This window comes from Microbacterium sp. IEGM 1404 (genome assembly GCF_030056775.1).
In the GTDB taxonomy this organism is placed as follows: Bacteria; Actinomycetota; Actinomycetes; order Actinomycetales; family Microbacteriaceae; genus Microbacterium.
Genome location: NZ_JASHKP010000001.1, coordinates 1,085,925 through 1,129,465, shown reverse-complemented (window position 1 = coordinate 1,129,465; position 43,541 = coordinate 1,085,925). Strand labels below are relative to the sequence as shown.

Sequence of the window (43,541 nt, the reverse complement as noted above, 5' to 3'; positions counted from 1 at the left end):
TTCTAAGACGAAATGGCCACCCAACGCTGGGTGGCCATTTCGCATATACGGACACATTTGCTTTCAGGCGTCGATCGACCCTCCACGGAGGGGAGATCGGCGCCTTTTTGCGTTCGCTCTGGGTGCGTGGCGAACGGATAGGGTCGCTACGTGAGCGGCTTCTCAGGACATATCCCCGGAAGTCGGGCGTATCGCCGTCTTCTCGTGGGGCTGTTCTTCGGGGGCGTGGCGACGTTCGCGCAGCTGTACGCGACACAGGCCGTCCTCCCGCAGGTCGCCATCGACACAGGAAGTGATCCCGCGACGGCGGCTCTCACCGTGTCCGCATCCACTCTCGGGCTGGCCGTCGCCGTGCTTCCGTGGTCTCTGGTCGCGGACCGCGTCGGGCGGATCCCCGCGATGGCGATCGGCGTGATCGCGGCGACCCTCCTGGGTGCAGCCGCCGCGTTCTCGCAGGACATCACCGTGCTCCTCGCGCTGCGGCTCCTGGAAGGGGTCGCACTGGGAGCCGTGCCGGCCGTCGCTCTCGCGTACCTGAGCGAGGAGGTGAGCCCGCGGCATGTCGCGGCAGCCGCAGGTTCCTACATCGCCGGCACCACCGTGGGCGGACTGAGTGGTCGGCTCGTCTCCGGCCCGATCGGGGAGCTCGCCGGCTGGCGGTGGGGCGTGGCCGCGGTGATCCTCCTCTGCGCGGTGGCTGCCGCGATCTTCCTGACTCTCGTCCCGCCCGCACGGGGATTCGTTCCTGGTCGGGCGCGTGCGCTCCCTGGCCCCACGGTCTTGGCGCGTCTTCGCGTGAATCTCCGTTCACGCGTCCAATTGGCCCTGTACGCCCAGGGGTTCCTCCTCATGGGCGCGTTCGTCGCGGTGTACAACTACCTCGGGTTCCATCTCGCGCAGCCCCCGTTCTCGCTGGCCCCCGCTGTCGTGACGCTGCTGTTCCTCGCCTACCTCGCCGGGACGGTGTCGTCGCCCCGCGCGGGCGCGGTGGCCGTCCGGCGCGGACGGTTCCCGGTCCTGGAAGCCTCGATCGGCATCACCGCGGCCGGTGCGGTTCTGATGGCGGTGCCGTCGACCTTCGTCGTCATCGTCGGGCTCATCGTGTTCACGGCGGGGTTCTTCGCTGCGCATGCCGTGGCATCCGGGTGGACTCCGGTCGCGGCGGTGCCCGAGGCGCGCGCTCAGGCGTCTTCTCTGTATTACCTCGGCTATTACGGCGGGTCCAGTCTGTTCGGCTGGCTGCTCGGCCTCGTCTTCAGCACGGTCGGGTGGACGTGGTTCATCGGCGCCGTCGTCGGCATGTGTGCGATCTCGGCAGCCGTCGCGTGGGTGGCTCTGCGTCCCGGTGGTGATCGGTGAGGCGAGGTTCTGCCGACTCCGGGTCAATCCCTCACCACGATGTCGTTCATGACGACTACCGTCGGTACGACGACATGAGGAGGTCGCGAGTGGACGACGCCGACGAGCTGACGACAGCACGGACGCCGGAGGACGGTATCGACAGCAGCGCCACGGGCGACGATGCCGGGGAGCCGGTCGCTGAGATCAGCTACGACGAACAGCGCTACCCGGCCCGCCCTCGACGTCTGCGTCCGCGCGAGCAGTTCCGGGGCGGCACGCTGCGGCGCTTCCTCACGGATCCCCGCAACGCGAACGGCGCGAATCCGTCGTACGTCGAATGGCTCGTGCGGCAGTCGATGCTGAAGGATGCCGACGTGCTGAGCCGACAGTTGTCGGGGCAGCCCTCGATGTGGCGGAACCCCTATGCGCGCCCCGACGCGCGTCGCGCGATCGAGTCCACCGACGTGTGGTTCACGGCCTATCCGATCTCGCTCATGGCGCGCCCGGGGGAGTCCTTCCTCGACGCTCTGGGCGATGAGGCGCTGTGGGAGGCCTTCGAGTGGGTCGGGATCAACGGCATCCATACCGGTCCGGTCAAGCGCGCGGGTGGGATCAGCGGGTGGCAGGAGACGCCCAGCGTCGATGGCCACTTCGACCGCATCAGCACGCAGATCGACCCGGAGTTCGGTGACGAGAACGCCTTCCGTCGTATCGCCGACATGGCCGATGCGCACGGCGGAAGCGTGATCGACGACATCGTGCCGGGACACACCGGCAAGGGTGCCGACTTCCGGCTGGCGGAGATGGCCTACAAGGACTACCCCGGGATCTACCACATGGTCGAGATCCCGCGCGAGGACTGGGGGCTCCTGCCCGAGGTGCCCGCGGGCCGCGACTCGGTCAATCTCGACGCCGAGACGGAGCGCGAGCTCAGCGCCCGCGGATACATCATCGGCGAGCTCCAGCGCGTCATCTTCTTCACTCCCGGGGTCAAGGAGACGAACTGGAGTGCCACCGCACCCGTCGTCGGCACGGACGGACTCGAGCGCCGCTGGGTGTACCTCCACTACTTCAAGGAGGGGCAGCCCTCGATCAACTGGCTGGATCCCACCTTCGCCGGCATGCGCCTGGTGATCGGTGACGCGCTCCACTCGCTGGGCGATCTCGGCACGAGCGCGTTGCGCCTGGACGCGAACGGGTTCCTCGGCGTCGAGAAGAGCGCGGAGGGGCTCCCGGCGTGGTCGGAGGGCCATCCGCTCTCCCACGCCGCGAACCACATCATCGCGGGCATGGTGCGCAAGGTCGGCGGCTTCACGTTCCAGGAGCTGAACCTGACGATGGAGGACATCCGGGACACCGGGGCCGTCGGGGCCGATCTGTCGTACGACTTCGTGACGCGCCCCGGGTACCACCACGCCCTCGCCACGGCGAACACCGAGTTCCTGCGGCTCGCGCTCACGACGGCACTCGAGACCGGCGTCGAGCCCGTGCAACTGGTCCACGGCATGCAGAACCACGACGAGCTGACGTACGAGCTGGTGCACTGGGCCACGACGCACCGCGACACCGTCTATCCGTTCCGCCACGGCGAGTCGACCGGCGGGGAGATCGCGGAGACCGTGCGGGCCGAACTCACGCAGGCCCTCACCGTCGACGCCGACTACAACCTCGTCTTCACGCAGAACGGCATCGCCTGCACGACGGCGTCCCTGATCGCCGCGACGCAGGGCAAGGCCACCCTGGACGACATCACCGAGGCCGACGTCCCCGCGATCCGCGACGCTCACCTCCTGCTCGCGAAGTACAACTCGTGGCAGCCCGGTGTCTTCGCGCTTTCGGGGTGGGACCTCACCGGGTCGCTCACCGTTCCCGCCGACGAGGTGCGTCACCTGATCTCCTCCGGTGACACCCGGTGGATCGAGCGCGGAGCCCACGATCTTCTCGACGTGGCTCCCGACGCGTCCACTTCCGCCTCGGGGATGCCGCGCGCGCGGTCGCTCTACGGATCGCTCGCCCGGCAGCAGGCCGATCCCGACTCCTTCCTCGCCGGTCTCCGCGACATCCTGCGGATCCGCAGCGAGAACGAGATCGCCGTGGCCTCCCAGGTCGACATCCCGCAGGTCGGGCACCCCAGCATGCTCGTGATGGTGCACAGGCTGGACGGCGGCGACCGCCGCCTCGAGGATGCGCCGCTGCAGATCACCGTGCTCAACTTCTCCGGCGAGAGCATCGAGGGCACGGTGCGTTCGGAGTGGCTCGTTCCTCAGAGCACCGCCGTGGATGCCGCGACGGGCGACGTCGTCGGCCGGGTCGATGAGCTGCAGAGCTTCGCACTCGAGCTGGGCCCGTACGCCGGGCTCTTCCTCCGGCTGCAGGGTCCCGAGGCCGCGGAGGACTAGCGGACGGTCGTGTCGGAGGTCGTGCGTACGCTTCGGCGTGTGAACGAATCGGTCCGATGTCTCGTGTCCGGATGCGGCGACGCCGTCGCGCCGGACGCGCCGCTCGGTCTGTGCGGTGAGCACCTGATGACCGCGGCGGAGTGGGTCGGCCGCCGTGACGGCGTCGCCGATGTCCTGCCCACGCCGTGTCTCCTCTGCGGCTCACGGTTGGGTGTCCGCTGGCCGAGCGGCTGGCTGTGCGCCGTGTGCGAATGGCGGCACGGCGAGCCCGTGGACGGCGAGCTGCCCCCGCCCCGCATCGACGTGGTCTACTACCTGCGTTTCCGTGATCGCGTGAAGATCGGTACGAGCGCCCGGCCGCGGCAGCGACTGCGGGCGATCCGTCACGACGAGCTCCTCGCATTCGAACGGGGCGACCGGTCGGTGGAGCGGCGGCGCCATGCGCAGTTCGCCGCCGAGCGGTTCGGCGGATCGGAGTGGTTCGCCCGTACCGATGTCCTCGACGCCCACATCGCCGCCCTCTCCGACGGCGTGGACGATCCCTGGGACCTGTTCGCGCGGTGGACGAGCGAGGCCTTCGCGCGGCAGGGCTGACCGGCCGCGCGTCACAGGGGACTCAAAGCCCGCGGTCCTAGCGTGATGTCCCCAGCCACAGGGAGGCACTCATGGGTTTCCTCGATCGACTCTTCGGCGGCGGCGAGGATCAGCGTCGCCCGTCGTCGATCCCGACGTCGTCGGCATCCGGGTCCGCGAGCGGTACCCGCGACGCCGAGGGGCGCTACGCCCCGCCGCCCCCGCCCGGCGCCGCCGGCCCGGCATCCGACCCGGCGGGCGACGACGCACAGGCGCTGGAGCGGTATCGCTACCTCCTGCGGACGGCGCCCCCCGAAACCGTCGAGCAGGTTCACGCCGAGGCGTTTGCCCGGCTGACGCCCGGCCAGAGGCAGCAGGTCCTGCACGAGCTCTCCTCCGGGCTCCCGGCGTCGGAACGGCCGGTCGGCGACGACCCGGCCTCGCTGGCCCGCGCGGCGACACGGGCGGAGTACACACGTCCGGGGTTCATGGAGCGCACGTTCGGCGGACGCTCCTTCGCTGGCGGTGGGGGAGCACCGGGGTTCGGATCGATGCTCGGCGCCTCGATGCTCGGAACGATCGGCGGCTACGTGATCGGGTCCGCGCTGGTCGGAGCGTTGTTCGACCCGGGATACGCCGCCGGCTTCGAGGACGGGGTGGCGGCCGACAGCGGCGATGCGGCATCCTTCGACGATCCGGGTGCATCCGACGTCGGGGGATTCGGGGATTTCGGCGCGGATTTCGGCGGAGACTTCGGATTCTGACGCCGCAGCCGCGGGCCGTCCCGCCGCGCGCTCGGGGGCGGAGGGTCGACTCCTCCCGCGTGCCGCGTGGGGATCGCGCGTGCGGGGGTCCTGCGCGCTAGGGTCGAGGCCATGTCCGGCCCGTCGCCGAGCGAGCGGCTCGGTCTCCACCGCAGCCTGCTGACCAGTCAGCTGCTGCAGGCGGCCGCCACGGTACTCGCGGCCGTGGCGACACTCGTCCTCGGGCAGATCGAGGACGTGACGCTGTTCGTGGCGGGTGCCGGGATGATCTTCGTGTGCGCGGGGATCGTCGTCCTCTCGCCCCGGGACGATCTGCCGTCGTGGCTGATCCTCGTCGCTCCGGTCGTCGACGTCGCCGCGATCGGGCTCATGCGCCAGAGCGCCCCGGTTGCGGGCATCGGACTGCTGTGGGCCTTCCCGGCCATCTGGATCGGCTCGGCCTTCGGGGTGCGCGGGGTCGTGGGCGTGACGGCGACCGTGTCGGCCATCATCGCCTATCAGACATTCGACGGGTCGCAACGCGTCGCGGCGTCGACCTTCGTGCTCCCGTTCACGCTCGCCGCGCTGGCGACGATGTCGCACTTCGCAGCCAAGCGAACCCGTGCGCAGCGAGCCCTGCTCGAGAAGCAATCGGCGGAACTGCGGCGTTCGCTCGAGCGGTCGCGTCGGCAGGAGGACCTGGTCACCGAAGTGCTCGACGCGGTCGACTTCGGCGTCATCCGCATCACCGCGGAGGGCGAGTACTCGGTGAGCAACGAGGCGCACGCGCGGCTGCAGGCCGGAGCGGGATCGCTCGGCCCCGCGCCGGCGGTGTACGCCGCAGACGGCATCACCCCGCTCGTCGCGAGCGAGACGCCGTTCGCGCGCGCTCGCGCCGGGGAGGCATTCGAGGGGGAGCTCGTCTGGTTCGGGATGCCGGGCGACGACCGCCGCGCTCTGAACGTGACGGCGCGGCACCTCCCCGCGCGCGACGGCGTCGGCGCGGGCACCGTCGTCGTCTCGCGCGATGTGACGGCCGAGGAACTGGCGCTCCGAGCCCGCGAGGACCTGGTGGCGAGCGTCTCGCACGAGCTGCGCACGCCCCTCACCTCGATCATCGGCTACCTCGAACTCGCCCTCGACGACGATGCCCTGGCGGGCGCGACGCGTGAGCAACTGGAGATCGCCGAGCGGAACGCCACGCGTCTTCGCGAACTGGTGGCCGACATCCTCGCGATGTCGGCGGCCTCCCGGCACGGGGTCGGGTTCGCGCTCGAACCGGCCGCGACCGACGTCGCCGACATCGTCGCGAGTGCCGTCACCTCGGTGGCGCCGCGCGCAGCGGCGCACGGCATCCGGGTCGACGCCTCGGGTGTGCGTTCCTGCCCGGCCGTCGTCGACGCGCACCGTCTGCGGCAGGTCGTCGACAATCTGCTGTCCAACGCCGTGAAGTACAACACCAGCGGCGGGGTCGTGCTCGTCTCCGTCGCGCGCGAGGCCGACGCCGTCCTCATCACGGTCGCCGACGACGGGCCCGGAATCTCGCCGAGCGAGCAGGGGCGCATCTTCGAGCGCTTCTTCCGTGCGGACACCGTGCGCAACTCCAGCGTCCACGGCAGCGGCCTGGGCCTGGCGATCAGCCGGGACATCGCGCGTGCCCACGGCGGCGACATCACGATGACGACCGAGCCCGGGGCAGGGTCGGTCTTCACCGTGCATCTGCCGCAGAAGGAAGGAGCGGCGTCATGGTCTTCGACGTCCTGAGCCTGCAGACGGCCTCGTCCCTCGTCATCCTGGTGTCGGCCGTGCTGTACCTGCTCGACACCCTCATGCTGCGCGACGCTCTCCCGGGGCGGCTCTGGGCGACGGCATTCCTCGCCGGGGTCTTCTCCGCGGTGTGCTACCTGGTGTGGGTCTCGGTGCCCGGGGCTTTCGTCGCCCTCGCCCTCGGCAACGGGGCGTTCGTCGCGGCGACGGCGTTCATCTGGCTGGGCAGTGTGGCCTTCAACGGGCGACCGCTCCGGATCCCGCTCATCATCACCGCGGTCGGTCTCGCCGTCGTCGTGGTGCTCGCCCTCGTCGACGGGCCTTCGGCGGGCGACTGGGCGGGAGCGGTGGCCCTGTTCCTCGCCAATGCGCTGTTCGCCGTGCTCGGGGCGATCGAGACGCGACGCGGCGCCATCGGACGACGATGGAGCGCGGCGGCTCTGACGACGATCCTGGCCATCGAGGCCGCCTGGTTCTTCGTCCGCACGATCGTGTTCGTGTCCCAGGGCCCGGAGAGCCCGGTATTCCTGACCTACTTCGGCACCAGCGTCTCCGCCTTCCTCACGATGTCCCTCGTGGTGGCCGCCGTCGTGGTCACCTCCGTCCTGCGCACGAGCGAATCCGCCCTGCGCGGCAACCCCGAGACGCGACAGCTCATCGTCGACCGCAACGGAGTCCTGCTTCGCGAGTCGTTCGGTGCGGTCCTCACCATCCTCGTGGCGCGCGCCCGAGCAGCCGGAGAGGACCTGTGCGTCATCGGCATCCGGGTGGACGATCTGCGGCGGGTGGCCACCGCCTTCGGTCCCGAGGAGGCGGAGGAGATGGCGCGGGCGTTCCGCGCGTCCGTGCGGCGGCACGCCCCGACGATGGCACTCGTGGGGGAGACGGACGCGACCGGCCTCGCGGTCGCCTTCTCGACGGCGGGGGCCACCGACCATCGACGGATCGTCCGTGTGCTTCACGAGCGGCTCGTCGCCGACCTCTCGGACCTCGGGACCTCCGTCGTGCCGGTGGTGGGGATCGGCGTGGCGCTCGCCTCTGTCGACGGCGCGGACGGTCCGACCCTCGTCGACCGAGCGGATGCGAACGCGAGCCACGCCGCGTCGACGGGCGAGCAGCCCTTCGGCCTCGCTACGGACTGAGGGCGGGGCGATCAGTCCTCGTCGTCCGCGGCCACGAGGGCGTGCACACGGGCGCGGAGCTCACGAGGGCGGAACGGCTTCGTGAGGTAGTCGTCGGCGCCGGCCTCGCGCGCGAGCCGTTCTTCCGTGGCATCCACTCGGGCGCTCACCATGAGGATGCGCGTCGTGCTGAACTCCCGGATGCGCCGAGCCGTCTCGAAACCGTCGAGTCCGGGCATGCTGACATCGAGCGTGGTGACCGCGGGGTCGGTGCGCCGGACCGTCTCGATGCCGGTGAGACAGTCGACGGCGGTGTGCACGACGAAGCCCACCGGTTCGAGGGTCGCCGTGAGCAGCGAGCGGATGTCGACGTCGTCCTCGATGACGACCACGACGTTCGGATTCGGCATGATGACACTCTCGCCAACCGGTCGGAGGGCGCGGATGCGGCCTTGATCGAATGGTAGACCACCCCGGATGGCACCGGCCCCGGGCGTGGCGGCTGTGGCATCCTCGAGGGGTGACCCTCCTCGCGCTGACCGGCGGAATCGCGTCCGGAAAGTCCACGATCTCCCGGATGCTCGCCGAGAAGGGCGCGGTGATCGTGGATGCGGATGCGATCGTCCGCGAGGTGCAGGCGCCCGGTTCGCCGGTGCTCGCCGCGATCGCCGCGGAGTTCGGACCCGAGGTGCTGCAGCCCGATGGATCGCTCGACCGGCCCGCGCTGGGAGCACGGGTCTTCGGTCATCCCGAGCGGCTCGCCGCGCTGAACGCGCTGGTGCACCCCGCGGTGCGGGAGGAGTCGCAGCGGCGATTCCGCGCGGCGCTCTCCGCCGATCCCGGCGCCCTGGTCGTCTACGACGTCCCGCTCCTCGCGGAATCCCGCGGGACCGGCGAATGGGACCTCGTCGTCGTGGCCCACGCTCCGGCTGAGCTGCGCGTGCGGCGGCTCGTCGATCAGCGCGGGCTCTCCGAGGCGGAGGCCCGCGCCCGGGTCGCGGCCCAGGCCGGCGACGACGAACGATTGGCGCTCGCGAACGTCGTGATCGACACGGCCGGCGACATGGATGCCACGCGATGCCAGGTCGACGAGCTGTGGGACCGCGTCTCGCGGGACTGAGCCGTCACGGTCCCGCCCCCGGGCGGCGATCCCCTCGGAGAGTCGACGAACGCGTCGCCGGGCGTCGGTCCGTCGAGCGTCCCGCTCGCGCATGGCGAACAGCACGCCGGCCCCGATGTCGGAGGCCCCGCCTACGCTGGAATCATGCAGGCCACGCGTTCCGTCCGCCCCTTCGAGGTCATCAGCGAGTACTCCCCGTCCGGTGATCAGCCGCAGGCGATCGCCGACCTGGCCGCGCGGATCAACGCCGGCGAGACCGACGTCGTGCTGCTTGGCGCCACCGGTACCGGAAAGTCGGCGACGACCGCCTGGCTCGTCGAGGCCGTCCAGCGCCCGACGCTCGTCCTGGCCCACAACAAGACGCTCGCGGCCCAGCTCGCCAACGAGTTCCGCGAACTCATGCCCAACAACGCTGTCGAGTACTTCGTCTCGTACTACGACTACTACCAGCCGGAGGCGTACGTCCCGCAGACCGATACGTTCATCGAGAAGGACTCCTCGATCAACGCGGAGGTCGAGCGTCTTCGCCACTCGACGACGAACTCCCTGCTGTCGCGTCGCGACGTCGTCGTGGTGTCCACGGTGTCCTGCATCTACGGCCTCGGCGCGCCCGAGGAGTACCTGCGGGCCATGGTCGCGCTGCAGGTGGGGGAGCGGTACGACCGCGACGCTCTGATCCGCAAGTTCATCGCGATGCAGTACAACCGCAACGACGTCGATTTCTCGCGCGGCAACTTCCGCGTCCGCGGCGACACGATCGAGATCATCCCGGTGTACGAGGAGTACGCGATCCGCATCGAGATGTTCGGTGACGAGATCGAGGCGCTGTACATGCTGCATCCGCTGACGGGCGACGTGGTGCAGAAGATGGACTCCGTGCCGATCTTCCCCGCGTCGCACTACGTCGCCGGGACCGACACCGTGCAGCGCGCGATCGGCACCATCGAGCACGAGCTGGCCGAACGGCTCAAAGAGCTCGAGTCGCAGAACAAGCTCCTCGAGGCGCAGCGGCTGCGGATGCGCACCACGTTCGACCTCGAGATGCTGCAGCAGCTGGGCTTCTGCTCGGGCATCGAGAACTACTCGCGGCACCTCGACGGCCGCAATCCGGGGGATCCGCCGCACACGCTGCTGGACTTCTTCCCCGACGACTTCCTGCTCGTCATCGACGAGTCTCACGTGACCGTCCCGCAGATCGGGGCGATGTACGAGGGCGACGCCTCCCGCAAGCGGACGCTCGTCGAGCACGGCTTCCGTCTGCCGAGCGCGATGGACAACCGCCCGCTGCGCTGGGACGAGTTCAAGAACCGCATCGGGCAGACGGTGTACCTGTCGGCGACGCCCGGGCGCTACGAGATGGGCATTGCCGACGGCGTGGTCGAGCAGATCATCCGCCCGACCGGCCTCGTCGACCCCGAGATCGTCGTGAAGCCCTCGAAGGGACAGATCGACGACCTGCTCGAGCAGATCCGTGTGCGCGTCGAACGCGACGAGCGCGTCCTGGTGACGACACTGACCAAGAAGATGGCGGAGGAGCTCACCGACTTCCTGGGGGAGCACGGTGTGCGCGTGCGGTACCTGCACTCCGACGTCGACACCCTTCGGCGCGTGGAACTGCTCACGGAACTCCGCGCCGGGGTGTACGACGTGCTCGTCGGTATCAACCTGCTGCGCGAGGGTCTCGACCTGCCCGAGGTGTCTCTCGTCGCGATCCTGGATGCCGACAAGGAAGGGTTCCTGCGCAGCGGGACCTCCCTCATCCAGACGATCGGTCGTGCCGCCCGCAACGTGTCGGGCGAGGTGCACATGTACGCCGACAAGATGACCGACTCGATGCGGAACGCCATCGAGGAGACCGAGCGACGCCGGGAGAAGCAGATCGCGTACAACACGGCGAACGGCATCGACCCGCAGCCGCTGCGGAAGAAGATCGCCGACATCACCGAGGTGCTCGCACGCGAGGCCTCCGACACCCGGAGCCTGCTGTCCCGCAACGACAAGGCGGGGAAGGGCAAGTCGCCGACACCGCAGCTGCGTCGCACCGGGATCGCCGCCGAAGGCGCCGATCAGCTGGAGTCGACGATCGCCGACCTCACCCAGCAGATGCTCGCGGCTGCGGGCGAGCTGAAGTTCGAGCTCGCGGGACGCCTGCGCGATGAGGTGCAGGACCTGAAGAAGGAGCTCCGCGCGATGGAGCGCGCCGGACACGCCTGAGCGGCCGACGGCGGGGAGCGACGGGACGCGATCATGGAGCAGAGGATCTCGCTGATCACCCTCGGCGTCGCCGATCTTCGGCGATCGGTCGCCTTCTACGAGCGCCTCGGCTGGCGGCGGTCGCCGAGTTCGGTCGAAGGGGAGGTCGCCTTCTTCGATCTGGTGGGCATGGTCCTCGGGTTGTGGTCGCGGGAGACGCTCGCGGCCGACTCGACCGTGACCGACGAGAGCGGATGGGGCGGCGTGACCCTGGCCCACAACGTGCGCGAGCCCGACGAGGTGGATGCCGTCCTGGCGGAGGCCGTTGCTGCCGGTGCGGCGCTCGGCCGGCCGGGGGCCCCGACGGAGTGGGGCGGTTACTCGGGCGTCTTCGTCGATCCGGACGGTCATCCGTGGGAGATCGCGGTCAACCCGGGGTGGCCCCTCGATTCCGATGGACGACCGCGGTTGCCGTGACGCGACATCGACTTCGGTGACGAACGCGGCCCCACGGCCGCGCAGCCGTCACGGGCAGTGCAGGAGCGGCTTCAGGCCCCGGGGCCAACAGAGCCCCACGGCCGCCCAGCTGTCACGGGCAGTGCAGGAGCGGCTTCACGCCCGACCGGTCGACGCTGTGCTCGGACATCGGGTGACCGCACAGGGGGCACGGGCGTCCGGTGCGCACCGGTTCGGGCGTCGTCTCGTACGGGCCGACCGATGCGGGTCCGGCGACGCGGATCAGGCGTGTGTTGATGTACTGGTACCACCCGCCGGCGGCCCGCACGCGTTCGCGCAGCGGGGGCCGGTCGGCATCCTTTTGTGCCATGATCATTAGTGTACTAAGTATTTGAGGAGGGTGCGTGGACGATCCGCTGCGCTTGGAGAATCAGGTGTGCTTCGCGCTCGTCACCGCCGCGCGCAACGTGGTGTCGATCTACCGTCCCGTGCTCGAACCGCTGGGGCTCACTCATCCGCAGTACCTGGTGATGCTGGCGTTGTGGGAGCAGGCGCCCCGGTCGCTGAGCGCCCTCGCCGGCGAGCTCGCGATGGAGCCCGCCACCCTCTCGCCCCTGGTCAAGCGACTCGAAGCGCAGGGGCGGGTGAGGCGAACGCGGCGCGTCGACGACGAGCGCGTCCTGGACATCGACCTCACCGCCGACGGTCGCGCGCTGCGCGAACGGGCGATCGAGGTGCCCGCGCGGATCATGGAGCGCGTCGGCATCGACGAGCGCGCGCTCATCGCACTGCGCGACGGCCTCGCACCGTTCGCGGGGAGATTCGACCCGAACGGCTGAGTCCCCGGATCCCGATCCGGCCCGAGCGGGCGAGGGCGCGTCCGCGAGGAAGCCTCGGCCCGCGTGACGCGGACCCGCACCCTCGCACACATGTGCGCCGGAGGCGAACCCGGGACCGATGTCGGAGGGGGAACCTAGACTTGACGAGTGCCCATCGTTCCTGTCTCGTCTCCCGGAAACACCAGCGGAAAGCTCAGTGTTCGCGGCGCCCGCGTCCACAACCTGAAGAACGTCGACCTCGACATTCCGCGTGATTCGCTCGTGGTCTTCACCGGCCTCTCGGGGTCGGGGAAGTCGAGCCTGGCGTTCGACACGATCTTCGCCGAGGGCCAGCGCCGCTACGTCGAATCGCTGAGCGCGTACGCGCGTCAGTTCCTGGGCCAGGTCGACCGTCCGGACGTCGATTTCATCGAGGGCTTGAGCCCGGCGGTCTCGATCGACCAGAAGTCGACCAACCGCAACCCCCGCTCGACCGTGGGCACGATCACCGAGATCCACGACTACATGCGTCTGCTCTGGGCGCGTATCGGCGTGCCGCACTGCCCCGACTGCGGCGCCCCTATCCAGCGTCAGACGGTGCAGCAGATCGCCGATCAGCTCATGGAGCTGCCCGAGCGGACCCGCTACCAGATCGTCGCGCCGGTGGTGACGCAGAAGAAGGGCGAGTTCGTCGACCTCTTCAAGGAGCTCAGCGCGAAGGGGTACGCGCGCGCCGTCGTCGACGGTGAGCTGGTGCAGCTCGCCGAGCCGCCGACGCTGAAGAAGAGCTACAAGCACGACATCGCCGTGGTGGTCGACCGTCTCGTGGCCTCGGGCGACATCCTCAGCCGCGTCACCGACTCCGTGGAGACGGCCCTCGGACTCGCTGGCGGCATCATGCAGGTGAACTTCGTCGACGAAGAGGGGGATGCCGCCTGGCAGTCGTTCTCCGAGAAGCTCGCGTGCCCCAACGGACACCCGCTGCAGCTGACCGAGATCGAGCCGCGGACCTTCTCGTTCAACGCACCGTTCGGCGCCTGCCCGGTGTGCTCGGGCCTCGGTACCCGCATGTCGGTCGATGTCGACCTCATGCTCGGCGACGAAGAACTCTCGATCCGCGACGGGGCGATCCTGCCGTGGACGACGCAGGGCAAGGGCCTCTTCCAGTACTACGAGCGGCTGCTCGAGGGTCTTGCGCGCGACCTGGACTTCTCGCTCGACACGCCGTGGCGCGACCTCTCGAAGGACGTCCAGGACGCGGTGCTCCGCGGTGAGAACTACAAGGTCACCGTCAAGTGGAAGAACCGCTACGGGCGCGAGATGCGGTACTCCTCCGGTTTCGAGGGCGTCGTGCCCTACATCGAGCGTCAGTACCTCCAGGCCGAATCCGACGCGCAGCGCCAGCGCTGGTCGGAGTACCTGCGCGAGGTGCCGTGCGCCGTGTGCGACGGCGACCGGCTCAAGCCCGAGGTCCTGGCCGTGCTCGTCGACGGAACCTCGATCGCCGCGGCATCCCGCCTGAGTCTCGCGGACGCGCGCGAGTTCTTCACGAAGCTCACGCTCACCGACCGCGAGGCGACCATCGCCGCGGCCGTCCTGCGCGAGATCCGCGCGCGCTTGGACTTCCTGCTGCAGGTCGGGCTCAACTACCTCAGCCTCGGCCGCGCCGCCGGCACGCTCTCGGGCGGCGAGGCGCAGCGCATCCGTCTCGCGACGCAGATCGGGTCCGGCCTGACCGGCGTGCTGTACGTGCTGGACGAGCCGTCGATCGGTCTGCATCAGCGCGACAACCGTCGTCTGATCCAGACCCTCGAGACCCTGCGCGACCTCGGCAACACCCTCATCGTGGTCGAGCACGACGAAGAGACCATCCACGCGGCCGACTGGGTCGTCGACATCGGACCCCGCGCGGGCGTCGACGGCGGCAACGTGGTGCACTCCGGTCCGCTCGCCCAGCTCCTCGACGACGACCGGTCGCTGACCGGCGCGTACCTCTCGGGTCGGCGGTCGATCGAAGCGCCGAAGAAGCGGCGCAAGATCGACAAGAAGCGTCAGGTCACCGTCGTCGGCGCGCGCGAGAACAACCTGCAGAACGTGACCGTCGACTTCCCGCTGGGGGTGCTGACGGCCGTGACGGGCGTCAGCGGTTCGGGGAAGTCCACGCTGGTCAACGGCATCCTGTACGAAGTCCTCGCGTCCAAGCTCAACGGCGCACGCCGCGTGCCGGGCAAGCACACGCGCGTCACGGGTCTCGACAACCTCGACAAGGTCGTGCACGTCGACCAGGCCCCGATCGGCCGCACGCCGCGCTCGAACCCGGCGACCTACACCGGCGTGTTCGACCGCATCCGGACGCTGTTCAGCGAGACGCCCGAAGCGAAGGTGCGCGGCTACCAGGCCGGGCGATTCAGCTTCAACGTCAAGGGCGGCCGCTGCGAGGCGTGCTCGGGCGACGGCACGCTCAAGATCGAGATGAACTTCCTCCCCGACGTCTACGTCGACTGCGAGGTGTGCCACGGCAAGCGGTACAACCGCGACACGCTGTCGGTGCACTACAAGGGCAAGAACATCGCCGAGGTGCTCGAGATGCCGATCTCCGAGGCGGCGGAGTTCTTCGAGCCGATCCAGGCGATCCACCGGTACCTCAAGACGCTCGTGGACGTGGGGCTGGGGTACGTGCGTCTGGGCCAGTCGGCGACGACGCTGTCGGGCGGCGAGGCGCAGCGCGTCAAGCTCGCGACCGAGCTCCAGCGGCGCAGCAACGGCCGTTCGATCTACGTGCTCGACGAGCCGACGACGGGCCTGCACTTCGAGGACGTCTCGCTGCTGCTGAAGGTGCTCAACGGCCTGGTCGACAAGGGCAACACCGTGATCGTCATCGAGCACAACCTCGACGTCATCAAGAGCTCGGACTGGGTCATCGACCTCGGCCCCGAGGGCGGTGCCGGTGGTGGAACGATCGTCGCGACCGGAACGCCCGAGCAGGTCGCGGCGGTGTCGGGGAGCCACACGGGAGCCTTCCTCGCGGAACTCCTCGAGACCGGTCGCACCGGCACGCAGCGCAACACCGCCGAGCGCGAGCCGGAACTGGCCCGCGCGGGAGCCTGAGCCGTGGCATCCCGAGAGCGGGTGTCGCACCTGCCCTATCGTCCTAAGGCGGGGGAGATCCCCACCAATCCGGGGGTCTACCGCTTCCGGGATGCCGAAGGGCGGGTGCTCTACGTCGGCAAGGCCAAGAACCTCCGCGCGCGGCTGTCGAACTACTTCGCTCCGCTGTACTCACTGCACGAGCGCACCCGCCGGATGGTGACGACCGCGGCCTCGGTCGAGTGGACCGTCGTCCCCAGCGACGTCGACTCGCTGCAGCTCGAGTACATGTGGATCAAGGAGTTCGATCCGCCGTTCAACGTCCGCTACCGCGACGACAAGTCGTACCCGTTCATGGCGATCACCCTCGCCGACGAAGCCCCCCGCGTGATCGTCACGCGCAACCCCAAGATCCGTGGGGCCAAGTACTTCGGGCCGTACCCGAAGGTCTGGGCGGTGCACGACACGATCGACCTCATGATCAAGGTCTTCCCGATCCGCACGTGCAGCGATGCGTCGTACAAGAAGGCGATGCAGTCGGGTCGGCCGTGCTTCCCGGGGCAGATCGGGCGCTGCGGCGGACCGTGCTCGATGAAGGTCACGATCGAGGAGCACCGCGCGATCGTCGACGATTTCGTCGCGTTCATGTCGGGCGGCGATCAGAGGTTCACCAAGGCGCTCACGGCTCGCATGATGGAGGCCTCGGCCGCCATGGACTACGAGGCGGCGGCCCGCTACCGCGACAGGCTGCAGGCCATCGACGCCGTCCTCGGCAAGAGCGCCCTGGTCCTGCCGGCCGACACGGATGCCGACCTGTTCGGCATCGCCGAGGACGAGCTCGCGGCGACCGTGCAGCACTTCGTCGTGCGCGGGGGTCGTGTCCGAGGGGTTCGGGCGACCACGATCGAGAAGGAGATCGACATCTCCGGCGCGGATCTGGTCGACCAGGTGCTGCAGCGCACGTACGGGGACGCGGCGCCCGCCGACATCCCCCGGCAGGTGCTGGTGCCCGAACTGCCCGACGACGCCGATCAACTCGAGGCGTGGCTGCGCGACCGACGGGGTCGGCCGGTGTCGCTGCAGGTCGCGCAGCGGGGGTCGAAGGCCGACCTGCTGAAGACTGCGACGCTCAACGCGCAGCAGGCGCTCATGCTCCACAAGACGCGCCGCACCAGCGACTACGTCGCGCGCTCGCAGGCCCTCACCGACCTGCAGGAGGCCCTCGGACTCGCGGAGGCGCCCCTGCGCATCGAGTGCTACGACGTCTCGCACCTCTCGGGCACCAACGTCGTGGCATCCATGGTGGTCTTCGAGGACGGGCTGCCGCGCAAGGACCAGTACCGCTCGTTCGGCGTCGCCGAGACCACCGATGACACCGACTCGATGTACCAGGTGCTCACGCGCCGGCTGGCCTACCTCGACAGGCCCGAGGACGACGAACGCGAGACCCTGGGCGGCGCGATCGTCGCGGATGCCGAGAGTCCGGAGGCGACGGCCGACGGCGAGGTCGTGACCACGCGCAAGCGCCCGCGTTTCGCCTACCGCCCGCAGCTGCTCGTCGTCGACGGCGGTCAGCCGCAGGTCGCGGCCGCCGCGCGCGCACTGGCGGATGCCGGTCATGAGGAGATCGCCCTGTGCGGCATCGCCAAGCGGCTCGAGGAGGTGTGGCTGCCGGGAGAGGATTACCCGGTCATCCTCCCGCGCACGTCGGAGGCGCTGTACCTGCTGCAGCGGCTCCGCGACGAAGCCCACCGGTTCGCGATCACGCACCAGCGCAAGCGTCGCAAGCGCGACATCTCGAGCGTGCTGACGGAGGTCCCGGGGCTGGGAGATGCCCGCATCAAGGCTCTGCTCCGGCACTTCGGTTCGGTGACGGCGCTGAAGAACGCCTCGCCCGACGAGATCATGGAGCTGCCCGGCATCGGTCCGACCCTCGCCGAGGCCATTCACACCCGCTTGGCTCGGTAGGCTGGAACCCCGACGAAAGGGCGAATCATGCAGGCGGCACGGGGTGCGCCCGGCGAGGTGCTCATCGTCACCGGGATGTCGGGGGCCGGTCGTTCCACGGTCGCCAATGCCCTGGAGGATCTCGACTGGTACGTCGTCGACAATCTCCCGCCGCGGATGCTGCGTCCGCTCCTCGATCTCACCGAGCGCGCGGGCGGAGCGGTACCGAGGGTGGCGGTCGTCGTGGACGTCCGAGGGCGTTCGCTGTTCGGCGACCTGCCCGAGGCCATGCGGTCTCTGCAGGCCGACGGGCAGGTGCGCGTGGTCTTCCTGGATGCCTCCGACGCGGTGCTCGTACGCCGGTTCGAGGCCGTGCGGCGTCCGCACCCGCTGCAGGGGGACGGCACGATCCTCGACGGCATCCGTCGCGAGCGCGAGCGGTTGACCCCGTTGCGCGAAGCGGCCGACGTCGTGATCGACACCTCGACGTACAACGTGCATCAGCTCTCGATCCGCACGGTCGAGCTGTTCGGTGAAGAGGGGGCCGCCCGCCACACCGTGACGCTGATGAGCTTCGGCTTCAAGTACGGACTGCCCACCGACGTCGACCTCGTCGCCGACATGCGGTTCCTCCCGAATCCGTTCTGGAACGAGGAGCTGCGGCCGCTGACCGGCGAGGATCCGTCCGTGCGGGAATACGTGCTCGGTCAGGAGGGCGCGCGGGACTTCCTCGACGCCTACGCGGCGGCGCTGCGGCCCGTCCTCGCGGGGTACGAGCGCGAGAACAAGCGCCATTCGGTCGTCGCGGTCGGCTGCACCGGCGGCAAGCACCGCTCGGTCGTGATGGCCCGCGAACTGGCCGCGCGCCTCGGCGAGCTGCCCGGCGTCGCGGTCCGTGTGACTCACCGCGACCTCGGCCGCGAGTAGGCTGTACCCTCGTCCCCGCCGCTTCGATAGCCTCACCCCGTGCTGTCCTGAGCGTTGCCCCATCGTCCTGAACCGAGGAGAACCGTGCCGCTGACCGCCGACGTGAAGGCCGAGCTGATCACCGTACGCGACCCGCGTCCGACGGCGCGCGTCGCCGAGCTCACGGCGATCCTGCGCTTCTCGGGTGGCCTGCACTCGATCGCGAACCGCGTGGCGGTCGAGGCCGAGCTGGACTCCGACGTCCTCGCCCGCCGCGTCGCCCGCGACCTCATGGAGCTCTACGGCGTCCGCCCCGAACTGCACCACGTGCAGGGCTCCGGAGGGCGCACCGGCGGCCACTTCGCCGTTCGCGTCATCGAGGCCGGCGAGACCCTCGCGCGCCAGACCGGGCTCCTCGACCAGCGTCGCCGTCCGGTGCGGGGCCTCCCCAACAAGCTCACCACCGGGTCGCGCCCCGACCTCAGCGCCATCTGGCGCGGCGCGTTCCTCGCGAGCGGCTCGCTCAGCGACCCGGGCCGTTCCGCGGCCCTGGAGATCTCGTGCCCCTCGTCGGAGGCGGCCATGGCGCTCGTCGGCGCCGGCCACCGCATCGGCATCCCGGCGAAGGCCCGCGAGGTGCGCGGTGTGCCCCGCGTCGTCGTGCGCGACGGCGAGGCGATCCGCGGCGCCCTGTACGAGATGGGTGCCCGCCGCACCGCGGGAGAGTGGGACCAGATGCGCCAGCGCCGCGAGGTGCGCGCGGGCGTGAACCGCCTGGTCAACTTCGACGACGCCAACCTCCGCCGGTCCGCCCAGGCCGCGGTGGCCGCGTGCGCCCGTGTCGAGCGCGCGCTCGAGATCCTCGGCGACGAGGTGCCGGATCACCTGCAGCAGGCCGGTGAGCTGCGGCTGGCACACCGCGACGCGAGCCTCGACGAGCTCGGCCATCACGCCGATCCGCCGCTGACGAAGGACGCCGTCGCCGGACGTATCCGCCGCCTCCTGGCGATGGCCGACAAGAAGGCCGAGGCCGAGGGCATCCCCGGCACCGAGTCCGCGGTGCCGGTCGGCGCCGACGACTAGCCCGCACGAGCCCCATCACGAACGGATGCCATGGTCCATGGCATCCGTTTTCGTTATCCCTCGTCATTCGGGGAAGCAACCCCGTGGTCCGTGCGTTGCCGCTCAGTAGGATGAACACGTCACCCTCGCTGCGCCGAGGCTTCGGTGCAGCGCCGATTCGGAAGTAGAGAACATGGCGAAGTACACGCTGCCCGAACTGCCCTACGACTACTCCGCGCTGGAGCCGCACATCAGCGCGACCATCATGGAGCTGCACCACAGCAAGCACCACCAGACGTACGTCAACGGCGCGAACACCACGCTCGACCTCCTCGCCGAGGCGCGCGAGAAGGGCGATTTCGCGAACATCAACCGCCTGCAGAAGGACCTCGCGTTCAACCTCGGCGGCCACACGAACCACTCGATCTTCTGGACGAACCTCTCGCCGAACGGCGGCGACAAGCCCACCGGCGACCTCGAGGCCGCGATCGACGACCAGTTCGGTTCGTTCGACGCCTTCCGTGGCCAGTTCACCGCCGCGGCGCTCGGCGTGCAGGGCTCGGGCTGGGCCGGCCTGTTCTGGGACTCGATCGGTCAGAACCTGATCATCCAGCAGTTCTTCGACCAGCAGGGCCAGATCGTCGCGGGCACCGTCCCGCTGCTGCTCCTGGACGTCTGGGAGCACGCGTACTACCTCGACTACAAGAACGTCCGCGCGGACTACGTGAAGGCGTTCTGGAACATCGCCAACTGGGCCGATGCGCAGGAGCGTTTCGCGGCCGCCCGTGAGAAGACCACGGGTCTGCTGGTACTGTCGTAAACGGCGTGGGCGTCCCGACGGGACACCCCGTCGGGACGCCGTTGTCCGCCAGCGAACACCGCAATCACGCGCTTCTCGCGCACAACTGATTCAGGAGATATTCCGTGACCGTCAAGATCGGAATCAACGGCTTCGGCCGTATCGGACGCAACTACCTCCGCGCGGCTCTCGCGCAGGGTGCTGACCTGGAAATCGTGGCGGTGAACGACCTCACCGACAACAAGACGCTCGCGCACCTGCTGAAGTACGACTCCGTCGGCGGCGTGCTGTCCGAGGACGTCTCGTACACCGAAGACTCCATCACCGTCGGCGACAAGACCATCAAGGTCTTCGAAGAGCGCGACCCCGCGAACCTCCCCTGGGGCGAGCTCGGCGTCGACATCGTCATCGAGTCGACCGGCCGCTTCACCAAGGCCGAGGACGCCAAGAAGCACGTCGCGGGTGGTGCCAAGAAGGTGCTCATCTCGGCTCCCGCCACGGGTGACGACGCCACGATCGTCATGGGCGTCAACGAAGAGACGTACAACCCCGAGACCGACGTCATCATCTCGAACGCGTCGTGCACCACGAACTGCCTCGCCCCGCTGGCGAAGGTCTTCAACGACGCCTTCGGCATCGAGCGCGGCTTCATGATGACCGCACACGCGTACACCGCCGACCAGAACCTGCAGGACGGCCCGCACGGCGACCTGCGTCGTGCGCGCGGCGCCGCGATCAACATCGTGCCCGCCTCCACCGGTGCCGCCAAGGCCATCGGCCTGGTCCTGCCCGAGCTGAACGGCAAGCTCAGCGGCTCCTCGTACCGCGTGCCGGTTCCCACCGGCTCGATCGTCGACCTCACGATCGTCACCCCCACCGAGGGCCTGACCGTCGACCAGATCAACGCGGTCTACAAGCAGGCCGCCGCCGAGGGTCGCCTCGCCGGCATCCTCGAGTACACCGAGGACCCGATCGTCTCCAGCGACATCCAGGGCAACCCGCACTCGTCGATCTTCGACGCCGAGCTGACCAACGTGTCCGGCAACCTCGTCAAGGTCTCGTCCTGGTACGACAACGAGTGGGGCTACTCCAACCGTCTCGTCGACCTGACCGAGTACGTCGCCGAGCGTCTCTGACCCTCCATGGCTCTGCGCACCCTCGAAACGCTGGGGTCGCTGGCCGGCACGCGCGTCATCGTCCGTTGTGACCTGAACGTCCCCCTGAAGGACGGCGTCATCACGGACGATGGCCGCGTGCGCGCGTCGCTGCCGACTCTCAACGCCCTGATCAACGCCGGCGCCCGCGTCGTCGTGTGCTCGCACCTGGGCCGTCCCGACGGGTCGCCCGACCCGAAGTACTCGCTCGAGCCGGTCGCGCAGCGCCTGTCCGAGCTCCTCGGTCAGCCGGTCGCGTTCGCGCGCGACACGGTCGGCGAGTCCGCCCGCGAGGCCGTCGCCTCGCTCGAGGACGGCGACGTCGCGGTCATCGAGAACCTCCGCTTCAACGCGGGGGAGACCTCGAAGGACGAGGCCGAGCGGCAGGAGTTCGCGCGGCAGCTCGCCGAGCTCGGCGACGCCCTCGTCTCCGACGGCTTCGGTGTGGTGCACCGCAAGCAGGCCAGCGTCTACGACCTGGCGCAGATCGTGCCGTCGGCGGCCGGCCTGCTCATCCAGAAGGAGCTCGAGGTCCTCGACCGCCTGACCGAGAACCCCGAACGGCCCTACACGGTCGTCCTCGGCGGCTCGAAGGTCAGCGACAAGCTCGGGGTCATCGAGCACCTGCTCCCGCGCGTGGACAAGCTCCTCGTCGGTGGCGGGATGATGTTCACGTTCCTGGCGGCCGAGGGCAACAAGGTCGGCTCGAGCCTGCTCGAGCAGGACCAGATCGACACAGTGAAGGGCTACCTCGCCACGGCGAAGGAGCGCGGCGTCGAGATCGTCCTCCCCGTGGATGCCGTCGTCGCGGCGTCCTTCTCCGCCGACGCGGAGCACGTCGTCGCGGATGCCGTGGCGCTCGAGGACACCCCGTTCGGTGCCTCGGGTCTGGGCTTGGACATCGGTCCTCGCACGGCGGACCTGTTCGCCGAGGCCATCCGCGATTCGCGCACCGTCTTCTGGAACGGCCCCATGGGCGTGTTCGAGATGGCCGCGTTCGCCGCGGGCACCAAGACCGTCGCGAAGGCGCTCACCGAGGTCGACGGCCTCAGCGTCGTCGGCGGTGGCGATTCGGCGGCCGCCGTACGTCAGCTCGGCTTCACGGACGACCAGTTCGGCCACATCTCCACCGGTGGTGGGGCCAGCCTGGAGTTCCTCGAAGGCAAGAAGCTCCCCGGACTGGAGGTCCTCGGATGGTCCTGAACCGCACCCCCCTCATCGCGGGCAACTGGAAGATGAATCTCGACCACCTGCAGGCGGTCGCGTTCGTCCAGAAGCTGCACTGGACGCTGAAGGATGCGAAGCACGAGAGCGGCAGCGTGGAGGTGGCGGTCTTCCCGCCCTTCACCGACCTGCGCACCGTGCAGACGCTTCTCGACGCCGACAAGATCGAGTTCGCCCTCGGCGGTCAGGACCTCTCGGCCCATGACTCCGGCGCGTACACGGGCGAGATCTCGGGTCAGTTCCTCGCCAAGCTCGACGCGCGCTACGTGATCATCGGTCACTCGGAGCGCCGGCAGTTCCACCACGAGACCGACGAGGTCGTCGCGGCCAAGACCCAGGCGGCGCTCCGCCACGGCCTGGTCCCGGTCATCTGCGTCGGTGAGACCTCCGAAGACCTCGAGAAGTTCGGCGCCAGCGCCGTTCCCGTGGGTCAGCTCGAGGTCGCGCTCGAGGGCGTGGCATCCGATGCCGACATCGTCGTGGCGTACGAACCGGTCTGGGCCATCGGCTCCGGCCAGGCCGCCACGCCCGACCAGGCGCAGGAGGTCTGCGCGAAGCTGCGTGCCGTCGTGGCCGACAAGCTCGGTGCCGATGCGGCAGCGCGCACGCGCATCCTCTACGGCGGTTCGGTGAAGTCGGGCAACATCGCCGGCTTCATGCGCGAGCCCGACGTCGACGGTGCGCTGGTGGGCGGCGCGAGCCTCGTCGTGGACGAGTTCGCGGCGATCATCCGCTACCAGAAGCACGTCGGAGTCTGACCGACACGGGATGCCCGCGGCCTCGCGCCGCGGGCATCCCGTGTGTCCGGCCGCCTCCCCGTATACTTGACGCTTGTGCGGTCCGATCCGACCGCCGCGAAAGGCTTTCGACAGTGCAGATTCTCGAGTTCGTCCTGCAGGTGTTCCTGGGCGTGACCAGCCTCCTGCTGACCCTGCTCATCCTGCTCCACAAGGGACGTGGAGGCGGCCTCTCCGACATGTTCGGCGGCGGCATGAGCTCGGCTCTCGGCTCGTCGGGCCTCGCCGAACGCAACCTCAACCGATTCACGATCGTCCTGGCCCTGGTGTGGTTCATCACCATCGTCGGTCTCGGTCTCCTCACCAAGTTCGCGGAGCTCTGACATGGCCACTGGCGGCAACGCCATCCGCGGCACGCGCGTCGGCGCGGGCCCGATGGGAGAACAGGACCACGGCTTCCACGCCGATCGCGTCGCGGTCTCGTACTGGGACGCCCTCGGCAACGAGACCGTCCGCTACTTCGCGGCGGGCATCCCCGACGACGAGATCCCCGAGACGATCGACTCTCCGCACTCCGGTCTTCCCGCCGGCCGCGACAAGAACAACCCGCCGGCCCTGGCCAAGACCGAGCCCTACAAGACGCACCTGGCCTACGTGAAGGAGCGCCGTACCGACGAGGAAGCGGCGTCGCTCCTCGACGACGCGCTGCAGCAGCTGCGCGAGCGCCGGGGCCAGTAAGACCTTCCGTTCTCACCGGACCGGGCTGGTCGTCACGATCCTGGTCCACGGTCCGTCCGGGACGTCGTCCTCGTCGACGAACGCCCAGTCGACGCGGTCGTCTTCGCCGTCGAGCTCGCGGAAGCCCAGGCAACCGTTGAGCGCGGGGGAGACATCGAGACCGGCGCCGTTGAACCGCGTGTTGTCCGGACGACGATCGTCGGAGCCGAAGACGTAGGCGGCGTCGCGGTACTCGCCGGGACCGGCGTCTTGGATCTGGCCGTAGCACAGCCGGTCGCCCTTGCGCAGCACCACCCAACGGTTCTTCATCAGGCTGACCGTCGGGTCGGCGACGTCGGCGGCGTACGGCGCCTCCGAAGCCCACGGGATCACCTTCCCGCGCTCGGCGAAGCCCACGTCGTCGTTGACGTCGTCGTACGGCAGATCGAGGTAGAAGGGGTTCTCGAGGGGCGTCATCCGCGTCGGGAAGTACCCGTTCTCCGCCGTGCGCGGTTCCGTGCGGCACTGCGTGCCCTCGGACACCCCGTCGCAGCCCCCGTACGACGCCAGCCATCGCGAGTCGTAGGTCGACAGACGCTGGCTGCCGTCGGACGCGCTCGGGTCGAACACCTCGCCGACCCAGAAGGTCGTCGCCACGATGTCGGTGTGCCACGGGTACCCGGTGTCGGGAAGCGGAGCGGGCGCGGTCGCGGGCGCGCATGCCACGACGCCGGCGGCGACGAGCACCCCGAGGGCACCCGCCGCCGCCGCGCGGCGCGTCATCCGGTGACGTCGCTCTCGGTGGGCTGGAAGAGCTCGACCGGACCCTGGGGCGGCGTCGTCGTGTCGGGGGCGACGCGGCTGACGCCGGCGACCGGGGAGAGGGGTGGCGCCCCGGCGCTGTCGTAGAGCGCGAGGTCGTCCGTGCGCAGCGTCCCGTTGCCGAAGATCGTCAGCGCGAAGCTGATCCCGTTGTACCCGTCCGGGATCGCCGGCGTCGTCCAGTCTGCCTCGGTCCAGTCGGTCGCCGAGGCGTACCAGGGGCTCGAGGTCCAGTACGACCACGCCCCGGCGGTCGAGCGCAGATACACGGCGAACTGCGTCACGCCGCTGGCGCGGTACCACTCGCGGAGCGTGTACGTGCGGCCCGGCGTCACCGTCGGAGCGCACTGGCCCAGATCGAACTGCGGGAGCAGCTTCGCGTCGCCGTCGACGTACCCGGTCATGGTGATCCCGCTCGAGATGGCGCCGCCGTGCGCGGGCGATCCCGTCTCGAAGGCGGGGGTGTTGGTGCCCCAGCCGCCGCGCATCCAGCAGTCCGGCGCCCCCTGCTCCATGCCGGGGTTCACGATGCCGTTGGTCGAACCGGTCGGGGCGGGCACCGACGGCCCGTCGACGAGCGGCTTGGTCGTCCCGCCGATGACGCTGCCGATCGTCTTGACGACGGTGCCGGCAGCCTGCCGCGTCTTCAGCCACGAGACGAACTGCGAGAACACGGTCGGGGTGACGGCGAGATCGCTGCACGCGTCGGCGCAGATGTCGTGAAAGGTGTACTGCACCCAGCCGCCGCCGTTCTTCTCGGCGTTGGTGACCCCCTGCTTGAGATCGTCGAGCGTCCAGGTCGCATCGACCTGGTCGAGCGCCTTGAGGGCGAACGGAGCCGCGGGCTTGGTCGATTCGGCGTACGCGCAGTCCGGGCACCCGAAGCGACTGCGGATGTCTCCCAGCAGCCGGGCGCTGTTGTAGCCGCAGTCGGCCGCGGCCTTCTCGACGTCGGGAGTGCTGGAGGCGAACGGGTACGCGAAACTGCGGACCGTGAAGCCCCACGACGTCAGGTTCTTCCGGTCGGTGCAGATCTGCCGCTTCGCCTCGTCGACGCTCACCTGCGCGAGATCGGGGTGGTTCACCGTGTGGCCGCCGATCTCGTGCCCCGCACTCGCGAGGTTCGTCAGGTCGGCGCGGGTCATGTGTCCGGCCGCGCCGATGAAGCCCGACGGGACGTAGAACGTCGCCTTCATCCCGTTCGCCTTCAGCGCCGGCAGAGCGTTCAGTTGGTTGGCGTTGGCGTCGTCGAACGTGAGACTCACGACCGTGCGCGTGGCCGCCTGAGCGGGGGACGGCGCGACGGCGACGAGACCGGCGAGAGGGATCGCCGCGAGGGCGACGGCGGCGATCGTGAGACGCAGGCGACGCCGTCGTCGGTTCGGAGTGGGGGGAGCGGGGACCATGCGGGCGGCCTTTCTCGGGAGGGGAAGCCGAGCCGGGGGCGTCGTCATGCGACGGTCACCGACTTGGCGAGATTGCGGGGCTTGTCGACGTTGCGCTGGAGACGCAGAGCCAGCTCGCGGGAGAACAGCTGCAACGGCACGACCGTCTCCAACGGCCCCCAGGACGGGCCGGTGCGCGGCAGCTGGAGCGGGAGGCCCCCCACCCGCAGGGCCCGTTCGCCCACGCGGATCACCCGCCCACCGCGGGCCTCGACCTCGGCGATGTCGACGTCCAGGCGCGGGTCGCCGTCGTCGACGACGAACACCGGGGTCCCGGCATCCACCAGGGCCAACGGGCCGTGCTTCAGCTCGCCCGCGGCGTGATGCTCCGCCCAGCGGTACGAGAGCTCCTTCAGCTTCAGCGCGCCCTCGGCGGCGTACACGAGACCCGCGCCGCGACCGAGGAACAGGAACCCGGAGGCCGTCACCAGATCGGCGGCGAGATCCGCGGCTCGATCGCGCCAGGCGTGCAGGGCTCCCGAGAGGGCGTCGGGCGTCGCGGCCAGCGCGTTCAGGTCGGCGTCGAGGACGGCGGCATCCGCGCGCCCCGACATGGACAGCCCCGACAGGGCTACGCACGCGCCCGTGAGCACCTGCGCCACGAACGTCTTCGTCGCTGCGACACCGATCTCGGGCCCCGCGAGACAATCGATCACGGCGTCCGCTCGACGCGCCAGAGACGACGCGGTGTTGTTGGTGAGGGCCAGCACCGTGCCGTGACCGGACGGCAGTCCGTCCAGCGCACGCAGCACGTCGGCGGTCTCGCCGGATTGACTCATCGCCACCACGAGGGTGCGCGGCTCCCACACCTCGTGCGCGGCCTCGCTCGCCGTCAGTGCGCGCGTGGGGATGCGTCCCACCCGCGCGAACACCCCGGCGAGCGCTCGTCCGGCGTGCAGCGACGTGCCGCAGCCGAGGACCGCCACCCGGTCGATCTCCTCCACCGGGGGGAGCCCCAGACGGTTCCACAGGGCGCCGTCGCGGATGCTCGGGGCCAGGGCGTCGAGCACGCGTCGAGCGACCACCGGCTGCTCGTCGATCTCATTGCCCATGTGGTCGTCGTGCCGGCCGCCGCGGGACAGCAGCGCCACCTCGGGAACCGGCCAGAGTCCGCGCGGCCGGTCGCTCCCGCCCGAACGGTGCCAGTGCGCGCCGGCCGCGTCGATGTCGACGACGTCGTCGTCTTCGAGCACGCGGAACGCGGACACGAACGGCGCGACCGCGCCGACATCGCTCGCGAGATACACCCCGTCGCCGCCGTCCGCGAGGATCAGCGGCGATCCGTGGGCGGTTCCGGCCAGCGCACCGGTCCGGGAGTCCAACGCGACCACGGCCCACGACCCCACCAGATGGGTCGCCGTGTCCGCGAGCGCCTCACCGAGATCCATGCCGACGCTCACCGCCTCCTCGAGCAGATGGACGATGACCTCGGTGTCGACGTCGGTCGCGAGACGGTGGCCGGCCGACCGCAGGCGTTCCCGCAGCGCACCCGCGTTCTCGACGATGCCGTTGTGGACCACGAACAGACGGCCCCCGCAATCCTCGAGGGGGTGCGCGTTGCGTTCGCTCACGCCGCCGTGGGTGGCCCACCGGGTGTGGCCGATCGCCGCGGTGGTGGCATCCGTGTCCGACTCGACGGCGTCGGCAAGCGCCTCCACGCCGTCCAGGGTGCGCACGTGCATCGCCGTTCCGTCGGGGCGGCGGGCGGCGATGCCCGCGGAATCGTAGCCGCGGTACTCCAGTCGGGCGAGGGCCACGCGCGCGTGGGTCGCCGCGGACGGGCCCCGGAACGCGGTGATGCCGCACATCAGAGCACCCCGCGGAAGGATCCCGTGCCGGCGAGGGGCATGGCGTCGGAGGCGAGGCGCTCGCGGGCGAGCAGATCGGCGGCGACCCGGAGGATCGTCGTGGTCAGCGACGTCTGCGGCTCGTAGCCGACCAGGTCGTTGGCCTTGGTGTTGTCGGGAACCCGGCGACGCATGTCCTCGAACCCCGGGGCGTAGGCCTGGTCGTAGGGGATCAGCTGGATCTCGCTCCGGCTGTCGAGCGTGCGGACGATCTCGTGGGCGAGGTCCAGGATCGAGATCTCCCGAGCCCCGCCGAGGTTGTACGCCTGCCCGCGTGCGCGCGGATCGCGTTCGATGCGCACCATGGCGGGCACGACGTCCTCCACCGCCGAGAAGCATCGGGTCTGCTGCCCGTCGCCGAACACGGTCAACGGGTGCCCCCTGAGCGCCTGGCCGACGAGGTTCGGGAAGACCATCCCGTATCGACCGGTCTGCCGCGGGCCCACGGTGTTGAAGAGTCGGACGATCGCGACGTCGAGGCCCTCCTGATCGCAGTAGGCCTTCGCGAAGGCCTCGTCGATGCCCTTCGCGCCGGCGTACGTCCACCGCGAGAGGAGGGGGTCGCCGAGGATGCGGTCGGAGTCCTCCCGCAGGCGGTCGGCGGTGTTCTTGCCGTAGACCTCGCTCGTGGACACCAGGAGGACCGACGCCTGCCGCTCGATCGCCGCGGTGAGGACGTTCTCGGTGCCGTGGATGTTGATACGGAGGCCGCGCAGCGGCTGCTCGACGATGAGCTTCACGCCGACGGCGGCCGCGAGGTGGAACACCCGGTCGCAGGATTCCATGGCCTGGCCGACCGTCTTGGTGTTGAGGATCGAGCCGTGGATCATCTGCAGGCGCGGGTTGTCGGCGACCCCGGCCAGGTTGCGCGCCGACCCGGTCGAGAGGTCGTCGAGGACGGTGACCTCGTCCCCGGCGGCCAGCAGGTGCTCGACGAGGTGGCTGCCCACGAAGCCGGCGCCACCGGTGACGAGGGTGCGGTGCGCCGTGCGGTCGCCCGACGGGTAGATCGGGACCCCGCTCACAGCAGCACCCGCCCGGCGATGTCGGAGCTGCGATACGTGCCGTCCAGGACGACGGCGTCGCCGTCGAGCCAGTTCAGATCGGAGTCGTGGTGGCGCGTGTGGACGAGGACGACGTCGGGGTGGAAGGCCGCCGGGTCGGTGAGCGAATCCCGTTCGCGTCCGGAGCCGAGATGGATGTGCGGCGCGTGGGTGTCCACGTACTGCACCTCCGCGCCGGCGTTGATGAGTCCGTCGATGATCTCCAGCGCGGGGGACTCGCGGAGGTCGGCGACGTCGGGCTTGTACGTGACGCCGACGATCAGCACCCGGGCGCCGAGCGTGCCCTTCCCGGCCCGGCCGAGGACGTCGCGCACGCGGTCGACCACGCGCCGGGGTCGCGCGGCGATGCGGGTCATCGCTTCGGTGATCACCCCGGCATCCACGTGGAGGGCCTTCAGCTGCCACAGCAGGTAGTGCGGGTCGCACGGGATGCAGTGTCCGCCCACCCCCGGTCCGGGATAGAAGGCCATGAAGCCGTACGGCTTGGTGCTGGCCGCCTCGATCACCTCGGTGACGGGGACGTCGAGCGCCCCGCAGATGTCGGCGAACTCGTTGGCGAGCGCGATGTTCACCGCGCGGAAGGTGTTCTCGAGCAGCTTGGTCATCTCGGCCGTCGCCAGACTCGACACGGGGTGCACGCGCGCGGCGTATCGCGAGAGCAGACGCACGCCCTCTTCCTGGCACTGCGGCGTGGCGCCGCCGACGACGCGGGGCACCACCTCCTGCGCGAAACCGACGTTCCCGGGGTCGATACGCTCGGCGCTGAAGGTGACGAAGACGTCCCGGCCGACCTCCAGCCCCCGCTCGCGAAGCGGCTGCTCGACGAGGTCGTGGGTGCAGCCGACGTAGGTCGTGGAGGTCAGCATGATCAGTTGGCCGGGGCGAGCCGCGGCGACGACGGTGGCGCACGCGGCCCGCAGCGGGGCGAGATCGGGGACCTGCTGGTGGTCGACGGGGGTCGGCACGCACACGACGATCGCGGCGGCCCGGGCGAGCTCCGAGACGTCGCTGGTGAGACGGAACTCCCGCGGCGCGCGCAGGGCGGCTTCGAGGCGGTCGCGGTCGGAGTCGATCAGGTCGGCGCCGCGGGCGGCGATGGTGCGCAGCCGCCGGGGCGAGGCATCCAGCGCCAGGACCCGCGAGCCGCTCGCCCGGTAGGCGAGAGCCGTGGGTAGACCCACGTAGCCGAGTCCCACGATCGCGACGTCGAAGTCGAACGGTGGGGGAGCAGCCGGCTCCGTCGCGGCCGTCGACAGCGGCGCGGTCGCACGGACATCGAGTGTGGACATCGTCATCCTCCAAAGGGGAGGTCCCGTGACAGGCGGCGACCTGCCGCGTGCGAGGGACGTTCGGGTGATCCGGGGCGGGGCATCCGAACGAGCGTCGGTGCTGATCCGGGGCCCACCCTCCGCCGGGCCCGGGGGAGCGGTCAAGCGATCGCGGCCGATCCTGCGGGATGCCGCGCCCCGCACGCCGGTGTGCGGGAAACCGCAAGCGCGCATGCGGGCCGTGCGGGCGCCGGCGGAGCCGAGAACGCGTACGGTCGTGGCACTGACCGCCTCCGGACGAAGGGATGCCATGACCCTCGCGCTCGCGCTCCTCGTCGCCGTCTGCACGATCGGGGTCTCCACGCTCGTGTGGGGCACCGTCGCCCTCGGCCGCCTCGCCTGCGAGCGGCGCCCGCGTCCGTCGCTGCTCGCACCGTCGATGTACTTCCGGTCGACGGAGGTCGCGGTGCTCATCGCCGCGCACGACGAGGAGCTCGTCATCGCCGACGCGGTGCGCGCCGCCCGGGCCCTCGTGCCGGCCCGGAACGTGTTCGTGGTGTCGGACGGGTCGGGGGACGCGACGGTGGAGCGGGCGCGCGACGCGGGCGCGTCGGTGTGGGACCTCTTCCCGAATCGCGGCAAGGCGGGCGCCATCCGGGCGGGACTCGAGCGCTTCCGGATCCCCGAGCGGTTCCCCCTCCTGCTCCTCCTGGATGCCGACTCCCGCCCGCGCCCGGACTACCTGCGCACGGGCCTGCCGCTGTTCACCGACCCGGACGTGGTGGCCGTGGCGGGACGCGCGACGACCGCCGCGGACGCCCCGGCGACTCGCACGGGGCGCCTGCTCACGACCTACCGGGAACGCACGTACGTGTGCACCCAGTACCTCCACAAGTTCGGCCAGGCGGCGCGCGCCGCAGACGCCGTCGCCATCGTGCCCGGCTTCGCGAGCCTGTATCGCACGGACGTGCTGGACCGGATCGACATCGACGCGCCCGGGCTGTCGATCGAGGACTTCAACATGACCTTCGAGGTCCACGCCAAGCGCCTCGGCCGGATCGCCTTCCACCCGGAGTGCGCGATCGCCGAGACGCAGGATCCGGCCGTCCTCCGCGACTATTCGGCCCAGATGCGGCGCTGGAGCCTCGGCTTCTGGCAGACCGTGCGGCGGCACGGCATCCGGCCCGGGCTGTTCTGGACGTCCGTGGGCGTCTTCGCCGCCGAGACCGCCGTCGCGAGCCTGGTGATCGCGGCGGTCGTGCCCGCGCTCGTCGTGGGGGCCCTCGCCGCCCTGGGCGGTCGGCTGTTGAGCGGGACCGCGGCAGGCGTCGCCGAGGCCGTGGCCGCGGCGATCCCGACGGTTCCTCTGCTGGTGGGGTTCCTCCTCGTGGACACCGTGATGACGGTCTTCCTGTGCGCGGTCACGCGGCGGCCTCCGCGCGTGTCGATGCTCCTGTTCCCGCTGCTGCGCGTCTGGGACGCGGTGCTGTGCCTGCGAGCCCTGGTCGCCGCTCTCGGGCGGCCGTCGGACGGCCGATGGAAGAGCCCGGACCGCCGGACGGCCGGGGGCGGGGCGACCGGGCCGGCACCCGGGCCCCTGGCATCCGCTCGTTCGAGGTCAGGCGGAGGCCTCCCCGTGCAGGTGGGCGACGAGCTGCGCGCGTGAACCGACACCGAGCTTCCGGTAGACGCGCGTGAGACGCAACTCCACGGATCGCAGGGAGATGAACAGGGTCGCGGCGATCTCGCGATTGCGCAGACCCCGCTGGACCAGGGCGACGACCTCCTGCTCGTCGGGCGAGAGGACGGAGTCGGCTCGAGCGTCGTAGCCGACCCTGCGCAGGACGCGGTACTCATCCGCCGGAACGCACCGCTCGCGAGCCGCGCGCAGGCGCGCGTACTCGTGGGGCGAGTCGTCGGTGCGATAGAGGGCCTGCGCCTCGTCGAAGGCGAGTCGGCCCTCTCGACCCGACCGGCACACGGCGCGGGACCGGGCCACCGCCAGCGTCGTCCACCGGCGGGGGCGCGCCGCGAGCGCGATCTCCAACCGCGCCGTCTCGGAACGGGCCTCGACGACCCGATCGCTCAGCCACAGCGCTTCGATCAGGTCGGCGTCGGTCCGCATCAGCGCCGGGTCGTTCCCCGGTCCGGCGGCCCGCGCGGCCTGCAGACTGCCGACCGCGTCGTCGAAACGTCGCTCCGTCAGAGCGAGGCCTCCCTCGATCGCCGCGAAGAAGGGCAGGAGCGTCGGCGTTCCCTCTCTCCGACATAGTTCCCTGCCGCGGCGCACGAGGTCGTGGGTCGTCGGATCGGACGGGTCGATGGCGGCGGCCTGAGCCAGCAGCAGAGTGCGGGCGGCATCCGGTCCGCGTCCGGGGAGCCATTCGTGTCGCCACGCCGCCACGGCGTGCCGGGCCGCGAGGGGATCGCCTCCGCGTACCTCGGCGGCGACGACGATGCGCAGGAGACGCTCCCGCCACATCGGGGCAGGGCGCGGCATGCTGCTGAGCAGCGTCTCCGTGACGCGCCGGACCTCCGCGTACCGTTCGTCCAGGAGCAGCACGGTCACCGCGAGGCTGGCGAGTTCGATCGGAGCGTCCGGGCTGAGCCCGACCTCGAGGTCGACGGTGTCCGGGAGATCGTCGGCAACATCCATCCCCATTCCCCGCAGGATCGCGGCCAGCAGCAGTGTCTCCTCGGACACGGCCCCGCGCTCGACGACCGCGGAGACCCGCGCGACCGCCTGATCCAGCTCCCCGCGGGAGAGATGCAGACGTGCGCTCTCGCACAGGAGGCGTTCGGTGGAGACGGCGTCGTCCTCCCATTCGACGGAGTCGGGAAGGGCGTCGCGCACGACGTGATCGACGCGGGCGCCGGCACGCAGAGCCGCGATCGTCGCCCGCACGCGGACATCCGCCGCGGCCGTGTCGAGGGCGCGATCGAGATAGTGCTGTCCGAGCAGGTCGTGTCCGCCGAGGACGAGGGCGTCGCCCAGCTCGACGAGTCCGCGATCCCGCTGGATCGGGTCCAGCTCACCGCCCAGGGCGCGCTCGGCGAACTCGATCGCGGCGAACGTGTCACCCCCGCGGGACAGTTCGACGGCGGCGGCGAGGAGCGGGAGCCGGTCGCCCGTGGGGTCGAGGAAGCTGGCGTGCCACAGATACGTCGCCGGGTCCTGCTGCCGGTGGTCGCTCGCCGACCGGGCGTGCAGCCGCCGACGCTCGTCGGGGGACAGCGCCGCGTGATGGCGGAGGCGGAGGGCGGGGTCGGAGACGCGCGCGCGGTCGCCGTGCACGCTCACGAGACCGCGGTCGATCAGCTCGTCCAGCTCGATACCGATCTCGGCGGCCGCCGATCGGAGGTGCTCGTAGTCGTAGAGGGGCCCCATCGAGAGCAGGTCGAGGACGGCCGACACCCGGGGATCCTCGGAGCACCGCGGCATACTGCGCTGCCGCCGGACCGAGGGACGGACGACGCGCAGAGGCAGCGGCAGCGCGGCGTCGCCGGCCGCCTCGCCGGGAGTCAGCCGGACACGCGCGATCAGCCCGGGGTCACCGCCCGTCGATGCGGCCACGATGTGCGTCACGGCCGGGCTGGTGCCCGCGCCGATCGTCGCGCGGGCGAGCTCGACCGACTCGTCGAAGGAGAGCCGTTCGATGTGGATGTGGGTCACCCCGGCGAAATCGTGGCGCCCCTCCGGGGTTCGCACGGTCGCGATCACGCTGACCCCGGTACCTCGGAGCCGAGCGCACACGAACGCCAGGATGCTGAGGCTCGCGCCGTCCATCTCGTCCAGGTCGTCGATGACCAGCACGCGGGGCTCGTCCTGAACGAGGTGGAGAGTGCGGCTGATCTCCTCCGCCAGCAGGTGTTCCGGCCAGTCGCGTCCCCGGGACAGCACCGCGTCGAGGGCGCTGCTCCGCGACCCCGCCAGTCCGGCGGCGAAGGCGGAGACGCCCGACAGGGGCCACATCCGTTCGCTCGGACTCACCGCGACGACCGCGGTGTCGTGTCGTCGGGCGATCTCCCTGAGGAGGGCCGTCTTGCCCACTCCGGTGTCGCCGACGAACACGCACGCGGCCCCCTCCCGCATGCCGATCATCGCCTCGGCGACCTGGATTTCCCGTTCGCGCCCAAAAAACTGCATCCGAACGCTCCCAACTGCGTCGGTGGACGGCGCGGCGGGCGATTCGCCGCACCCGTCCTGGATGCCCCCAGGCCGCCACTGTAAGCAACCGTGCCGGACGAAGACAAGAGGAGATTTTCCCGGTTGACGGCGAAGGGGGCCTCGTGCATCGCACGTGGCCCCCTCGGATTCCCGATGGAAATCCGGTGTCAGTACTCGCGGTCGATGAGCTGCGGCGGGACCTGGTCGGCCGCGGCCTCGTCGACGAAGAACGCCGTACGACGGCGCCCCTTCGCCCCGGCCGCGGGGACGCTCTGATAGCTCGCACCGGCGAGGGCGAGGCCGAGAGCTGCGGCTTTGTCCGCCCCGGCGATGACCATCCACACGCGCTTGGACGAGTTGATGACCGGACGCGTGAGCGAGATGCGCTCGGGAGGTGGCTTCGGGGAGTCGCGCACCGGCACGGTCGCCCGGTCGGTCACCGAGATCTCGGGCCGGTCGGGGAAGAGCGACGCGATGTGCGCATCCGGACCGACACCGAGGAAGCAGATGTCGAACGACGGCCACGGGCCGGTCTCACTGCGATCCGACGGAGCGAACTGCGCCAGCTCATCGGCGTACGCGATGGCCGCGGAGTCGAGGTCGAGGCCGTCGTCGATCGACGCGACCGTGTGGATGTTCTCGGCGGGGACGGCCAGAGCATCCAACAAAGCCGCACGCGCCTGCCGGTCGTTCCGGTCGTCCGAGTCACGGGCCACGAACCGTTCGTCCCCGAACCAGAAGTGCACGAGCGACCAGTCGATGTCCGCAACGCGCGGATCGAGTGCGGCGGCGCGCAGCACGGCGCCGCCCATCGTTCCGCCCGTCAGGCAGATGTGCATGCGCTTGCCCTCGGCCACGCGCTTGACGACGCGATTGACGAAACGCGTCGCGACGTAGTCGGCGAGGGTCGCGGCATCCTTCTTGATGATGACCTGCTTGGCCGCACCGTTCTCGGTCATCGCGTGCTCAGCTCGTCGAGCGTGCCGAGCAACTCGGTGCACTGGGTGAGGACGCGGCCGTAGAGCACATCGGGGTCGAGGCGACGCAGCTCCTCGGCCAGGCACTCGCGCAGCGTACGGCGCGGGAAGTCGAGCTCGTGCGTCGGCTGCCCCGGCTGCGTGAGCACCGCCACGCCCGGCACCGGGCGCTCCAGCAGCGTGTCGCCGCTCTCGCGGGTCAGGCGCACCGACTTGATGCCGCCGGCCCACTCCTCCTCCGGCAGGTACGTGTACGCGACCGGGGCCTCGAGCTTGAGACCCAGCCACGCCGCGAGGAGAGCGGTGGAGGGGGAGTCGCTCGAACCCGCGACCTCGATGGAGGTCACCGGCTCGTACGGCGGCTGGTCGAGCACGGCCGCGAGCTGCTCGCGCCACCGTGTGACGCGGGTCCACGCGAAGTCCGTGTCGCCGGGCGCGTAGTGCTCGCCGAGGTGGGCGACCCACGACGTCGGGTCGGCCTGCGACGACGCGTCGGTGATGCGGCGCTGTGCGATGCGGCCGATCGCGGAGAGTGCGGGATCCCCCGGCGCCTCGGCGGGCCACCAGGCCACGACGGGGGCGTCGGGCAGCAGAAGACCCGTCACGAGACTCTCTGCGTTGGACCCGGCCGCTCCGTGTGCCCGCAGCACCACGACCTCGCTCGCGCCGGCGTCGCCGCCCACACGGATCTGTGCGTCGAGGCGCGGCTCTTCGCCCTCGTCGCCGAACAGCACCGCGATCACACGCATCGGGTGCTCGCGCGAGGCGTCGTTCGCGGCCTCGATGACCTCTTCCTCGGCGCCGTGACGGGTCACGATGATGAGGGTCAGCACGCGACCGAGGGCGACAGCGCCGCCCTCTTCTCGAACGCTGACGAGCTTCTTCGAGATCGCGCTGACGGTGGTGTCGGGCAGATCGATGATCACGGGCGCCTCCACGTGCGGCCATCGCGGGCGAGGAGTTCGTCGGCGGATGCCGGCCCCCACGACCCGGGCGAATACTGTTCGAGCGGGCCACCCTGAGCCGCCCAGAACTCCTCGATCGGGTCGAGGATCTTCCAGCTGAGCTCGACCTCTTCGTGGCGCGGGAAGAGCGGCGGGTCTCCCAGCAGCACGTCGAGGATGAGCCGTTCGTAGGCCTCGGGGCTGGCCTCGGTGAAGGCGTGGCCGTACCCGAAGTCCATCGTCACGTCGCGCACCTGGGTGCCGTCGCCCGGGACCTTCGAACCGAAGCGGATGGTGACGCCCTCATCGGGCTGCACGCGGATGACGAGCGCGTTCTGCCCCAGTTCCTGGGTCTGGCTGCGCGAGAACAGCTGCTGCGGCGCACGCTTGAACACCACGGCGACCTCGGTGACACGGCGTCCGAGTCGCTTGCCGCTGCGCACGTAGAACGGCACCCCGGACCAGCGGCGTGTGTTGATCTCGAGCTTGATCGCGGCGTAGGTCTCGGTGACCGACTCCGGGTTCATGCCGTCTTCCTCGAGGAAGCCGAGCACCTTCTCGCCACCCTGCCATCCGCCGGCGTACTGCCCGCGGGCTGTCGCCTCGGCGAGGTTCTCCGGCAGGCGGACGGCCGCGAGCACCTTCTCCTTCTCGGCGCGCAGGTCTGCGGCGTTGAAGCTGATCGGCTCCTCCATCGCCGTGAGGGCGAGGAGCTGCAGCAGGTGGTTCTGGATGACGTCGCGAGCCGCGCCGATCCCGTCGTAGTAGCCCGCGCGACCGCCGACGCCGATGTCCTCGGCCATCGTGATCTGCACGTGGTCGACGTAGTTGCGGTTCCAGATCGGCTCGTACAGCTCGTTGGCGAAACGCAGCGCCAGGATGTTCTGCACGGTCTCCTTGCCGAGGTAGTGGTCGATCCGGAAGATCGAGTCGGCGGGGAACGCGCTCTCGACGACCTCGTTCAGCTCGCGCGCGGAGGCGAGGTCGTGACCGAAGGGCTTCTCGATCACGACACGGCGCCAGCCGGCCGGCTTCTGATCGCCCTCGCCCACGAGCCCGGACGCCTTGAGCTGCGTCGTCACCAGGGGGAAGGCCTTCGGCGGGATGGAGAGGTAGTACGCGTGGTTGCCCATCGTCCCGCGCTCGACGTCGAGCTTGTCGACGGTCTCACGCAGACGACGGAACGCCTCGGGATCGTCGAACTCGCCCTGGACGAAGCGGATGCCCTCGAGCAGCTCCTGCCACGTCTCCTCGCGGAACTCGGTGCGGGCGTACTGCTTGACCGATTCGTGCACGACCTTCGCGAAGTCCTGGTCCTCCCAGTCGCGACGGGCGAAGCCGACCAACGCGAATCCGGGGGGCAGGAGGCCGCGGTTGGCGAGGTCGTAGACGGCCGGCATGAGCTTCTTGCGCGACAGGTCTCCTGTCACGCCGAAGATCACCAGCGCGCTGGGACCCGCGATGCGGTTGAGCCGGCGATCCTCGGGATCGCGGAGGGGATTGTGACCGGGTGTGATCTCTACGACCATGCTTCTACTGCGCCGCCTCGAAGAGTGAGAGCACCTCGACCTGCGGGTCGGTGAGCGTGAGCGTGACGACGGGGCGGCCGTGGCCCTCCGCCAGCACGCTCGCGTCGCCCGCGGCCTGTGCGTTGATGAGCTGACCGAACGTGAACGGGCGACCGGGGATCTCGAGGTCGACGTCGGTGCGTTCGGTGATCTGGAGGAAGACACCGGTGGCGGGTCCGCCCTTGTGGTACTGGCCCGTGGAGTGGAGGAACCGGGGTCCCCATCCGAACGTCGTGGGTCGACCGGAATCCGCGGCCACCAGTTCGCGCAGCCCCGCGAGCTGCGGCAGATCGAGTCGGTTCACGTAGGCCTGGATGCTCACGTAACCGTCGGCCGGCACGGACGCCCACAGGGCGTCCAGGACGCTCGCCAGGGTGCCACCGGATGCCAGGGCGGGGTCCGAAACGCGAACCTCGACGCCGTCGAACACGAGCGCCGGGGCGGTCTCCTCCGGGCGCGCGTCGAGCAGCCCGCGGGCGGCGACCTTCGCCGACTCCACGTCGGGCTGATCGAACGGGTCGATGCCGAGCAGGCGTCCGGCGATGGCGGTGGCGTACTCCCACACGATGAACTGCGCACCGAGGGAGCCGCTCACCAGGACCTCGCCCTCGTGACGCTCGAACAGGTGGAACGCGTCGGCGTGGTCGACGAACCTCACGACCTGCAGGTCTGTGGGTCGGGTCTCCAGCTCGGGCGAGACGGGCAGCAGCACGACGGGGAGGATGCCCGTGCCGTCCTTGCCGGTCGACTCGGCGACGAGCTGCTCGATCCAGTCCGGGAGGCCCGGGAGGTGGCTGCCGTCGGTGACGAGGCCGAGCTTGTCGCGGCGCTGCGCGCCGCCGCCCGCGATCGCCGCCGCCAGGACCAGGGCCGGATTCTCGGGGGAGTCGATCGCGACCTCGAGGAGGGTGGCATCCGCCTCGTCGAGCAGGTCGTCGATGTCGACGCCGGCGAGGCCCGCCGGCACGAGGCCGAAGGCGGTGAGCGCCGAATACCGGCCGCCGACGGTGGGGTCGGCGGTGAACACCCGGTAGCCGTCGGCGCGCGCCGCCTGATCGAGCGGCGAGCCGGGGTCGGTGACGACGACGATGCGATCGGCCGGGTCGATGCCCAGGTCGCGGAAGGCGGCCTCGAACGCGCGCTTGGCCGAATCCGTCTCGATGGTCGAGCCGGACTTGCTCGAGACGACCAGGACGGTCTCGCGCAGGCCACCGGCTTCGGCGTCGCCGTCGATCGCGGCGAGCACCTGCCCGGGGGCGGTGGAGTCCAGGATCACCAGCGGCACGCCCGCGGAACGGGCGATCACCTCGGGTGCGAGGGAGGAGCCCCCCATTCCGGCCAGGACGACGCGGGTCACGCCCTGCGCGACGAGCTCGTCGCGCAGGGCGGTGATCTCGGGCACGAGCGGGCGCGAGACGGAGACCGCCTGCACCCACCCGAGCCGACGGGATGCCTCTTCCTCGGCCGCGGGACCCCACAGCGTGGGGTCGCCCGCCGTGATGCCGGACGCGACCAGGGAGCCGACCAGGTCGGGCAGCTCCGAGTCGACGACCGACTTCACCTGGCCGGTGACCTTGACGGCGAAGGTCACTTCGCGGCCTGGGCGCTTCCGGCCTCGAGCGCCGTGGCGACGGTGTCCTGCAGCTCGTGCCACGAGGCGATGAACTTCTCCACGCCTTCGTCCTCGAGCACCTGGGTCGCGTCGGCGAAGTCGACGCCCGCGGCGGCGAGCTGGTCGAAGACCTCGTGCGCCTCGGCGTAGGCGCCGGTGATGGTGTCACCGGTGATCACGCCGTGGTCGAAGGTCGCCTCGAGCGTCTTCTCGGGCATGGTGTTGACCGTGCCGGGAGCGACGAGCTCGGTGACGTAGAGCGTGTCCGGCAGGGCCGGGTCCTTCACGCCCGTGGAGGCCCACAGGGGGCGCTGGACGGTGGCGCCGGCGGCGAGCAGCTCCTTCGCGCGGTCCTCGGCGAACTTCTGCTCGTAGAGCTCGTACGCCAGACGCGCGTTGGCGAGGCCCGCCTTGCCCTTGAGCGCGGCCGCCTCGTCGGTGCCGATCGCGGCGAGGCGCTTGTCGACCTCGGTGTCCACGCGCGAGACGAAGAACGACGCGACCGACTGGAGGGTCGAGATGTCGTGCCCGGCCGCGTGGGCCTTCTCGACGCCCGCGAGGTAGGCGTCGATGACCTCGGCGTAACGCTCGAGGCTGAAGATCAGCGTCACGTTGACGGAGATGCCGGCGCCGATGACCTCGGTGATCGCGGGGAGCCCGGCCTTGGTGGCGGGGATCTTGATCAGCACGTTCGGGCGGTCGACGCGCGCGGACAGATCCTTCGCCTGCGCGACGGTGGCCTCGGTGTCGTGCGCGAGGTCGGGGGAGACCTCGATCGACACGCGGCCGTCGACGCCCCCGGTGGACTCGAAGACCGGGAGGAAGATGTCGCAGGCGTCGCGCACGTCGTCGGTGGTGATCGAGAAGATCGCCTCGTCGACGCTGGCGCCCTGGGCGGCGAGCTCGCGGACCTGGCCCTCGTACGCCTCGCCCTTGGACAGGGCACCGGCGAAGATCGTCGGGTTCGTGGTGACGCCCGAGACGTTGCGCTTCTCGATGAGTTCGGCGAGGTTGCCGGACTGGATGCGCTGACGGGACAGGTCGTCGAGCCAGATGCTGACGCCTGCGGCGGAAAGCTGTTCGGTGGGAGTGCTCATGTCTGTTCTCCTGGTCTCTTACTTCGCGGCGGCGATCGACTCGTGCGCGGCCGCGACGACGGCCTCGGCGGTGATCCCGAACTTCTGGAAGAGGGTCTTGTAGTCGGCGGAGGCGCCGAAGTGATCGATCGCGACGGAGCGGCCGGCGTCGCCGACGATGCCCGCCCACGTGAGGGCCGAACCGGCCTCGACGGACACGCGTGCCTTCACCGAGGAGGGCAGCACCGACTCGCGGTAGGCCTCGTCCTGCTCGGCGAACCACTCGAGCGACGGTGCCGACACGACCCGGGCGTGGATGCCTTCGGCGGCGAGCGTCTCGCGCGCCTGGACGGCCAGCTGCACCTCGGAGCCCGTGGCGATGAGGAGGACGTCCGGCTCGCCGTTCGCGGCCTCGGCCAGCACGTAGGCGCCCTTGACGGCGTTCGCCGCGGAGGCGAACTCCTCGCCCGAGGCCTCGCCGGCGCCGCGCTCGAACACCGGGATGTTCTGACGCGTGAGGGCGATGCCCGCGGGACCCTCCGTGCGACGCAGCATCTCGAGCCAGACCACCGAGGTCTCGTTGGCGTCCGCCGGTCGCACGACGGCGAAGTTCGGGATGGCGCGGAGCGTGGCGAGCTGCTCGATCGGCTGGTGCGTCGGGCCGTCTTCGCCGAGGGCGACGGAGTCGTGCGTCCAGACGAAGATCGTCGGGATGTTCATCAGGGCGGCCAGACGCACCGGCGGCCGCATGTAGTCGCTGAAGATGAGGAACGTGCCGCCGAACGGGCGCGTCGGACCGTGCAGCACGATGCCGTTGAGGATCGCGCCCATCGCGTGCTCGCGGATACCGAAGTGGAGCACCCGGCCGTAGGGGTCGCCCGACCACTCGTGCGTGGACCACGACTCGGGGATGAAGGACTTGGCATCCTTGATCGTGGTCAGGTTGGACTCGGCGAGGTCGGCCGATCCGCCCCAGAGCTCGGGGAGTTCCGCGGCCAGCGCGTTGATGACCGTGCCGGAGGCGGCGCGGGTGGAGACATCCTTGCCGGCTTCGAAGGCGGGGAGCGCCTCGGCGATGTCGGCGGGGAGCTCGCGGGCCTGCAGGCGGTCCCACAGCTGCTTGCGCTCGGGGTGGGCCTCGGCCCAGGCGTCGAACTTCTGCTGCCAGGCGGCCTTCTCGGCCTCGCCGCGCTTCACGAGTTCGCGGGTGTGGGCGATGACGTCGTCGGCGACCGCGAAGTGCTGCTCGGGGTCGAAGCCGAGGACCTCCTTCGTGGCCTTCAGCTCGTCTGCGCCGAGGGCGGAGCCGTGGATCTTGCCCGAGTTCTGCTTGCCGGGGGAGGGCCAGCCGATGATCGTCTTGAGGATGATGAGCGAGGGCTTGCTCGTCTCGCCCTGGGCGGCCTCGATCGCGGAGTGGAGCTCGGCGACGTCCTCGACGTACTGGCCGGTCTTCTTCCAGTCGACGGTCTGGACGTGCCAGCCGTAGGCCTCGTAGCGCTTCTGCACGTCCTCCGTGAAGGCGACGTTGGTGTCGTCCTCGATCGAGATCTGGTTGGAGTCGTAGATCGCGATGAGGTTGCCGAGCTCCTGGTGGCCGGCGAGGGAGGAGGCCTCGCTGGTCACGCCCTCCTGCAGGTCGCCGTCGCCGGCGATGACGTACACGTAGTGGTCGAACGGGCTCTCGCCGGCGGGCGACTCGGGGTCGAACAGGCCGCGCTCGTAGCGCGCCGCATAGGCGAAGCCGACCGACGAGGCCAGGCCCTGACCGAGCGGACCCGTCGTGATCTCGACGCCGTCGGTGTGCCCGTACTCGGGGTGGCCGGGGGTGAGCGAGCCCCACGTGCGGAGCGCCTCGAGGTCCTTCAGCTCGAGGCCGAAACCGCCGAGGTAGAGCTGGATGTATTGGGTGAGCGAGGAGTGCCCCACCGAGAGGATGAAGCGGTCGCGGCCGGGCCAGTGCGTGTCGGCCGGGTCGTGGCGCAGGACGCGCTGGTACAGCAGGTAAGCGGCCGGTGCGAGAGACATCGCGGTGCCGGGGTGCCCGTTCCCCACCTTCTCGACGGCGTCCGCCGCCAGAACGCGTGCGGTGTCCACCGCGCGCCGATCGATCTCATCCCATTCGAAGTCCGACAACACGGTGCCTTTCTCGTCACTTTGCGCCCGGGTCACGATCCGACGCCGCACTCGACGCCGTAGGGGCGGGAGTGGGGTGGGGTGGTCGGCGCGGGGCGCGCGTTCATCGCCAGCATAGCGAGAACGCGCCGGCGCCCGAGACTGTTCCCGAGGGGGTCGACAGGCGGCCGGGCGTGTGTACGGGATGCCATAGAATCGGAGGGATACGCACGCTCTACCCCGGGGGACGATGGACATCTCGACGACGTCGCACGTCACTGCGACGACCGATCGGCGCTCTCTCGGACGCACGGTTCGCGCCTACGTCGCGCTGACGAAGCCGCGCGTGCTGGAACTGCTGCTGGTCACGACCGTTCCGGTCATGATCCTCGCCGCGCGGGGCCTGCCCGACCTCTGGCTGATCTTCGCCACCGTCATCGGCGGATCGCTGAGCGCCGGTTCGGCGGCGGC

36 protein-coding genes (1 of these 36 only partly in view) are annotated in these 43,541 nt (G+C 70.3%); 22 read left to right on the top strand and 14 right to left on the bottom strand.

Annotated features, from left to right (window positions below; all coding sequences use genetic code 11):
* Positions 1 to 150 precede the first annotated feature (150 nt).
* The 6 genes from QM517_RS05640 to QM517_RS05615 all read left to right on the top strand — a co-directional run bounded on the left by QM517_RS05640 (position 151) and on the right by QM517_RS05615 (position 7,965).
* Entirely contained in the window at positions 151 to 1,359 is a 1,209-nt protein-coding gene (locus QM517_RS05640) for an MFS transporter (RefSeq protein WP_283285774.1), read from the top strand.
* Between the two features lie 74 nt (positions 1,360 to 1,433).
* On the top strand, positions 1,434 to 3,740 hold the full coding sequence (treS, locus tag QM517_RS05635; RefSeq protein ID WP_303655309.1) for a maltose alpha-D-glucosyltransferase: 2,307 nt from the start codon (positions 1,434 to 1,436) through the stop codon (positions 3,738 to 3,740).
* Positions 3,741 to 3,779: 39 nt separating this feature from the next.
* Positions 3,780 to 4,334, top strand: a complete 555-nt coding sequence (locus QM517_RS05630; protein ID WP_283285773.1) for a hypothetical protein — start codon at positions 3,780 to 3,782, stop codon at positions 4,332 to 4,334.
* A gap of 71 nt (positions 4,335 to 4,405) precedes the next feature.
* Entirely contained in the window at positions 4,406 to 5,077 is a 672-nt protein-coding gene (locus tag QM517_RS05625; protein WP_283285771.1) for a hypothetical protein, read from the top strand.
* Between the two features lie 111 nt (positions 5,078 to 5,188).
* Positions 5,189 to 6,820 carry a sensor histidine kinase gene (locus QM517_RS05620; protein WP_283285770.1) on the top strand — a complete coding sequence of 544 codons (1,632 nt, stop codon included), beginning with the start codon at positions 5,189 to 5,191 and terminating at the stop codon, positions 6,818 to 6,820.
* Positions 6,802 to 7,965 (top strand): hypothetical protein, encoded by a 1,164-nt coding sequence (locus tag QM517_RS05615; RefSeq protein ID WP_283285768.1) that lies wholly within the window; start codon positions 6,802 to 6,804, stop codon positions 7,963 to 7,965. The genes QM517_RS05620 and QM517_RS05615 overlap by 19 nt, the downstream gene beginning before the upstream one ends.
* Positions 7,966 to 7,976: 11 nt before the next feature.
* Here QM517_RS05615 and QM517_RS05610 read toward each other — a convergent pair whose 3' ends face one another.
* Positions 7,977 to 8,354 (bottom strand): response regulator transcription factor, encoded by a 378-nt coding sequence (locus tag QM517_RS05610; RefSeq protein WP_283285766.1) that lies wholly within the window; start codon positions 8,352 to 8,354, stop codon positions 7,977 to 7,979.
* Between the two features lie 110 nt (positions 8,355 to 8,464).
* Between QM517_RS05610 and coaE the strand changes: the two genes are divergently transcribed.
* The 3 genes from coaE (at position 8,465) to QM517_RS05595 (ending at position 11,734) form a co-directional block, all read left to right on the top strand.
* On the top strand, positions 8,465 to 9,064 hold the full coding sequence (gene coaE / locus QM517_RS05605; RefSeq protein ID WP_283285764.1) for a dephospho-CoA kinase: 600 nt from the start codon (positions 8,465 to 8,467) through the stop codon (positions 9,062 to 9,064).
* A gap of 144 nt (positions 9,065 to 9,208) precedes the next feature.
* Positions 9,209 to 11,278, top strand: coding sequence for an excinuclease ABC subunit UvrB (uvrB, locus tag QM517_RS05600; protein ID WP_077049976.1), 2,070 nt, complete (start codon positions 9,209 to 9,211; stop codon positions 11,276 to 11,278).
* Positions 11,279 to 11,311: 33 nt separating this feature from the next.
* Positions 11,312 to 11,734, top strand: coding sequence for a VOC family protein (locus QM517_RS05595; RefSeq protein ID WP_283285762.1), 423 nt, complete (start codon positions 11,312 to 11,314; stop codon positions 11,732 to 11,734).
* Between the two features lie 112 nt (positions 11,735 to 11,846).
* Here QM517_RS05595 and QM517_RS05590 read toward each other — a convergent pair whose 3' ends face one another.
* Positions 11,847 to 12,083: a hypothetical protein gene (locus QM517_RS05590; protein WP_077049978.1), complete on the bottom strand. Its 237-nt coding sequence runs from the start codon at positions 12,081 to 12,083 to the stop codon at positions 11,847 to 11,849.
* A gap of 34 nt (positions 12,084 to 12,117) precedes the next feature.
* Between QM517_RS05590 and QM517_RS05585 the strand changes: the two genes are divergently transcribed.
* From QM517_RS05585 to QM517_RS05535, 11 genes are all read left to right on the top strand, one after another.
* Entirely contained in the window at positions 12,118 to 12,552 is a 435-nt protein-coding gene (locus QM517_RS05585) for a MarR family winged helix-turn-helix transcriptional regulator (RefSeq protein ID WP_077049979.1), read from the top strand.
* Between the two features lie 147 nt (positions 12,553 to 12,699).
* Entirely contained in the window at positions 12,700 to 15,639 is a 2,940-nt protein-coding gene (gene uvrA / locus QM517_RS05580; RefSeq protein ID WP_278101494.1) for an excinuclease ABC subunit UvrA, read from the top strand.
* A gap of 3 nt (positions 15,640 to 15,642) precedes the next feature.
* Positions 15,643 to 17,586: an excinuclease ABC subunit UvrC gene (gene uvrC / locus QM517_RS05575; protein WP_283285759.1), complete on the top strand. Its 1,944-nt coding sequence runs from the start codon at positions 15,643 to 15,645 to the stop codon at positions 17,584 to 17,586.
* Positions 17,587 to 17,613: 27 nt separating this feature from the next.
* A complete protein-coding gene (rapZ, locus tag QM517_RS05570) occupies positions 17,614 to 18,492 on the top strand; it encodes an RNase adapter RapZ (RefSeq protein ID WP_283285757.1) in 879 nt (292 codons plus the stop codon).
* An 84-nt stretch (positions 18,493 to 18,576) separates the two neighbouring features.
* Positions 18,577 to 19,554 (top strand): DNA-binding protein WhiA, encoded by a 978-nt coding sequence (gene whiA / locus QM517_RS05565; protein ID WP_077049983.1) that lies wholly within the window; start codon positions 18,577 to 18,579, stop codon positions 19,552 to 19,554.
* Positions 19,555 to 19,726: 172 nt separating this feature from the next.
* Positions 19,727 to 20,353 (top strand): superoxide dismutase, encoded by a 627-nt coding sequence (locus tag QM517_RS05560; RefSeq protein WP_077049984.1) that lies wholly within the window; start codon positions 19,727 to 19,729, stop codon positions 20,351 to 20,353.
* A 104-nt stretch (positions 20,354 to 20,457) separates the two neighbouring features.
* Complete coding sequence (gene gap, locus QM517_RS05555; protein WP_077049985.1) at positions 20,458 to 21,468, top strand: type I glyceraldehyde-3-phosphate dehydrogenase; 1,011 nt, start codon at positions 20,458 to 20,460, stop codon at positions 21,466 to 21,468.
* 6 nt (positions 21,469 to 21,474) lie between these two features.
* Positions 21,475 to 22,689: a phosphoglycerate kinase gene (locus QM517_RS05550; protein ID WP_278101499.1), complete on the top strand. Its 1,215-nt coding sequence runs from the start codon at positions 21,475 to 21,477 to the stop codon at positions 22,687 to 22,689.
* The gene (gene tpiA / locus QM517_RS05545; RefSeq protein WP_077049987.1) at positions 22,680 to 23,468 is read left to right on the top strand and encodes a triose-phosphate isomerase; all 789 of its coding nucleotides are present in this window, start codon (positions 22,680 to 22,682) and stop codon (positions 23,466 to 23,468) included. The genes QM517_RS05550 and tpiA overlap by 10 nt, the downstream gene beginning before the upstream one ends.
* A gap of 113 nt (positions 23,469 to 23,581) precedes the next feature.
* Positions 23,582 to 23,830 carry a preprotein translocase subunit SecG gene (secG, locus tag QM517_RS05540; protein ID WP_077049988.1) on the top strand — a complete coding sequence of 83 codons (249 nt, stop codon included), beginning with the start codon at positions 23,582 to 23,584 and terminating at the stop codon, positions 23,828 to 23,830.
* A 1-nt stretch (position 23,831) separates the two neighbouring features.
* Positions 23,832 to 24,185: an RNA polymerase-binding protein RbpA gene (locus QM517_RS05535; protein WP_063257886.1), complete on the top strand. Its 354-nt coding sequence runs from the start codon at positions 23,832 to 23,834 to the stop codon at positions 24,183 to 24,185.
* A gap of 12 nt (positions 24,186 to 24,197) precedes the next feature.
* On the opposite strand, the gene QM517_RS05530 is transcribed toward QM517_RS05535, so the two are convergent.
* From QM517_RS05530 to QM517_RS05510, 5 genes are read right to left on the bottom strand one after another with little or no spacing between them, the layout of a single operon-like run.
* On the bottom strand, positions 24,198 to 24,947 hold the full coding sequence (locus tag QM517_RS05530) for a hypothetical protein (RefSeq protein ID WP_077049989.1): 750 nt from the start codon (positions 24,945 to 24,947) through the stop codon (positions 24,198 to 24,200).
* A complete protein-coding gene (locus QM517_RS05525; protein ID WP_283285751.1) occupies positions 24,944 to 26,392 on the bottom strand; it encodes a polysaccharide deacetylase family protein in 1,449 nt (482 codons plus the stop codon). The genes QM517_RS05530 and QM517_RS05525 overlap by 4 nt, the downstream gene beginning before the upstream one ends.
* A 44-nt stretch (positions 26,393 to 26,436) precedes the next feature.
* Complete coding sequence (gene glmS, locus QM517_RS05520; protein ID WP_160897374.1) at positions 26,437 to 28,239, bottom strand: glutamine--fructose-6-phosphate transaminase (isomerizing); 1,803 nt, start codon at positions 28,237 to 28,239, stop codon at positions 26,437 to 26,439.
* A complete protein-coding gene (locus QM517_RS05515; protein WP_283285749.1) occupies positions 28,239 to 29,303 on the bottom strand; it encodes an NAD-dependent epimerase/dehydratase family protein in 1,065 nt (354 codons plus the stop codon). The genes glmS and QM517_RS05515 overlap by 1 nt, the downstream gene beginning before the upstream one ends.
* Entirely contained in the window at positions 29,300 to 30,631 is a 1,332-nt protein-coding gene (locus QM517_RS05510; RefSeq protein ID WP_283285748.1) for a nucleotide sugar dehydrogenase, read from the bottom strand. Before QM517_RS05510 ends, QM517_RS05515 begins: the two co-directional genes overlap by 4 nt.
* 256 nt (positions 30,632 to 30,887) lie before the next feature.
* Between QM517_RS05510 and QM517_RS05505 the strand changes: the two genes are divergently transcribed.
* Complete coding sequence (locus QM517_RS05505) at positions 30,888 to 32,276, top strand: glycosyltransferase (protein WP_283285745.1); 1,389 nt, start codon at positions 30,888 to 30,890, stop codon at positions 32,274 to 32,276.
* Here the strand turns inward: QM517_RS05505 and QM517_RS05500 are convergent.
* From QM517_RS05500 to tkt, 7 genes are all read right to left on the bottom strand, one after another.
* Positions 32,229 to 34,757, bottom strand: a complete 2,529-nt coding sequence (locus tag QM517_RS05500) for a helix-turn-helix transcriptional regulator (RefSeq protein WP_283285743.1) — start codon at positions 34,755 to 34,757, stop codon at positions 32,229 to 32,231. The genes QM517_RS05505 and QM517_RS05500 overlap by 48 nt on opposite strands.
* A 188-nt stretch (positions 34,758 to 34,945) precedes the next feature.
* Positions 34,946 to 35,737: a 6-phosphogluconolactonase gene (gene pgl / locus QM517_RS05495; protein WP_283285741.1), complete on the bottom strand. Its 792-nt coding sequence runs from the start codon at positions 35,735 to 35,737 to the stop codon at positions 34,946 to 34,948.
* A complete protein-coding gene (locus tag QM517_RS05490) occupies positions 35,734 to 36,681 on the bottom strand; it encodes a glucose-6-phosphate dehydrogenase assembly protein OpcA (RefSeq protein ID WP_283285738.1) in 948 nt (315 codons plus the stop codon). Before QM517_RS05490 ends, pgl begins: the two co-directional genes overlap by 4 nt.
* Positions 36,678 to 38,228 (bottom strand): glucose-6-phosphate dehydrogenase, encoded by a 1,551-nt coding sequence (gene zwf / locus QM517_RS05485; RefSeq protein ID WP_077049995.1) that lies wholly within the window; start codon positions 38,226 to 38,228, stop codon positions 36,678 to 36,680. Before zwf ends, QM517_RS05490 begins: the two co-directional genes overlap by 4 nt.
* Before the next feature lie 4 nt (positions 38,229 to 38,232).
* The gene (locus QM517_RS05480; RefSeq protein ID WP_283285736.1) at positions 38,233 to 39,858 is read right to left on the bottom strand and encodes a hypothetical protein; all 1,626 of its coding nucleotides are present in this window, start codon (positions 39,856 to 39,858) and stop codon (positions 38,233 to 38,235) included.
* Positions 39,855 to 40,976, bottom strand: a complete 1,122-nt coding sequence (gene tal, locus QM517_RS05475; RefSeq protein WP_283285735.1) for a transaldolase — start codon at positions 40,974 to 40,976, stop codon at positions 39,855 to 39,857. The genes QM517_RS05480 and tal overlap by 4 nt, the downstream gene beginning before the upstream one ends.
* An 18-nt stretch (positions 40,977 to 40,994) precedes the next feature.
* Positions 40,995 to 43,091, bottom strand: a complete 2,097-nt coding sequence (gene tkt / locus QM517_RS05470; protein WP_283285733.1) for a transketolase — start codon at positions 43,089 to 43,091, stop codon at positions 40,995 to 40,997.
* 229 nt (positions 43,092 to 43,320) lie between these two features.
* On the opposite strand from tkt, the gene QM517_RS05465 reads away from it, so the two are divergent.
* Positions 43,321 to 43,541, top strand: the beginning of a protein-coding gene (locus QM517_RS05465) for a heme o synthase (RefSeq protein ID WP_077049998.1). Its footprint extends 706 nt past the window's final position; the window shows 221 of its 927 coding nt (coding positions 1–221); its start codon is at positions 43,321 to 43,323; its stop codon lies beyond the right edge, outside the window.

Excerpts from the sequence above, each read along its gene's own strand:
- QM517_RS05560 (WP_077049984.1), top strand. The coding sequence starts at position 19,727 with ATGGCGAAGTACACGCTGCCCGAACTGCCCTACGACTACTCCGCGCTG.
- QM517_RS05615 (WP_283285768.1), top strand. The coding sequence starts at position 6,802 with ATGGTCTTCGACGTCCTGAGCCTGCAGACGGCCTCGTCCCTCGTCATC.
- QM517_RS05595 (WP_283285762.1), top strand. The coding sequence starts at position 11,312 with ATGGAGCAGAGGATCTCGCTGATCACCCTCGGCGTCGCCGATCTTCGG.
- QM517_RS05625 (WP_283285771.1), top strand. The coding sequence starts at position 4,406 with ATGGGTTTCCTCGATCGACTCTTCGGCGGCGGCGAGGATCAGCGTCGC.
- tal (WP_283285735.1), bottom strand. The coding sequence starts at position 40,976 with ATGAGCACTCCCACCGAACAGCTTTCCGCCGCAGGCGTCAGCATCTGG.
- rapZ (WP_283285757.1), top strand. The coding sequence starts at position 17,614 with ATGCAGGCGGCACGGGGTGCGCCCGGCGAGGTGCTCATCGTCACCGGG.
- QM517_RS05590 (WP_077049978.1), bottom strand. The coding sequence starts at position 12,083 with ATGGCACAAAAGGATGCCGACCGGCCCCCGCTGCGCGAACGCGTGCGG.
- QM517_RS05530 (WP_077049989.1), bottom strand. The coding sequence starts at position 24,947 with ATGACGCGCCGCGCGGCGGCGGCGGGTGCCCTCGGGGTGCTCGTCGCC.
- QM517_RS05510 (WP_283285748.1), bottom strand. The coding sequence starts at position 30,631 with ATGTCCACACTCGATGTCCGTGCGACCGCGCCGCTGTCGACGGCCGCG.
- tpiA (WP_077049987.1), top strand. The coding sequence starts at position 22,680 with ATGGTCCTGAACCGCACCCCCCTCATCGCGGGCAACTGGAAGATGAAT.
- zwf (WP_077049995.1), bottom strand. The coding sequence starts at position 38,228 with ATGGTCGTAGAGATCACACCCGGTCACAATCCCCTCCGCGATCCCGAG.
- QM517_RS05610 (WP_283285766.1), bottom strand. The coding sequence starts at position 8,354 with ATGCCGAATCCGAACGTCGTGGTCGTCATCGAGGACGACGTCGACATC.
- QM517_RS05500 (WP_283285743.1), bottom strand. The coding sequence starts at position 34,757 with ATGCAGTTTTTTGGGCGCGAACGGGAAATCCAGGTCGCCGAGGCGATG.
- pgl (WP_283285741.1), bottom strand. The coding sequence starts at position 35,737 with ATGACCGAGAACGGTGCGGCCAAGCAGGTCATCATCAAGAAGGATGCC.
- QM517_RS05550 (WP_278101499.1), top strand. The coding sequence starts at position 21,475 with ATGGCTCTGCGCACCCTCGAAACGCTGGGGTCGCTGGCCGGCACGCGC.
- treS (WP_303655309.1), top strand. The coding sequence starts at position 1,434 with ATGAGGAGGTCGCGAGTGGACGACGCCGACGAGCTGACGACAGCACGG.
- QM517_RS05535 (WP_063257886.1), top strand. The coding sequence starts at position 23,832 with ATGGCCACTGGCGGCAACGCCATCCGCGGCACGCGCGTCGGCGCGGGC.
- glmS (WP_160897374.1), bottom strand. The coding sequence starts at position 28,239 with ATGTGCGGCATCACCGCGTTCCGGGGCCCGTCCGCGGCGACCCACGCG.
- uvrB (WP_077049976.1), top strand. The coding sequence starts at position 9,209 with ATGCAGGCCACGCGTTCCGTCCGCCCCTTCGAGGTCATCAGCGAGTAC.
- QM517_RS05525 (WP_283285751.1), bottom strand. The coding sequence starts at position 26,392 with ATGGTCCCCGCTCCCCCCACTCCGAACCGACGACGGCGTCGCCTGCGT.
- QM517_RS05620 (WP_283285770.1), top strand. The coding sequence starts at position 5,189 with ATGTCCGGCCCGTCGCCGAGCGAGCGGCTCGGTCTCCACCGCAGCCTG.